At 70.5% G+C, this 57,533-nt stretch carries 49 protein-coding genes (1 of these 49 cut by a window edge); 24 read left to right on the forward strand and 25 right to left on the reverse strand.

The window, feature by feature from the left end:
• Positions 1–232 carry the 5' portion of a hypothetical protein gene (locus IH68_RS0122115; protein WP_030937877.1) on the reverse strand. It extends 317 nt beyond the left edge of the window, so the window shows 232 of its 549 coding nt (coding positions 1–232); it begins with the start codon at positions 230–232; its stop codon lies off the left edge, out of view.
• Positions 233–281: 49 nt separating this feature from the next.
• Between IH68_RS0122115 and IH68_RS0122120 the strand changes: the two genes are divergently transcribed.
• Positions 282–1,079 carry an SDR family NAD(P)-dependent oxidoreductase gene (locus IH68_RS0122120; protein WP_030937879.1) on the forward strand — a complete coding sequence of 266 codons (798 nt, stop codon included), beginning with the start codon at positions 282–284 and terminating at the stop codon, positions 1,077–1,079.
• Between the two features lie 200 nt (positions 1,080–1,279).
• Positions 1,280–1,978 (forward strand): L,D-transpeptidase, encoded by a 699-nt coding sequence (locus IH68_RS0122125; RefSeq protein WP_030937881.1) that lies wholly within the window; start codon positions 1,280–1,282, stop codon positions 1,976–1,978.
• A 302-nt stretch (positions 1,979–2,280) separates the two neighbouring features.
• Here the strand turns inward: IH68_RS0122125 and IH68_RS0122130 are convergent, their stop codons facing one another.
• Genes IH68_RS0122130 through IH68_RS0122145 form a run of 4 tightly spaced genes read right to left on the reverse strand, consistent with a single transcriptional unit; the run spans position 2,281 to position 6,801 of the window.
• Positions 2,281–3,480 (reverse strand): Gfo/Idh/MocA family protein, encoded by a 1,200-nt coding sequence (locus IH68_RS0122130; RefSeq protein WP_030937883.1) that lies wholly within the window; start codon positions 3,478–3,480, stop codon positions 2,281–2,283.
• A gap of 58 nt (positions 3,481–3,538) precedes the next feature.
• On the reverse strand, positions 3,539–4,888 hold the full coding sequence (locus IH68_RS0122135) for an ABC transporter substrate-binding protein (RefSeq protein WP_030937885.1): 1,350 nt from the start codon (positions 4,886–4,888) through the stop codon (positions 3,539–3,541).
• Positions 4,889–4,898: 10 nt separating this feature from the next.
• On the reverse strand, positions 4,899–5,816 hold the full coding sequence (locus IH68_RS0122140) for a carbohydrate ABC transporter permease (RefSeq protein ID WP_030937887.1): 918 nt from the start codon (positions 5,814–5,816) through the stop codon (positions 4,899–4,901).
• Positions 5,817–5,835: 19 nt separating this feature from the next.
• Complete coding sequence (locus tag IH68_RS0122145; protein WP_030937890.1) at positions 5,836–6,801, reverse strand: carbohydrate ABC transporter permease; 966 nt, start codon at positions 6,799–6,801, stop codon at positions 5,836–5,838.
• A gap of 168 nt (positions 6,802–6,969) precedes the next feature.
• Between IH68_RS0122145 and IH68_RS0122150 the strand changes: the two genes are divergently transcribed.
• Positions 6,970–8,130, forward strand: a complete 1,161-nt coding sequence (locus IH68_RS0122150; RefSeq protein ID WP_030937892.1) for an ROK family transcriptional regulator — start codon at positions 6,970–6,972, stop codon at positions 8,128–8,130.
• A 99-nt stretch (positions 8,131–8,229) separates the two neighbouring features.
• Positions 8,230–8,415: a hypothetical protein gene (locus IH68_RS0122155; protein ID WP_030937893.1), complete on the forward strand. Its 186-nt coding sequence runs from the start codon at positions 8,230–8,232 to the stop codon at positions 8,413–8,415.
• A gap of 371 nt (positions 8,416–8,786) precedes the next feature.
• Here IH68_RS0122155 and IH68_RS0122160 read toward each other — a convergent pair whose 3' ends face one another.
• Both IH68_RS0122160 and IH68_RS0122165 read right to left on the reverse strand, forming a co-directional pair.
• The gene (locus tag IH68_RS0122160; RefSeq protein WP_030937896.1) at positions 8,787–10,169 is read right to left on the reverse strand and encodes a S1 family peptidase; all 1,383 of its coding nucleotides are present in this window, start codon (positions 10,167–10,169) and stop codon (positions 8,787–8,789) included.
• Positions 10,170–10,284: 115 nt separating this feature from the next.
• Entirely contained in the window at positions 10,285–11,115 is an 831-nt protein-coding gene (locus tag IH68_RS0122165; protein ID WP_030937898.1) for an SAM-dependent methyltransferase, read from the reverse strand.
• Between the two features lie 159 nt (positions 11,116–11,274).
• Between IH68_RS0122165 and IH68_RS0122170 the strand changes: the two genes are divergently transcribed.
• From IH68_RS0122170 to IH68_RS0122180, 3 genes are all read left to right on the forward strand, one after another.
• Positions 11,275–12,453 (forward strand): MalY/PatB family protein, encoded by a 1,179-nt coding sequence (locus IH68_RS0122170; protein ID WP_030937900.1) that lies wholly within the window; start codon positions 11,275–11,277, stop codon positions 12,451–12,453.
• Between the two features lie 62 nt (positions 12,454–12,515).
• A complete protein-coding gene (locus IH68_RS0122175; protein ID WP_030937901.1) occupies positions 12,516–13,274 on the forward strand; it encodes a type 1 glutamine amidotransferase domain-containing protein in 759 nt (252 codons plus the stop codon).
• Positions 13,275–13,338: 64 nt separating this feature from the next.
• The gene (locus IH68_RS0122180; protein ID WP_030937902.1) at positions 13,339–13,725 is read left to right on the forward strand and encodes a PPOX class F420-dependent oxidoreductase; all 387 of its coding nucleotides are present in this window, start codon (positions 13,339–13,341) and stop codon (positions 13,723–13,725) included.
• 57 nt (positions 13,726–13,782) lie between these two features.
• Here the strand turns inward: IH68_RS0122180 and IH68_RS0122185 are convergent, their stop codons facing one another.
• Positions 13,783–16,560 (reverse strand): hypothetical protein, encoded by a 2,778-nt coding sequence (locus IH68_RS0122185; protein ID WP_030937903.1) that lies wholly within the window; start codon positions 16,558–16,560, stop codon positions 13,783–13,785.
• 187 nt (positions 16,561–16,747) lie between these two features.
• Here IH68_RS0122185 and IH68_RS0122190 point away from each other — a divergent pair, with 187 nt between their 5' ends.
• Complete coding sequence (locus IH68_RS0122190; protein WP_030937905.1) at positions 16,748–18,091, forward strand: Gfo/Idh/MocA family protein; 1,344 nt, start codon at positions 16,748–16,750, stop codon at positions 18,089–18,091.
• Between the two features lie 7 nt (positions 18,092–18,098).
• Here IH68_RS0122190 and IH68_RS0122195 read toward each other — a convergent pair whose 3' ends face one another.
• The 3 genes from IH68_RS0122195 to IH68_RS0122205 form a co-directional block, all read right to left on the reverse strand.
• Positions 18,099–18,512, reverse strand: coding sequence for a Zn-ribbon domain-containing OB-fold protein (locus tag IH68_RS0122195; protein WP_030937906.1), 414 nt, complete (start codon positions 18,510–18,512; stop codon positions 18,099–18,101).
• 166 nt (positions 18,513–18,678) lie between these two features.
• Complete coding sequence (locus tag IH68_RS0122200) at positions 18,679–19,350, reverse strand: TetR family transcriptional regulator (RefSeq protein WP_185124497.1); 672 nt, start codon at positions 19,348–19,350, stop codon at positions 18,679–18,681.
• A gap of 121 nt (positions 19,351–19,471) precedes the next feature.
• The gene (locus IH68_RS0122205) at positions 19,472–21,886 is read right to left on the reverse strand and encodes a polysaccharide lyase 8 family protein (protein WP_030937909.1); all 2,415 of its coding nucleotides are present in this window, start codon (positions 21,884–21,886) and stop codon (positions 19,472–19,474) included.
• Between the two features lie 169 nt (positions 21,887–22,055).
• On the opposite strand from IH68_RS0122205, the gene IH68_RS0122210 reads away from it, so the two are divergent.
• Complete coding sequence (locus IH68_RS0122210; RefSeq protein WP_030937911.1) at positions 22,056–22,736, forward strand: peptidoglycan-binding protein; 681 nt, start codon at positions 22,056–22,058, stop codon at positions 22,734–22,736.
• 19 nt (positions 22,737–22,755) lie between these two features.
• Here the strand turns inward: IH68_RS0122210 and IH68_RS0122215 are convergent, their stop codons facing one another.
• From IH68_RS0122215 to IH68_RS0122245, 7 genes are all read right to left on the reverse strand, one after another.
• The gene (locus IH68_RS0122215) at positions 22,756–25,050 is read right to left on the reverse strand and encodes a SpoIIE family protein phosphatase (protein ID WP_078912572.1); all 2,295 of its coding nucleotides are present in this window, start codon (positions 25,048–25,050) and stop codon (positions 22,756–22,758) included.
• Between the two features lie 202 nt (positions 25,051–25,252).
• The gene (locus IH68_RS0122220; protein WP_030937916.1) at positions 25,253–25,819 is read right to left on the reverse strand and encodes an antibiotic biosynthesis monooxygenase; all 567 of its coding nucleotides are present in this window, start codon (positions 25,817–25,819) and stop codon (positions 25,253–25,255) included.
• A gap of 58 nt (positions 25,820–25,877) precedes the next feature.
• Positions 25,878–26,252 (reverse strand): hypothetical protein, encoded by a 375-nt coding sequence (locus tag IH68_RS0122225; RefSeq protein WP_030937918.1) that lies wholly within the window; start codon positions 26,250–26,252, stop codon positions 25,878–25,880.
• A gap of 435 nt (positions 26,253–26,687) precedes the next feature.
• Positions 26,688–27,611, reverse strand: coding sequence for a MurR/RpiR family transcriptional regulator (locus tag IH68_RS0122230; protein WP_030937920.1), 924 nt, complete (start codon positions 27,609–27,611; stop codon positions 26,688–26,690).
• Between the two features lie 130 nt (positions 27,612–27,741).
• Positions 27,742–29,436: an ArnT family glycosyltransferase gene (locus tag IH68_RS0122235; RefSeq protein ID WP_051833632.1), complete on the reverse strand. Its 1,695-nt coding sequence runs from the start codon at positions 29,434–29,436 to the stop codon at positions 27,742–27,744.
• 93 nt (positions 29,437–29,529) lie between these two features.
• A complete protein-coding gene (locus IH68_RS0122240) occupies positions 29,530–31,458 on the reverse strand; it encodes a phosphatase PAP2 family protein (RefSeq protein WP_030937925.1) in 1,929 nt (642 codons plus the stop codon).
• A 200-nt stretch (positions 31,459–31,658) separates the two neighbouring features.
• Positions 31,659–32,558, reverse strand: a complete 900-nt coding sequence (locus tag IH68_RS0122245) for an N-acetylglucosamine kinase (RefSeq protein ID WP_030937927.1) — start codon at positions 32,556–32,558, stop codon at positions 31,659–31,661.
• A gap of 349 nt (positions 32,559–32,907) precedes the next feature.
• Here IH68_RS0122245 and IH68_RS0122250 point away from each other — a divergent pair, with 349 nt between their 5' ends.
• The 6 genes from IH68_RS0122250 to IH68_RS0122275 all read left to right on the forward strand — a co-directional run bounded on the left by IH68_RS0122250 (position 32,908) and on the right by IH68_RS0122275 (position 41,131).
• Complete coding sequence (locus tag IH68_RS0122250; RefSeq protein WP_234341484.1) at positions 32,908–34,041, forward strand: ROK family transcriptional regulator; 1,134 nt, start codon at positions 32,908–32,910, stop codon at positions 34,039–34,041.
• Between the two features lie 276 nt (positions 34,042–34,317).
• A complete protein-coding gene (locus IH68_RS0122255; RefSeq protein ID WP_030937931.1) occupies positions 34,318–35,649 on the forward strand; it encodes an ABC transporter substrate-binding protein in 1,332 nt (443 codons plus the stop codon).
• Positions 35,650–35,765: 116 nt separating this feature from the next.
• Positions 35,766–36,677 (forward strand): carbohydrate ABC transporter permease, encoded by a 912-nt coding sequence (locus IH68_RS0122260; RefSeq protein WP_030937933.1) that lies wholly within the window; start codon positions 35,766–35,768, stop codon positions 36,675–36,677.
• Positions 36,674–37,576 (forward strand): carbohydrate ABC transporter permease, encoded by a 903-nt coding sequence (locus IH68_RS0122265; RefSeq protein ID WP_030937935.1) that lies wholly within the window; start codon positions 36,674–36,676, stop codon positions 37,574–37,576. The genes IH68_RS0122260 and IH68_RS0122265 overlap by 4 nt, the downstream gene beginning before the upstream one ends.
• Before the next feature lie 2 nt (positions 37,577–37,578).
• Positions 37,579–39,285 (forward strand): hypothetical protein, encoded by a 1,707-nt coding sequence (locus IH68_RS0122270; protein WP_030937938.1) that lies wholly within the window; start codon positions 37,579–37,581, stop codon positions 39,283–39,285.
• A 13-nt stretch (positions 39,286–39,298) separates the two neighbouring features.
• On the forward strand, positions 39,299–41,131 hold the full coding sequence (locus IH68_RS0122275) for a hypothetical protein (protein ID WP_030937940.1): 1,833 nt from the start codon (positions 39,299–39,301) through the stop codon (positions 41,129–41,131).
• On the opposite strand, the gene IH68_RS0122280 is transcribed toward IH68_RS0122275, so the two are convergent.
• On the reverse strand, positions 41,121–41,777 hold the full coding sequence (locus IH68_RS0122280; protein WP_030937942.1) for a nucleoside/nucleotide kinase family protein: 657 nt from the start codon (positions 41,775–41,777) through the stop codon (positions 41,121–41,123). The two genes, IH68_RS0122275 and IH68_RS0122280, sit on opposite strands and share 11 nt — an antisense overlap.
• 85 nt (positions 41,778–41,862) lie before the next feature.
• Between IH68_RS0122280 and IH68_RS0122285 the strand changes: the two genes are divergently transcribed.
• From IH68_RS0122285 to IH68_RS0122295, 3 genes are all read left to right on the forward strand, one after another.
• Complete coding sequence (locus tag IH68_RS0122285; RefSeq protein WP_199931905.1) at positions 41,863–42,279, forward strand: YybH family protein; 417 nt, start codon at positions 41,863–41,865, stop codon at positions 42,277–42,279.
• 94 nt (positions 42,280–42,373) lie between these two features.
• Positions 42,374–43,228, forward strand: a complete 855-nt coding sequence (prcB, locus tag IH68_RS0122290; RefSeq protein ID WP_030937946.1) for a proteasome subunit beta — start codon at positions 42,374–42,376, stop codon at positions 43,226–43,228.
• Between the two features lie 141 nt (positions 43,229–43,369).
• A complete protein-coding gene (locus IH68_RS0122295; protein WP_030937948.1) occupies positions 43,370–44,518 on the forward strand; it encodes a HoxN/HupN/NixA family nickel/cobalt transporter in 1,149 nt (382 codons plus the stop codon).
• Positions 44,519–44,539: 21 nt separating this feature from the next.
• Here IH68_RS0122295 and IH68_RS0122300 read toward each other — a convergent pair whose 3' ends face one another.
• Together IH68_RS0122300 and IH68_RS0122305 are read right to left on the reverse strand one after the other, a co-directional pair.
• On the reverse strand, positions 44,540–45,499 hold the full coding sequence (locus IH68_RS0122300) for a hypothetical protein (RefSeq protein WP_030937950.1): 960 nt from the start codon (positions 45,497–45,499) through the stop codon (positions 44,540–44,542).
• 11 nt (positions 45,500–45,510) lie between these two features.
• Entirely contained in the window at positions 45,511–46,983 is a 1,473-nt protein-coding gene (locus tag IH68_RS0122305; protein WP_030937952.1) for an APC family permease, read from the reverse strand.
• Positions 46,984–47,331: 348 nt separating this feature from the next.
• Between IH68_RS0122305 and IH68_RS0122310 the strand changes: the two genes are divergently transcribed.
• Entirely contained in the window at positions 47,332–47,835 is a 504-nt protein-coding gene (locus IH68_RS0122310) for a DUF5709 domain-containing protein (protein ID WP_030937954.1), read from the forward strand.
• Positions 47,836–47,845: 10 nt separating this feature from the next.
• Here the strand turns inward: IH68_RS0122310 and sthA are convergent, their stop codons facing one another.
• Complete coding sequence (gene sthA, locus IH68_RS0122315; RefSeq protein WP_030937958.1) at positions 47,846–49,249, reverse strand: Si-specific NAD(P)(+) transhydrogenase; 1,404 nt, start codon at positions 49,247–49,249, stop codon at positions 47,846–47,848.
• Between the two features lie 194 nt (positions 49,250–49,443).
• Here sthA and IH68_RS0122320 point away from each other — a divergent pair, with 194 nt between their 5' ends.
• Positions 49,444–50,574 carry a sulfite oxidase gene (locus IH68_RS0122320; RefSeq protein WP_030937960.1) on the forward strand — a complete coding sequence of 377 codons (1,131 nt, stop codon included), beginning with the start codon at positions 49,444–49,446 and terminating at the stop codon, positions 50,572–50,574.
• Positions 50,575–50,625: 51 nt separating this feature from the next.
• On the opposite strand, the gene IH68_RS0122325 is transcribed toward IH68_RS0122320, so the two are convergent.
• Positions 50,626–50,832 (reverse strand): hypothetical protein, encoded by a 207-nt coding sequence (locus IH68_RS0122325; protein ID WP_030937963.1) that lies wholly within the window; start codon positions 50,830–50,832, stop codon positions 50,626–50,628.
• A 177-nt stretch (positions 50,833–51,009) separates the two neighbouring features.
• Here IH68_RS0122325 and IH68_RS0122330 point away from each other — a divergent pair, with 177 nt between their 5' ends.
• On the forward strand, positions 51,010–53,271 hold the full coding sequence (locus IH68_RS0122330) for an MMPL family transporter (RefSeq protein ID WP_037885023.1): 2,262 nt from the start codon (positions 51,010–51,012) through the stop codon (positions 53,269–53,271).
• Here IH68_RS0122330 and IH68_RS0122335 read toward each other — a convergent pair.
• Positions 53,243–54,355 carry a PP2C family protein-serine/threonine phosphatase gene (locus IH68_RS0122335; protein WP_030937969.1) on the reverse strand — a complete coding sequence of 371 codons (1,113 nt, stop codon included), beginning with the start codon at positions 54,353–54,355 and terminating at the stop codon, positions 53,243–53,245. The genes IH68_RS0122330 and IH68_RS0122335 overlap by 29 nt on opposite strands.
• 109 nt (positions 54,356–54,464) lie before the next feature.
• On the opposite strand from IH68_RS0122335, the gene IH68_RS0122340 reads away from it, so the two are divergent.
• Both IH68_RS0122340 and IH68_RS0122345 read left to right on the forward strand, forming a co-directional pair.
• Positions 54,465–54,794, forward strand: coding sequence for a hypothetical protein (locus IH68_RS0122340; RefSeq protein ID WP_030937971.1), 330 nt, complete (start codon positions 54,465–54,467; stop codon positions 54,792–54,794).
• A complete protein-coding gene (locus tag IH68_RS0122345) occupies positions 54,787–55,431 on the forward strand; it encodes an AAA family ATPase (RefSeq protein ID WP_051833634.1) in 645 nt (214 codons plus the stop codon). Before IH68_RS0122340 ends, IH68_RS0122345 begins: the two co-directional genes overlap by 8 nt.
• Positions 55,432–55,438: 7 nt before the next feature.
• Here the strand turns inward: IH68_RS0122345 and IH68_RS0122350 are convergent, their stop codons facing one another.
• Entirely contained in the window at positions 55,439–56,332 is an 894-nt protein-coding gene (locus IH68_RS0122350; protein ID WP_030937984.1) for a Gfo/Idh/MocA family protein, read from the reverse strand.
• Positions 56,333–56,590: 258 nt separating this feature from the next.
• On the opposite strand from IH68_RS0122350, the gene IH68_RS0122355 reads away from it, so the two are divergent.
• Positions 56,591–57,448 carry an aldo/keto reductase gene (locus IH68_RS0122355; RefSeq protein ID WP_030937986.1) on the forward strand — a complete coding sequence of 286 codons (858 nt, stop codon included), beginning with the start codon at positions 56,591–56,593 and terminating at the stop codon, positions 57,446–57,448.
• The last annotated feature ends 85 nt before the right edge of the window (positions 57,449–57,533 follow it).

A 57,533-nucleotide genomic window follows, 5' to 3' on the forward strand; every position in this document is an offset into this window, starting at 1 on the left:
GATCCGGGTGCGTCCCGTTGCCGAGTTCGGAAGCGACCCGGTACGTCACCGTGACCGTCTGCTTCACCGACCGCGCGTAGTCGGAGTACACCGCCAGCCGTCTCTCCTCCCAACGCGCCGTCTGCTCGCGCCGGAACCTCACCTGGTCGCCCCGCACGACCGCCAGATAGGAACCGAACGCGCCGATCACCACACCGATGAGCGCGGGAAGTTGCTGTATGAACGCGGACATGGCCGCACGCTATCTGCCGCGTAGATCATTCCGGGAGTAGCTTCAGCCCATGGCTGACACGAAGCGCTTCGCGGGGTACGGAGTACTCGTCACCGGCGCCGCTCGCGGCATCGGCGCCGCCACCGCCCGGCGGCTCGCCGAGGAAGGGGCGCGGGTGCTGCTGACCGACGTGGACGCACCAGAGGCGGCCAGGACCGCGGCCATGCTGCGGGAACAGGGCCTGGCCACCGAGGCGTTGGGGTGCGACGTCGCCGACCGGGCCTCCGTGGAGGCGGCCGTGGCGCATGCCGTGGACGCCTTCGGCTCGCTGGACGTCCTGGTCAACAGCGCGGCGAGCTGCACCCCCGACACCCCGCTCTTCGAGGACGGGCCGGACGAGGCGTGGGACCGCGACCTCGACATCACCCTGACCGGAACCTACCGCTGCTGCCGTGCAGGCCTCCCGCACCTGGCCGCCTCCGGCCGCGGCGCCGTCGTCAACATCGGTTCCGTGAACGCCCTGCAGGACTTCGGCAACCACGCCTACAGCGCAGCCAAGGCCGCTCTGGTCTCCCTCACCCGCACCATGGCCGCGCACGTCGCCGCACGCGGCGTCCGCGTCAACCTTGTGATGCCCGGCACGGTGCGCACCTCGGCCTGGGACGGCCGCGACGACGAGCTCGAGGCCATGCGTCCGCTGTACCCCCTCGGCAGGGTCGGAGAGCCGGACGACATCGCCGCCGCCGTCGCCTTCCTCGCCTCCCGCGACGCGGCCTGGATCACCGGCACCTCACTCACGGTCGACGGCGGTGTCACCGCGGTGAACACAGGATTCCTCAGGACGACACGACAGAACCGGGACGTCTGAGACTCCCGGGACAGGTGAGAACCGAGGGACGCATCCGGCCCGCCCCTGGGGCATGCATCACGCTGTGACCTGCGGCACTGCGAATGTCACCGTTTCGTCGCATCGTGGGGAGGCCTTGCAACCGATCGCGCCGGACGCCGGTCTAGCTGGCAGAGATCGCAGATCTGACCGACCCAACCGCACGAAAGGCAAGGCAGGCCATGGGGGACATACGCAGACGGGGAGCCGTCGCACTCGGGATCACCGGACTGGTGGCACCGCTCGCACTCGCGCTGGGGACGGCGCCCGCGCAGGCTGCCACGAGCTGCACCACACAGACCGGGCCCTACCAGAAGCAGGTGGAGAAGTTCCTCGGCCTGACCGTCGACGGCAAACAGTCCGCCACCGACTGCAAGGCCATCAAGGTCTTCCAGACCAAGCACGGCATCACCCCGAACATCGGGTACGCGGGCTCCGTCACCTGGGGCGTGATGGACCTCATGAACAAGCAGAAGGCCGTCGGCAACAACCCCAACCGGGACGGCGCCTGCCCGACCAACAAGGGCCGCATCGCCTGCGTGAACCTGACCCTCCAGCTCAGCTGGATCCAGGACGGCGACAGGCTCGTCTACGGCCCCGTCCCGGTCCGCACCGGCCGCGACGGCTACGAGACCCGCACCGGCCTGAAGAAGATCTACTGGCGGGACAAGAACCACGTCTCGAACATCTACAACGTGCCCATGCCCTACAGCCAGTTCTTCGACGGCGGCCAGGCCTTCCACTCGGTCAACCTCAGCATGTGGAACCCGCCGGGCTCGCACGGCTGCACCAACATGACCCCCAAGGACGCCAAGAAGTACTGGTCGCTGCTGAAAACGGGCGACGACGTCTTCGTGTACGGCCGCAAGCCGGGCACCTGAGCGGCAGGTGCCCGGCGCTGAGCACCGGGCTACCGAACACTTGCCCAGTGCTCCACCCTTCAGGGTGGAGGTGTAGGGCATCCTGCCTGTAGCGGCCCGAAGGGTCGCAGAGGCATGGCTAGTATCGCCTTGTCCGACAACGGAGTTGTCGGACCTACCGCCGGACGGGCGGGAAGTCAGGCCTGCGGAGGCCGTGTAAGACCGACCCGCACCGGTCGGCAGTGGCCCGTGAAACAGGAACCCAAGGTGGTACCGCGTAGCGGTACGGACCGGAATCTCCTGCTCTCGGGCAGGGGAGGACTTCAATGAGGAGCGTCCCCGAAGTCCGGGATCTCCAGCCGCGCTCCACCCTGTCGCGCCGAGTCGTGCGCGACGATGCCCGGCAGGGTGTAGCGGGCCGCCACCCAGGCGTTGACCGAGGGCAGCGACCGCGTGTTCACGGCGGTCACGAAGTCGTCGACGAGGAAGTGGTGGCTGCCCTCGTGCCCGTTGTGCAGGTTGTCGAACTCCCGCGGCAGCCGTGCACGGTCGTGCACCGGCGCCGAACCCGAGGTGAAGGCGGCCCGCAGATCCGGCGCGATATGCTGGAGTGACGGATCGTCAGGAGACAGTGTGGGCTTGGGCTCCAGCAGCTCGCTGATGTCCTTCACCCCCTTCTTGTCCTGCCACAGCGCGACCGTCGCCAGCTGCTCCATGCTCGCGTCGGTGCCGAAGAACCGGAAACGCGACTCCCGGATATGCGAGGGATAGCCCACCCGCCGGAACTCGTTCGTACGGAACGACCCGCCGCCCGCCACCTCGAACAGCGCGGTCGCGTTGGAGAAGTCGTTGCCGAACTGGCTGACGTCCTTGTCGAAGACGCCGTCGCCCCGCTCGTCGACCACTCCGATCGCCGACACGCTCACCGCGTGCGTCTGCCAGGCGCCGAGCACCCCGCCCACCGAGTGCGTGGGATAGAGCAGCGGGGGATAGCTGGCGGTCTGCTTCCAGTTCTCGCCGCCGCTGTACTGGTAGGCCTCGTAGAACCCCAGATCCATGTCGTGGACGTAGTCGCCCTCGGCGTAGAAGATCCGTCCGAAGGCGCCCTCGGCGATCTGGTTGCGGGCGTGCACGGTCGCCGGGTTGTACTGGCTGGTCTCGCCCATCATGTACGTCAGCCCGGTCGCCTTGACCGCGTCGATGATGGCGGCGATCTCCTCGGTGGCTATCGCCATCGGGACCGCGGAGTACACATGCTTGCCGGCGTTGAGGCCCTGCAGGACCAGCGGTCCGTGGGTCCAGCGCTGGGTGAAGATGGCGACCGCGTCGACGGCCTCCGACTCCAGCATCGCCTGGTACGAGGGGAAGGTGCCCGCCAACTGCTGTGCGGTGGCGAGCTGTTCGGCCCGTTCGGGCAGGAGGTCGGTGACATAGACGTCGCCGACGCCGGGGTGGGCCTGGAAGAGGGTGGCGAACTGGCCGGAGAACTGGCCGGCACCGACGATGCCGAGCGAGAACGTCATGTGAGGCGTGTCCTTCACTGGTCGAGAGATCGTGGTCGAGAAATCACTGCGCGAGAGATCACTGCGAGAGGATGAGATTGATCTGGTCGTTGGTCTGGTCGAGGCTGGTGACGGCCTTGTCGCCGCCGAAGATCCCCTGCATGGCCGGGTGCATCAGCGCGAACACGTCCGCCGCGTTGTTGGTGATCGGGAAGGTGAAGGTCCTGAAGTCCTTCTTGTCGGCGACCGGTTCGGTGAACGCCGTGACGTCGATGCCCTTCTTCCCGTAGGCGGCCACCGCAGCCTTCGTCCCGGCGAGGGTGGCCGGGAAGACGATGCCGTAACGGCCGACGATCTTCTGGCAGGCGTCCGAGGACAGGTACTGCACCCACTTCTTGGCGCCCTTCTTGTTGTGGGCGTTCTTGGTGATGGAGTCGGCGAGTCCGTTCATCATGGTGGCCCGCTTGCCGGTCGGGCCGACAGGTGTGGAGGCGGTGGCGACCTTGATGCCCTTCATCGCGTAGTACGTGGAGATCATCCACGCGCCGTCGAATGCGGTCGCCGCCTTGCCCGCGGCCACCTGGGCGTTGGCCGGGTTGGCGCCCGCGCTGTAGTCCGTCAGGGGGGCCAGATAGCCCTTCTTCGCCAGCCCGAAGTACCACTTGATCACGGACTGGAAGGTCTTGCTGTCGTAGTCGTACTTGGTGCCCCACCGCTTCTTGTCGGTGTAGCTCCACCCCGCGGACGCGGCGAAGTTGCTCCACTGCGTCTGTCCGTCACCGTCGCCGCCACCGCCGGTCGCGAGGCCGTACACCTTGACGTGCTTCTTGTCGAAGCCGGGTTCGTCGCCGCGCTTGCCGTGCACGTCGACCGTGAGGTGGGCGATGGCCTTCTCGAAGCTGCCGCCGTCCTTCGGGTTCCAGGACAGGGAGTCGAGCTGCTGCGGGGTGAGGCCCGCCGCCTTCGCCATCTTCGTGTTGTAGAAGAGGGCGACGGTGTCCCAGTCCTTCGGCGTGCCGTAGCGGTGGCCGTCCTGTCCGACCCAGTTGTCGGCCAGCCCCGACTGGTAGTCGGCGGGGTTGACGCCGAGGTCGTCCAGCGGCTCTAGGACCTTCAGATCGGCGAACTGGCCGAACTTCTGGATGTGGTCGGTGAAGACGTCCGGCTGAGTGCCCGCGATGAAGCTCGCGGTCAGCTTGGTCCAGTAGTCGTCCCAGCCCATCTGGCTGATCTTCACGTTCAGGCCCGGGTTCTCCTTCTCGAACCCCTTCGCGCAGGCCTGGTAGGCGGGCAGCTGGTTGGAGTCCCACAGCCAGTACGTCACCGTGTTCGCGCCCGCTCCTGCACCGCCACCCTTCGCGCACCCGGCGACCAGGGACAGCGCCAGCGCGCCGGTCAGCGCCACGGCGCTTCGCATCCGAACTCGCATGCCAGTCCCCTTACTTGATGCCGGTGAAGCTGATGGTGCTGACGATGCGGCGCGCGAAGCACCCGAAGAGCACGAGCATCGGAAGCGCGGCGATGAGGGTCGCGGCCATCAGACCGGACCAGTCGTAGCCGGTCTGCGGGGTCTGCGCGCGGAAGATGGCCAGCGCCACGGTCAGCACCCGCGAGCTGTCGCTGTAGGACACCATCAGCGGCCAGAAGTAGTCGTTCCAGGAGGTGATGTACGTCAGCACGCCCAGGGTGAGGATGGGTGTGGACGCCATCGGCAGCAGCACCCGGAAGAAGATCCGCACCTTCCCCGCCCCGTCCAGCAGCGCGGCCTCCTCCACCTCGCGCGGGACGTTCATGAAGAACTGGCGCAGGAAGAACACCGCGAAGGGCGTCATGAACATCGTCGGCAGAGCGATGCCCAACAGCGTGTCCACCAGGTGGAGTTGCTTGATCAGCACGAAGTTCGGCAGCAGCGTGAAGATCGCGGGCACCATCAGCCCGGCGAGGAACAGCCCGAACACCTTGTCCCGGCCGCGCCACCTCAGCCGCGCGAAGGCGTACGCGGCCATGGCGGAGAAGAAGATCTGGCAGACGGTGATCAGCGTCGAGACGATCACCGAGTTGAGCAGATAGCGCCAGAACTTCAGCCCGCCGCCCGCACCGCCCTGGGCGATCGCCTCCTTGGCCGACTGCAGGCCCAGCGCCCGCTCGAAGCCGCCGGCCGTCAGGTCGACCGGCAGGGGGTCGCCGGGATGGGCGGCGAGGGCGGTGTTGGTGGAGAGTGCGGTGCGCAGGATCCAGTAGAACGGCAGCAGCGTGATGAGCAGGATCGCCGCCATTGCCGTCCAGGCGGCGATCCGGCCGAGGGAAGCCCGGCGCCGGGTGGGCCGTACGGTCGTGGTGGTTGCCACGGCAGCCATGTCGTTTCTCTCCCTTCCGTCAGCCGAGGTCGCTGTGTCCGGCCCGGGTGAGCCGGTACTGCAGGAACGTGATCGCGCTCAACACGACGAGCAGGGCCACGGACATGGCCGAGGCATAGCCGAACTGGAAGCGGCCGAAGGCGGCGCCGTAGATGTAGTACTGGAGCACGTTGGTGGCGTTGGCCGGGCCGCCCATGGTGGTTACGGCGACGGTGTCGAACACCTGGAACGAGCCGATCACCGTCATGATCAGCACGACCGCCAGCACCGGCCGCAGCAGCGGAAGTGTGATCCGCCAGAACATCCGCCACTCGCTCGCGCCGTCCACCCGGGCCGCCTCGTACATGTCGTTCGGGATGGCCATGAGTCCGGCGAACAGCAGCAGCGCGGTGTAGCCGACGTGCCGCCACACGTTGATCAGCGCGATCGTGGGGATCGCCCAGTTCTCGTCGGCAAGGAACGGGATGTGGTCGAAGCCGAGCGCCCCGATGATCTGGTTGCCGATGCCGAGCTGGGTGTCCAGGATCCACAGCCAGACGACGCCCGCCACCACGTTCGACATCAGGTACGGGGTCAGCACGATCCCGCGCAGCACGGCCGACTGCGTCAGCCGCTGCAGCAGTACCGCGACGGCGAGCGCCGCCACCGTCTGGACACCGATGTTGATGACCACGTACTCGACGGTGACCTTGAGCGAGTCCCAGAAGATCGGATCGTGGACCATCCGTACGTAGTTGTCCAGGCCCACCCACTCGGCCGGAGTGAGCAGGTTGAAGCGGGTGAAGCTCAGGTAGATGCCCCGCAGCGTGGGCCAGAGCAGAAAGACCGTGAAGCCCAGCAGCGCCGGCGCGATGAACACCGCGGCCAGCCGTCCGTCGCCCCCGTTCTCACGGGCCTTGGCCCGTCCCGTCCTCTGTTCGGTCCCTGCCCCCTCCGCGCCGCGCAGTGGCAGGCGCGACGGAGGGCTGCTGGAGGCGATGGTCATCGGGAGACTCCCTCGTCCGCGGCGGCTCGTCCTCAGGTCACTTACTTTTGTTGCGAAAGAATCCATGCGTCAAGAGGCCCGTGCTTGTCCTTTTGAAGCCAGACCGAGCGCGCTATCCTGAGCTGGTTGCTTTCATAACGAAAAAAATCATGTGGGAGTCTGACCTTCATGACCACAGTTGCCGACAGCTGGCTTCCGCTGAGCCCCGGTGAGCGCTCGGTGGCGATCGAGGTGCTCGTCAACGGCCCGCTGTCGCGCACCGAACTCGCCCGGCGGCTCGACCTCTCCGCGGGCAGCCTCACCCGGCTGACCAAACCGCTGATCGAGTCGGGCCTGCTGATCGAGGTCGCCGAGGCCGGAGCCCCGGCGGAGGCGCGCCAGGGGCGACCCTCACAGCCGCTGGCCGTCGTCGCCGAGTCCCGCTCCTTCATCGGCTTCAAGATCACAGAGGACATGGTCTACGGCGTCGTGACCACCCTCCGCAGCGACATCGTCGCCCGCTACGACCGCCCGCTCACCACCCACGAGCCGGCCGAAGTCGCCGACGTGCTCGCCGGGATGACGGACGAGCTCGCCCGTGCCCATCCGCGACTCGCCGGCATCGGAATCGGCGTGGGCGGTCTGGTCGAGGACCGGGCCGTGGTGGGGGAGTCGCCGTTCCTGCGGTGGCGGGACGTCCCGCTGGCCGGGCTGGTCGAGGAGCGCACCGGGCTGCCCGTCGTCGTCGAGAACGACGTCGCCGCCCTCGTCGAGGCCGAGACCTGGTTCGGAGCCGGGCGCGGACTGGACCGCTTCGTCGTCCTCACCATCGGCGCCGGCATCGGCTACGGGCTGGTCCTGGGCGGCAAGCGGGTGCCCTGTGCGGAGGAGGACCGCGGCTTCGGCCGCCACTGGATCATCCACCCCAACGGGCCGCTCACCCCCGACGGCGAACGCGGCAGCGCCGTCTCCCTGCTGGCCATCTCCAGCATCCGCTACCAGGTCCGGGCCGCCACCGGCCGCGACCGGACGTACGAGGAGATCCTCGCGCTCGCCGCCGCCGGTGAACCCATGCCCGCCCGCGTCATCGACGAGGCGGCGCGCGGCCTGGGCACCCTCGTCGCGCAGATCGCCAACTTCGTCATGCCGCAGAAGATGCTCCTTGCCGGCGAGGGCGTCGGTCTGATGGATGTGGCCGGAGACACAGTGCGGCAGACGATCGCTGCCCACAGGCATCCGATGGCCGGCCCGGTCCCTCTGGAGACCAAGGTGTCCGACTTCCACGACTGGGCCCGTGGCGCGGCCGTCCTGGCGATCCAGGTGCTGGTGCTGGGGGCGAGTGAAGCTTGAACTCGGCGCCGCTGGTTGTCAGATGGACGTGATCAGCAACACGTCCGGTATGCCCGCTTGATGTCGCCTTACTCACAGCGCCTTCACCTTCGGAGCCGTATGCTTCACACCATGTCCACCACTGTTGAACCCGTCTCCGAGCGCTCGGCAGCCGAGGTCAACGAGGAGATCCGGGCCCTGTGGCGCCGGTCGGGCGGGACACTGAGCGGCGAGCAGCGCGAGGAGTACCAGCGTCTCGTCCTGGAGTGGGCCGCCGCGGCCCCGCAGCCGGCGCGGGCGGCCTGAGCTCCACCTGACGCCCGCCGCGCATCACATCCCCGGACCGGGGCGCCCCACATCGGATGGGCCCCCCTCCTCGCACTGGCCTCGGCGGTCTTCTGTCCCGCCGTGCCCCCCTTCACCGCGATCACTTTCCTCGGCCGACTGGGCGGCCTGCTCCTCACAGGTGCGGCCGCCCTTCTGTTGCCACAGCCACGTACTTCCTCAACCAAGGGCTGAGCGGGACGATGAGCTTCGTCGTGCCGGTCAGCGCTGTGACCGGCGTAGCCTTGCCCGTGCTGTGCGGGTTGCTCGTGCTCGGTGACCGGCCCGCGGGCAGACGGCCGGCCTGCTGGGCGCCGCGGCCGCCACGGTCCTGCTGAGCCTCGGCTGAAACGTCAGCCCCACGTCGCCGAGTAGTAGCGCCGGTACGCCTTCCGGTCCTGTTCGGCGCGGATGTAGCGGGTGGCCACCAGGGCGAGCAGGCTGCCTCCGATCACCAGCATTCCGGGGCCGATGGTCTTGGGATCCGTGAGCCGGGCCAGCAGCGTCGAACCGTCCGTGATGCCCGTCACGGGAGACGAGGAGCCCGGCGAGGCCGCGCTGGGTGCGATCGCGCTGTGCGTGGCCGAGGCGGACGGAGCGGCGGAGGGCGAGGCGCCCTGCCCGGCGGCGGCCTGCTTCGACACGATCATCTGGACGCCGAGCGCCTGCATCGCCTTCGTGACCGGCTGGAAGAACGTCGTACCGCCCGATGTGCAGTCGCCACTGCCGCCCGAGGTCACGCCCAGCGCGATGCCCTCGGAGAACAACGGGCCGCCGCTGTCCCCGGGTTCGGCGCACACGTTCGTCTCGATGAGGCCGGTGACGGTGCCCTCCGGGTAGTTGACCGTGGCGTCGAGCCCCTTGACCTCGCCGTCGTGCAGTCCGCTGGTGCTGCCGCTGCGGAAGACCCGTTCCCCGACGGCCGGATCGCCCACTCCCGTGATGCGCACCCCGTTGCCGTTGCCGATGGCCACGATGTCGGCCCCGGATCCCGCCGCGCCGTTCGCGTACTGGACCAGGGAGAAGTCGCTGCCGGGGAAGTTCTGCTGCACCGTCTTGCCCAGCTGCTGGTTGCCCTGGTTGTCCGCGAACCAGACGGACCCGGTCGGCCCGCAGTGCCCGGCGGTGAGAATGAAGTCGGTCTGCCCGTTCGTCACGTTGAAGCCCGCCGAGCAGCGCCCGCCGGTGGACAGGATCGGCGACGCCCCGTTCAGGCGGGGGGTGAAGGTGCCCTGGGTGCGCTCCATGCGGACGTAACTGCCGATGCCGCCCGCGACCTTGGTCATGTTCGACCAGTCCGTCGACGAGACGGTGCTGTCGGCCTGTACCACCACCTGGTTCGTCCGGTAGTCCATGACCCATGCCGTGCCCGCGACCCGGGGCGCCGCACGCAGCGTAGAGGTTGCCGCCTTGAGCTCGTTCATGCTGTGCGACACCATCTTCGCCTCGGCGCCCGCACGCTTGACCTCGGCCGCCGCCTCGTCGTCGGTCACCGCGACGACCGGACGTCCGTCCGCGCCGATCCAGGTGCCCGCCGTACGGGAGGTGCCGAGCCTGGACACGAGCGCGGCCCCGGGGTTGTCCGAGGTCCCCGAGGCCTTGAGCGGGAGTGCGGAGGTACCGGGAGTCTCGCTTGCCATGGCGGCCTGCGTCACCATCGCTCCTCCCAGGAGGAGTCCGCCGACGGCCGCCAGCCGCGTCACTCGCCGGACGATCCGTCGTCGTGCGTGCCTCATGCATGGCTCCCGAACCCGAACGCGCGGCGCGAACACCGCGGGGCCCTCCGGTCGTTGAGCGCCCTCCCTCCATACGTGGCCGGGGACGGTCGCGTTCAGCGCGCGGGCGATCTTCTCACCGCTTGCGGCCCACCCCGCCGTACAGGGCCACTTCCTGCGGCTCGACCGGCTCCGCCGGCTCGGGCCGCCAGCGCGAGCACGAGACCACGCCAGGCTCCAGAAGCTCCAGACCGTCGAAGAATCGGGCCACGGCCTCGGGGGTGCGCTGGGTCAGCGCCGGGACGCCGTGCTCGTTCCAGAACCGGACCGCCTCGTCCACCTCCGACAGCGCGGGGCTCGTGATCGTGTGGGAGAGGACCAGGTGACTGCCGGAGGGCAGCGCGTCCATGAGACGCCGCACCATGCCGTACGGGTCCTCGTCGTCGCCGATGAAGATGACCACCCCGAGCAGCATCAGGGCGACCGGCCGGGTGAAGTCCAGGGTGTCGGCGGCCCGCTCCAGGATCGAGTCGACATTGCGCAGGTCCTCGTCCAGGTGGTCCGTGCGGCCCTCGGGCGAACTGGTGAGCAGGGCGCGGGCGTGCGCCAGGACGAGCGGGTCGTTGTCGACGTACACGATCCGCGCATCCGCGGCGAGACGCTGCGCGACCTCGTGCGTGTTGTCGGCGGTGGGCAGGCCGGTGCCTATGTCGAGGAACTGCCGGATCCCCGCGTCCGCCACCAGATGACGCACGGCACGGCCCAGGAAAAGGCGGTCCGCGCGGGCGTACTCGCCGATGGCCGGATGGAGTTCGCGGATCCGGTCGCCGGCGATGCGGTCGACCTCGTAGTAGTCGCCGCCGCCCAGCCAGTAGTTCCAGATCCGGGCCGTGTGCGGGCGCAGTGTGTCGATGCGGCTGCGCAGCGCCGCGGCGGGATCTTCGGTGGCTGCCGGGTTCTCCGTCACGGGCTCTGCTCCTGGAGTGCCTGATGGTGCGCTGTGTACGGTGTCAACCGGCAATCTAGACGGCGTTGTTGACGTCTGCCGAGAGTGCGGTGCAGATCTTTTCCCCGCAGGCGCTTCCAGGTCGTGCCAGGTCACACCGCAGCCCCTATCTTGTGCCCCATGACCAGCACCCCGCACGACACGTCCGGTGGACCGAACCCTCTGCGCGCACTCTCCCTCGAGAGCCTGCGATGTCGTACGAGCATGAAATGGCGCACCTATCCGGCCGACGTGCTGCCGCTTTGGGTGGCCGAGATGGACGTGCCCCTCGCCGAGCCCGTCGTCCGCGCGGTCACCGAGGCGCTTGCGCTCGGGGACACCGGCTACCCGGCGGGCACCGCCTACGCCGAGGCGCTCGCCGCCTTCGCCCAGAAGCGGTGGGGATGGGACGGGCTCGCCGTGGAGCGCACCGCGATCGTGCCCGACGTCATGCTCGGTGTCGTCGAGATGCTCAAGCTGGTCACCGGGCACGGCGATCCGGTGGTCGTCAACCCGCCCGTGTATCCGCCCTTCTACCAGTTCGTAGGGCACATGGACCGGCAGGTCCTGGAGGCTCCGCTCGGGGCGGACCTGCGCATCGACTTCGACGCCCTGGAAGAGGCCTTCCGGCAGGCGGTCGCCGGCGGACGCCGGGCCGCCTACCTGCTGTGCAGCCCGCACAACCCGACCGGCACCGTGCACACCGCCGGGGAACTGGCCGCCGTGGCGGCCCTCGCCGACCGGTACGGCGTCCGCGTGGTCGCCGACGAGATCCATGCCCCGCTGACCCTCTCGGGCGCCGACTTCGTGCCGTATCTGAGCGTCCCCGGCGGGGAGAGCGGTCTGTCCCTCATGTCCGCGTCGAAGGCGTGGAACCTGGCGGGGCTGAAGGCCGCGCTCGCGATCGCCGGACCCGCGGCCGCCGCCGACCTCGCCCGTCTGCCCGAGGAGGTCAGCCACGGCCCCAGCCACGTCGGCGTCATCGCCCACACGGCCGCCCTGACCGAGGGCACCGCCTGGCTGGACGCGCTGCTCACCGGCCTCGACGACAACCGGCGCCTGCTCACCGGCCTGCTCGCCGAACACCTCCCCGCCATCGCCTACCGCCCGGGCGAGGCCACCTACCTGGCCTGGCTCGACTGCCGCGGACTCGGCCTCGGCGCGGATCCGGCGCAGGTGTTCCTGGAGCGGGGGAGGGTGGCCCTGAACTCGGGGATCCCCTTCGGTTCCGGCGGGACAGGGCACGTACGCCTGAACCTGGCGACGTCACCCGAGCTGATCACGGAAGGCGTCCGGCGGATGGCACTGGCACTCGCCTGAACCGCCCCCGGATGGCCGGGTGGGGGTGTCATGGACACGTGACAGCTCTGCATGATGGCCTCATGCGCGTGCTGATCCCTCTCCCCGACCACGACTTCGACGTCACCGAGGTCGCCGTGCCCTGGCGGCTGCTCACCGACGCCGGGCACGAGGTCGTCTTCGCCACCGAGCGCGCCCGGACCCGGCCCGCGGCCGATCCACGGCTGCTGACGGGTGTCCTCCTCGGGCAGCTCGGCGCAGAGGACGAACCCAAGCGGTTCTACGAACAGCTCACCACGGCACCGGAGTTCACCGCCACGGCAGCCTGGGCCGACGTGGACGTGAGCGAGTACGACGGACTGCTCCTGCCGGGCGGACACGCGCCCGGCATGCGGCAATACCTCGGTTCGACGGAGCTGCAGCAGCAGGTCGCCCGGTTCTGGGCGCTGGACCGGCCGGTCGGTGCCGTCTGCCACGGAGTGCTCGTCCTGGCCCGCACCCGGGACCCCGGCACGGGCCGCAGCATCCTCGCCGACCGCCGCACGACGTGCCTGCCCAAGTACATGGAGCGCACCGCCTACCTGACCACTGCGTGGCGCCTCGGGCGGTACTACCGCACCTACCCGGCGTATGTGGAGGACGAAGTGCGGTCTGCTCTTGCCGAGCCGGCTGCGCAGTTCGAGCGTGGGCCCCGGGTTCTGACTCAGCGCGGTACGGCGGATGACGACACGCATGCTTTCGTCGTCCAGGACGGCAGCTATGTTTCGGCGCGGTGGCCGGGGGACGCGTATCTCTTCGCCCGCCGTTACCTTGAACTGCTCGGGGCACCGTCCAGCGCGTGAGGGCCGTCTTCGGGGCGCTGCTGAACCGCAGCTGATCATGCGCACCCTGCTTAGACTCTTCGGTATGGACGACACGGCGCTGGAGCGGCTCGGTGCGGGGAAGTATGTGCTGGTCACCAGCTACCGCAAGAACGGTACGCCGGTTGCCACCCCGGTATGGGTGGTGCGGGACGGCGCCACGCTCGGGGTGTGGACGGCGGCCGACTCCTGGAAGGTGAAGCGGATCCGCGCTCGCGGCGACATCCTCGTCGGCCCCTGCGACCTGCGCGGCAACCCCACCGGCGCGCAGCTCCCGGCCACCGCGGAGATCGGCGACGAGGCGACCGTCGCCCGCTACCGCGAGCTCATCGCCCGCAAGTACGGCATCGTCGGCCGCCTCACCCTGCTCGGCAGCCGGCTGCGCCGGGGTCTGAAGGGCACCGTCGGCATCCGCGTGACGCTGGAGCCCTGAGACGCGTACGGCCGCGGTCCTCGGGGGACCGCGGCCGTCACGACGGCGAACCCCGGCCTACGAGGCGTCCAGCACCGTGCCGGTCAGCGCCGGCCCGCCGGGCTGCGGATCACCGTTGTCGTTCGTCAGCTGGAAGCGCACGGACTCGGCCGGCTCCGTCACCCGGTCCTTGACCGTCGGCAGGGCCACCTCCGCATTCAGCTTCCCCTTGGGTACGTCCGCCCCCAGGTAGAGGTACTTGATCTGCGACAGGGGACGTTCCGGATTCGGCGACTCGCCCGAGGCGCCCGCCAGCCACGCCGGGTCGACGTCCTTGGTGGACAGCTCCGGGCCACCGGTGACCGGGGCGACGACGAACATCGGGCTCAGGTCCACGTCTGCGGCCTGGGACAGGGACACCTTCCACTTCAGCGGCTTCCCCTCGGTCACCCGGTCCGCCACCGGCGTCACGGTGATCGCGGGCATGGGGTCGTCGTTCTGCACTGAGAGGCCACCGCGGTACGAGCCGATGACGGCGCCCCGCACGGCCTTCACGATCACCGTGTTGTCCACGTCGTACGCGTAGCGCGTGTTGCCCTTCACCTCCACCGGCACGTCGATGTCGTGGCCGCCCGGATGCACCGTGACCAGGTGGTCCTTGGCCCTGCCGGTGACCGGGTCGACGACGTACACCCGCACCTGGCCGCTGCCCCGCCCTGACACCTCCACCGGCACCCGGTAGGTACGGACGCCCGAGTCGCCCTCCTTGACGGTCGTACGGCCGATGTCGACGCGTGCCGACGGGGCCTCATGAACCGCAGGGGTGCCCGGGCGCCAACCCCAGGCGTCCATCAGCCAGGCCTTCCCGGAGCGTGAACGCGGGGTCAGGTCAAGGGACTTGATGTGCTTGAGGTCGAGACCGGCCCGGGAAGCCGCCGACAGCGGGACGCGCACCTCGCGCGCCCAGTAGGAGGCGGTCCGTTCCGTGCCCGGCAGGCCATCGACGGTGGTGCGGCCCAGGGTGGCCCGCCTGCCGTGGGTGTCGGTGAGGGAGACGTCGAGCTTGGTGCCGGCCGAGTTGGGCGGCACGATCACGCGCAGGGCGAGGTCCTTGGCACTGGCCAGCGACACCGGCACATCGGGGCGCACCCGGACCGCAGACCCGGCCGCCGACCAGTGCAGTGCGATCGCCCGCCGGCCGACCTCACGGTCCGTCTCCCACCGCGCGAAGTGCGGCGAGGCACCCTTCACCCGGGATCCCAGGCAGGCCACGTGGTCGTCCGGGTCGACGGCCGAGCACAGCTGCCCGCCGGTCACCGTGACCCTGCCGTCCGGCAGGAACCCGCCCTCGCGGTTCGCCCCGACCGCATGCGTGAGCACCCGCGCGGGATCGGCCGAGGGCGCCCGCCGGGCCGACCCGTCGAGCAGCGGCCGTACCCGGTCGTCCCCGGCCACGAACAGCCGGGCCGCCGCCGCGATGTAGGTGCTGCCCGCCTTGTGCTGCTGGTTCGCGGTCAGCCGGGTCGCGGTGCCCGGCGAGCACACCGGGTCGCGGTGGCCCGGGTCGTCGGAGAAGTCGTCGTCGGCGGGCGCCTGCGCCTGTCCCGGGGTCCACTCGGTGTTGAAGAAGTTGTGGTCGGCGCCCACCACGTACACCGCGCTGTGCAGCGCGGCACCCCGGCTGACCGAGCGGGTGCCGTCGACGTACACCTCGCCCTGCAGATCGGAGACGTCGCCGTCACAGCCCGGCAGGATCGTGGCCGAGGGCACGTCCGCGACCGGATTCTGGCCGAAGATCGTCGGTCCGATGAGGACGGTGCCGCGGATGTGCCAGCGCACCGGCCCGTGGTAGCCGTCCTGGGCGGCGGGCGGCGGAGCGAGGCTGTCCATCGCCGCACGGTTGACGCCCTCGCCGCCGCGCGAGTGACCGACGAGCAGCACGCGCGAGAGGTCGGCAGGCGGCGCGTTGCGTACGACCGCGGGGGCCGAGCCCGGGTCGGCGGCCCAGTCGGCCCAGTGGGCCAGGTGCTGCCGGACCAGTGAGGAGCGGGCCTGTGCGCCGCCGTCCTCGGCCGCGTCGTCCTGGGCGTTGATGCCGTTGGCCGAGATCGACACCGTCACATAGCCCTGCGACGCCAGCAGCCGCTGGTCGCGCAGGTAGCCCCGGTGGCTCGGGATCGGCTTCGTGCCCTGGGGGCAGGGCCAGTCGCCGGTCACCTTCGTACGGGTGTAGCAGGTGGAGTGCCGGCCGTGCAGGAACAGGGCCAGCGGCCGGTGCCCGGTGGCGCCCTTCGGGGCGACCACCACGGCACGCATCTCGACCGGCTGGGGGAAGCCGGGCAGCTTCACGGGGTCGAGGTCGTACTCGCCGGTCGTCGTGGCGTACTGGCCCGGTTTCCCGGGGTCCACGGAGTTCGCCGGAAGCCGGGCGGGCGGCGCAGCCGCCGCGGAGCGCCGTCCGCCCGGGGTCTCGGTTCGGCCTGCAGCGTCCAACTCCCGTCCACCGGCCTGCACATGAAGGCCCGTCAGCCCGCCTGTCGCCGCGCTTCGCCCGAGGCCGAGACGGAACGTGCGGCCGTCCTTGTCCGGCTTCGGGACGCCCAGAATCCGGCCTCCGGAGTAGAACTCGACGCGCGCGTCTCCCATCGGCACGGGGGCGGTCGAGCGCCAGACGAGCTGCCGGGCGTCACCCTTGCCGGCGAACCGCCAGCCGGGTGGCAGGCCGCCCTCCCGGTCGGAAACTGTGCTTGACGGTCTGGCGCCGGACGGCGGTGCCGCCTGCGCAAGCCCTGGCGATCCCCCCGCCACCGCGAGCACCGCCGCAGCGGTCACCCATATTCGCCGGGCACGGAACAAGGTCCCCTCCTCAAGTACCAAGCAAAAGCTCCCGGTTGGTCAGCCGGGGGCCTCACGCGTTTCAGAGGACGACAGGACGGAGCCGTGGGTTGTCTGTGACTGCAGATTCGTCCGGGGCCCGTCGATGCGATCGGGCCGGCCGCGGCGACGAGGCATGGGCACCGGGCCCGCGGGACAGGACCCCCCAATGAGCCGAACACCGTTGCGCGCCGCCGTCGTCGGCACCGGCCACCGCGCCCAGACCTTCGTCCGGGGACTCGCCGCCCGCCCCGCCCACCGCGTGTCAGCCCTGTGCGACCCGAGCCCGACGCGGATGGCCTTCCACAACCGGGCGCTGGCCGCCGCCGGGGAGCCCGCAGCCACCGAGTGGGAACCGGACCGCTTCACCGACATGCTCGCCAAGGAGGCCATCGACGAGGTCGTCGTCACCACCGTCGACGCCGCACACGACCGCTACATCGTGCCGGCACTGCAGGCGGGCTGCCGCGTCGTCACCGAGAAACCGATGACCGTCGACGCGGAGCGCTGCGCGCGCATCCTCGACGCGGTGCAGGCGACCGGCAACCCCCTCACCGTCGCCTTCAACTACCGCTTCAACCCGGTGCACGAGAAGGTGCGCGCCCTGCTCGCCGACGGTGCGATCGGCGAGATCCTCTCCGTCCACTTCGAGTGGGTTCTCGACGTACGGCACGGCGCCGACTACTTCCGCCGCTGGCACCGCGAGAAACGGAGCAGCGGCGGCCTGATGGTGCACAAGTCGAGTCACCACTTCGACCTGGTCAACTGGTGGCTCGCCGACGAGCCGCACGAGGTCTTCGGCTACGGCCGCCTCGGTTTCTACGGCCCCGAGGCGGGCGAACGCCACGGACTGCGCCGGGACTACGACCGCGCCCACGGCGCCGCCCCGGCCGCCGGCGACCCCTTCGCGCTGGACCTGTCCGGCAACGACACCCTGCGCGCCCTGTATCTGGACGCAGAAGGGGACGACGGGTACATCCGCGACCGCAACGTCTTCGGCGCCCCGGTCACCATCGAGGACGACATGGCGGTCCTCGTCCGCTACGCGCGCGGGGCGACGATGACGTACCACCTCACCGCCTACTCGCCGTGGGAGGGCTACCGCGTCATGTTCAACGGCAGCGCCGGCCGTCTCGAGCTGGAGGTCGAGGAGAGCCGCTGGGCGCAGCCCCGGACCCCGGTGGCCTCGGACAGCGGCGCGCTGCACGGAGACACCGCCGCCGAGCACGCGGGCGGTGCACGGCTCACCTGGCGCCCGCTGTGGCGGCCGCCGGTCGAGGTGCCGCTCGCCACCGCCCACGAGGCTCACGGCGGGGGCGATCCCCGTATGCTCGACGCGCTCTTCGGCCCCGTGGACCCCGGTGCGCCGGATCAGGGCGCGGCAGCGCATCCCACGGCCACCCAGCGCGACGGCGCCCTCGCTCTGGCCGTGGGACTTGCCGCCAACCGATGCTTCGAGACGGGACGGCCCGTGGCGGTGCGGGACCTGGTCCCCGGGGTGTGGGAGAGCTGAGGGGGCGTCAGGACCAGGCGCGGTAGGGCTCGTCGACCAGCTGGAAGACCGGCTCGCCGCGGACCGGGTCCTTGGCCGTCGACAGCCGGACCCGGTCACCGCTGTGGATGCCGATCAGCGGTCCCATGACCCTGCCGCGCACGACGAATCCCTCGGCCATCTCCACGAGCGACACATTCCGCGCGGCGGGGGTGTTGCGGTGCACGATCGTCGCATGGCGGACCGTGCCCACGCCCTCGCTGCGCTCCGTCCGCAGGTCGCCGCCCTGGCAGACCGGACACAGCAGCCGGTGGTACATGGCGGTGCCGCACCAGGTGCAGCGCTGGAAGAGGATGGTGTCCGCATCGGGCGTCCCGGGATCGAGCACGCCTGCCGCGGAGCCGGCTGCCTGACGAGCAACGTTTCCTGAGTGGTGGTACACGCTGGTCAACTCCCTGCGCTCGGCCCGGAATCCCGCGTGCGCGGGTCAACCGTGCACGCACGTGCCCGGCTCACCGTGCCACCGTGCACGCGACCAATGTATGGCACTCAGTGCCATGCGTAAAGGCACTCGGTACCCTCAATTTTCCTGACCACGGACCGCCGGGTCAGGCCCGTCCGAACGCGGACTCGATCTCCTGGACGACCCGCCACAAAGGGGCGTCGCGGCGGGAGACGACGACCACCACGTCCTCGGGCTCAGTGCCGCCGCGGTGCACGGGGGGAGCCGTACCGAAGGCGGACCGGACGTACCCCAGTGCGTGGTCCACCGCGGCGTCGGAGTCGCCCTTCCCGTCCGAGCGCAGCCAGGACCGCAGCGCGTTGTTGTGCGCCGCCACCACGGCGGCCGCGATCACGTCCGCCTGCAGGGTCCCGTCGCGCCGGCCGGCGAAACGGGCGCGCAGGTACTCCGCGAGGGCGCGTTCGTAGCGCCACACCACGGACAGTTCGTACGCCCGCAGCCCCGGCACCTTCTTGGTGAGGCGGTAGCGCTGCACGGAGAAGGTCGGGTTCTCGGCGTACATCCGCAGCACGAGCCGGGCCGCCTCACACACCCGCTGCACGGGTTCGTCCTCGTCGCCGCTGTCGGCGAGGAAGGCCGTCATGTCGGCCAGACACCGCTCGTGGTCGGGGAAGACCACGTCCTCCTTGGAGGGGAAGTAACGGAAGAACGACCGCCGTCCGACACCGGCGAGCGCCACGATGTCGTCGACCGTCGTCTGCTCGTAACCCCGCTCCAGGAACAGCTGGAACGCGGCCGCCACCAAGGCGTCCCGCATCGGTGGCTTCACGGCCGCCGCCTCCGTCGTCATGTACGGGAACGTAGCATCGCAGCGGCCATCATGGCACTCAGTGCACTCCAGGCAGGGAACTCAGTGCTTCCGCGTCGGCCGGAGCTCCTCACCCCAGCGTGACGGTGATCTTCTGTGTGACGCCCGCCGTCGTGCTCAGGTCGCCGAAGGCGAGCTGCAACGAGGAACCCGTCGTCGCCGAGGTCACGGTGGGCGGCTGCGAGGTCACCGCGGAGACCGGCCGGTTCCAGGTGAGCGTCAGGCTCGTCTGCAGTCGCGTCGGATCGCTGACGCAGATCACCGCCGTGCCGTCGTTGCGCTCGGTGATCGTCACGCAGCACGGACCGTTCGCGACGAGCGCTCCGGTCGTGCCGCCGGACCAGAAGTTGACGCCGGTGAAGCCGAGCGTGGGCACGCTGATGCCCTGTTGGCCGTCGGTATTGGCGAGGACGGTCAGCCAGGTCGTGTCGGCCGCCCGTGCCGCGGTCTGCGCGGCACTCGCACCGGGCAGGAGGACGTAGGCGTACACCGCGTTCACCGGGTCTGTGCCGTGGTCGATGTACATCGTCAGGTACTTGCGGTTCACGACGGCCGTCGAACCGCCCTTGTTGATCGAGCTCCAGGTACCGTCCCGCGCGTCGCGCAGCGCCTGCACCGACGCCCCGCCGGGAAACACATAGCCCCCGTGACCGCCGATGTGCGCCCATCCGGCGCCGGTGAGCGTCTCCGACCAGGGATAGATCGCAGGCTTGGCGGTGCCGTCCACGGTGAAGGGCGCGTCCCCGGTCGGGCCGAGGTTGCGGTTCTCCACCGTCGACTCCACGGCCGTCCCGTCGCTGCACGAGATGCCGGCACCGAGGCAGACGACCGCGTCGTCCAGGCAGAACCACGCCTTCTTCGCCGTCAGCGTGGACTGCAGGCCCTTGAGCTGCTGGCCGATCGCCGCCCGCTGCCCGTCCGTCGCCCCGCCCACCCAGTCGACGTCCGGCACCGAGGCGCCCCAGTCACCGCCCGCCGCGTCCGCGAGGACCTTGCGCGAGGCCGTGATGCCGGGCAGTCGGTAGGGGTCGACGGTGGGCCAGAAGGCGTCGCTGTACTGGCCGTTGGCGAAGGTGTCGCCCCACCAGTAGAGCATTCCGGCACCGGTGTGCCAGCCGTGCAGGTTCTCGCCGGCGCCGGTCTCGTAGTAGGTGATCCGCCGGTCGGCCATGCTGAGCGAGGCGGCCCAGCCGGGGCGGCGGTGCGTGGCCCGCGCCATGCTGGTGAACAGCCGGTGCCCGGTCGGCTCGGCGATCGCGGTGACCGAGGTGTCGTCCAGCACCGCCTTGAGAAGGGCCAGGCCGGGGAGGCTGATCAGGCGGTCGTCCATCGGCGGACTGTAGTAGTCCCGTTGCAGCCAGCCCTTCACCAGGGCGCGCCAGCGGGCGTTCTCCGTCGCACTCGCCCCCTGTCCGAGGAGCACGATCGCGGCGAGGACCGGATGGCCGCGGAGGTGATCGTCCTGCTGGATCGTGCCGGTCGCGGACAGACCCCGGCTGATCGCCCGGCCCGACACGCAGTCCATCACCAGGCCGTTGTAGAGGAACGGCGCCCACGCGTGCTCCACCGCGTCGAACACGATCTGCCGGTTGGCGTCGGTGATCTCCCAGCTGGAGGCGGTGAGCAGCGCGAACAGCATCCCGAGCCCGCGCAGCAGCACCGCCCCGTAGGTTCCGGTGTAGGGCACGGTGGTGTGCTGGATGAACGACCCGTCGGTGTAGAGGCCGTCGCCGCTGGTCACGTACGGGAGGACGGGGGAGAGCGCGTCCCGCGCCAGCGCGATCTTGGCTGCGTTCACGCCGACCGCCCCGCGCACCGCGAGCACCCGGCACAGGTCGACCCGGTTGGCGCCGGTGCTGTTGCCGCTGTAGTCGGCCACCGCGGAGTCGGGCACGAAGTGGTCGACCGCGGTCAGATAGCCCGTCAGCTGCGCCGCCGAAAGCTCCTCGTACATCAGCACGCAGATGTCGAGCAGGGACTGAGGGGCGCCGATCTGCCAGTTGTACCAGTTGCCGTAGAAGGTCTGGGCGTCGTTGTAGACGTCGTCGTGGAGATGGTCGAGGCCGGTGAGGATCGTGTCCCGCAGGCCCGTGTCGCCGGTGAGCCCCGTGCCCTGCTGGCAGTACGCCTGCGCGAGTGTGTTGAGGCGGTTGTAGCTGGTGTTCATGTTGGCGGAGTAGCCGGCCGACTCCTGGTCCGTGTCCGGGTCGGGATCCGCGTAGACCAGGTCGGGCCAGAGCGAACCGGAGGCCGGGGCCATGGTGGACTGGAACCGACGTGCCGTGGTGCCCAGTTGGGCGAGTCGGCTCCTGAAGGGTTCGGCGGTGGGACTGAATCCTTCGCCGAGGATCAGCGTCCGCCACTTCGCCCGCAGGGGCGCGAACTCGTCCACGGCCGTGGCTCTGGAAGAGGCCGGGAGGCTGAGGGCGACAGCAGTGCCGGTGCCGACGGTCAGAAAGCCGCGACGTGACCAACAAGTCGTCATGACCGGGCTTTCTAGCATGCACCGTCTCAAATGTTAGGCAAATAGGCCAAATTGGGCATGTCGATCGTTCGCCAGATGCGGGGACCGCTGAACTCGCACGCAGGGCGGCGCGTATCACTCTCGGGGGAAGGCGGAAAGTCCCGTCACGCCGGGACGAAAGGAGAGCGCAGTGCCCACACCGCCCGCATCCGGGTCACCGCAGGACCGTTCGCCGCTGGAACCCATCCGGGTCCTGCGTCCGCGCCGCACCGACGCCCTGGCGGAGCTGTTCAAGGAAATGGAGCAGGGCACCGGCGCTCTCGAGCCCGTCGCCGTACCGGACCCGCGGTCCTGGGACGAGGGCGAGACACAGGAACTCCCGCCCGTGCGTACCGGCCACGGCAGCGCACCGCACGGCGGCCGTTTCGGGTTCGGGCCGGGACTGCGCCGCGCCGCCGTCACGATCGCCGTCGCCGCGGCCGCCCTCGTCGGCTTCGGCGGCGCCCTCCTGCTGCACGACAGGAACGACGCCGCCGCCGTCCAGGAGCCCAGCCCCACCGCCTCCGCCGAGCCGACCGCGACCGCGTCCGCCGAGCCGACCGCGACTGCCTCCGCCGCGTCGGACCCCGACGGCCCGGGCACCCTCCGCGAGGGCGACAGCGGCCCTGCCGTGACCGATCTGCAGGAACGCCTGCTGCGCATCCCGGACGTCTACGCGGGCGGCTCCACCGGCGGCACCTACGACGCCACCCTCAAGGCCGCGGTGGCCCGCTTCCAGCTCTGGTACGGCATCCGGGGCGACGAGACCGGCGTCTACGGCAACGACACCCGGGTCGCACTGGAGTCCCGCACGGCCTCCGGCACCGGCTGACACGGCGGGACGCCGGCGCCTACTGCGGATCCTCGGGCACCCGGATGTCGAGCACACAGACGTCGTCCCGGCGGTCACCTTCCAGCATTGCGGCGAGCAGCGGCGCCAGGGAGCCGGGCTCGTCGGTGTGGTGGCTGAGGACGGCCGAGGAGAGCCGCTTCAGGCCCTGGTCGAGGCCCTCCGTGGGCCGCTCGACCAGGCCGTCCGTGTAGAGGAGGACGCGGTCGCCGGGTGCGAGAGCACACTCCGCCTCCGCGAAGTCCGGCGTCGTGCTCGCGCCGATCAGGATGCCCCGGGGACGGTCGAGATAGTGCGCCCGGCCGCCGCGCAGCAGCAGGGGCGGCGGATGGCCGGCCTGCGCCCAGACCAGACGGCGCTCGGCGGGGGAGTAGCGGGCGAGGACCATGGTCGCGGTCCCGTGGGAGTCACGGGAGTGCAGCAGCAGCGTGTTGAGCCGGGCGAGCGCTCCCGTCAGCGAGGACCCGGTGATGACCATGCCCTTGGCGGTGAAGCGGAGCTGGGCCATCGTGGCGACCGCGTCGATGCCGTGTCCGGCGACGTCGCCGACCACGAAGAGGGCGTCCCCGTCGGGCAGTTCGATGGCGCTGAACCAGTCACCGCCGACGTGGGTGCCCGACTGGGCGGGCAGATAGGCGACTTCGACGCGCAGCCCCGCCAGGCGCACCGGGCGGGTGGGCAGGGGGAGCAGGGCGTGCTGCAGCCGGCCCGCCAGTGCCCGCTCGGCGCGCAGCACGTCGTGCTGGCTCAGGACGGCCCGCTCGCTCTCCATGAGGGCGAGCTCCGCGCTGCGCTGCGCGGTGAGGTCCTGTACGACGCCGTGCACCTCGACGGGCCTGCCGGCGGCGTCCGGCACGGCCTCGGCGACGGCCCGAAGATGCCGCAGCCCGTCCGCCGTCCTGACGCGGAACGGGACGTCGAACGGGCGGCTCCCGCCCAGGAGTTCGCCGATGGCACGGGCCAGCGCGGGCACGTCCTCGGGCAAGGCCAGGCCGGGCAGGTCGGTGAGGCGGACCGGGCCCTCGCCGGGGTCGCGGCCGAGGAGCTCGAAGACCTGCGAGGACCAGGTGGCCTCGTGCGTGACCAGATTCCAGCTCGCCCAGCCGAGGCTCCCGAGCCGTTGCACGTCCGCGAGGCGCTGCTCCTGCCGGTCCGAGGAGCCGTGCCGCACCCATGTCACGAACAGTCCCTCGCCCAGCCGGGCCGCCCGCAGCGTGTAGGTGGACAGCTCCGCGACACCGTCCACGACCTCCTGGTGCGCGAACGGCTCGCTCTCGTACGGCTCTCCGGTGGTGAGCGCGCCGTGCAGGCCCTGCCACAGCGGCTCGCCCGCCAGTGCCGGGCAGGCCTCCTGGAAGCGCCGGCCGACCAGCTCGGGCCCGGCGCCGCCGACCACGTCGGAGGCCTGCGCGGTGGCGGCGTCGATGCGGTAGTCGTCGATCACGCCCGAGGCGCCGGGCAGCGGCGTGAGCAGCATGGCCGCGCCGGGCAGCGCCTCGAAGACGGCCTGCAGGGCCTCGGCGGCAGCGGCACCGGCACCGGCCTTCAGATCGGTGCGGAAGGCCCGCAGACGTCCGGCACACAGCCGGACTGCGCCCTGCAGATGAGTCCGGGCGCTCGCACTGAACGGCCCGCTGCGGGTGCGCAGGATCCCGATGCACACGCTCGGTGAGGCACCGGTCGGCACGGGCAGCCAGGCGCGGGACCCCCAGCGGTCGGTCGGGCCCCCGATCAGCAGGTAACGCTTCCGGTCCGCGGCGACGTCCTCCAGCCAGCGCGGCTCGCCCGCCCGCAGGGCTTCGAGGGCGGCGACCCCGCTCAGCGGCGGGATGCGGTGCCACTGGGCGGCGAACGTGTCGTCGATGCCGGCGTGGCCGACCAGTTCCAGCCCTCCGGCGGGCAGTCGCGCATAGATCATGACCGCGTCGGCGTCCACCTGGGGCGCGAGATGCTCCAGCAGGCAGCAGGCGAGCTCCTGCGGTGTGGTGACAGGGACGAGTTCCCTGCCGAGGGCGCCGAGCGCGGCGGAACCCTCGTCCGCGGCCGCATCCCGCGAGGACGGCACGACGGACTCGGCGAGGACGGCGAGCTCCGGCTCGGGGGCGGCACCGCCCGGCGGCGCCAGGCTGCCGAGGGTGATCCAGCACTCCTCCAGCACGGTGCGGCCGCCGGTGCCGGCACGTCGCTGCAGCTCCTTCTCCGCGGCGCCGGGGGAGCAGCCGGTCAGCGCCATGACCACACCCTTGGCCTGCTCCAGGACGGCCGACATGGCCGCCAGGTGGCGTAGCCGGTCCATCTCGGCGCGCTGCCTGGCAACGATCTGGGCCAGCGCGACGGTGTCGGCGGCGGTGCGGGACTCCGTCGGCGCGGCATGCTCACTCGTCACGCGTCGAGCATCGCACAACAGGGCGGCTTCGATCGTGGTCCAGCCTGCTCGGGCTTCACTCGAAAGAAGAACAACGGGTGTGTCGAAGTGAACGTCGGCGCGCGCTCGCCCGTCAGTGTTCCGGCGGTGGGTACAGCCACAGCCGCAACACCCGGCTGAGCATCGGCATGACCAGGTAGGTCAGCACCGGCAGCAGCACGATGGGGAAAACGGCCGCCCGCAGCGGCAGGGGCCAGGCCGTGGTGCGGGGCGTCACCAGCCACTGGATGAGCAGCGTGAACGGATAGGCGCCGAGGAAGGTGGTCAGCAGCATCTTCCAGCGGGGCGGGGACTGTGCCGTGGTGCCCGGCAGACTGAACCAGGTCTCCATCCCGGTGGTCGACTGCCGCTCGTCGCCCACCTCCGTGGCGATCCCCTCGATCCGCGCATGCCACTCGGCCCGCTCCGCGGACTCAAGCCACCGCGCCAGACGCTGCGGATCGGACCAGCGCAGCACCGCGTGATATCGGGGGCCGTCCTCGGGCCGCAACCAGGAGACGCCCTCATTGCCGGGGAACCGACTGGCGCAGCGGGTGATCCCACGGGTCCACTTCTCGAACTCCGCTTCCCGGCCGGGACGCACCTGCCAGGTCAGCACCGTGGTGACCGGATCGCGCCTTCGCAACTGGGTGGTGCTCATGCTCACCACGTGTGCCACGCGTGGCGCGAAACATGCCGTCGAAACCCGGCCGCCGCGCTCAGCGCCCCGAGTCGACCAGGGCCTGGGAGACCGCCCGGACGCTGCGCGCGATGTGCTGGAGCTGCAGTACCTCCGCCGCGTACAGCTTGATCGTGTGCTCGATGACCGACTCGGGCAGGCCGAGCGCGGGCAGATCGGCGCGTGCGGTCTGCAGCGCGGTGCGCGCGACCCGGATCTCGTGCTGCACCTGGATCTGCGCATGGCGGGCCAGGAGCACGGGGTGGCGGAGCAGGGCCGGATAGCTGCCGTAGCGGGCCGGTACCAGCTCGCGGAGCCACTTGGCCGCCGAGCGCTCCCAGTCGTAGGAGCCGGGCGTCTTGACCTGGCACGGCCAGTCCGGGCTGATGCGCGTGGTCGTCAGTTGCATGATCATCGCTTCCGGGTGTGCGGCGTCGTGTGGGGGTGGTCCGACGTGGGCGGGCGGCCCCGGTCTAGGGGATGACCGGGGCCGCCAAGGGCGCTCGCAGAGGCGAGGCCCGAGCGAACACCCTGGGCGCCGACGCGGGTAGGAGACGGCGGCTTCGGGTGTCCGTGCAGGAGCCCGGGAGAGCAGACGGTGCCGGCGCGGCGGATGGTGCAGGCGCATGGGCGGACCGTCGGCTTTCTCCGGGCGATGCGGGTGGGGACAGGGGTGCGGAACGTGTCCCGGAGTGGGCCGGTGCGCGATCCGTGAGAAGTATTTATATATGCCGTCCGGTTTGCAAGAAGCATGAAAACATTCATGCGCGGTATGTTGTGAAAGGTCCCTTTGTAATTCCGCTGTAACACCGGATCGGTCGCGGATGCCGGATCGGTCGCGGAGGCAGGATCAGTCGCGCAGGAAGAACTGGTGCTGCTCGGAGATCTGCTCGTACTCCTCGAGCCTCGCCTGGGTGCGCTCGGGATCGGCGTCCGTCATGGCCTGCAGCAGCGCGGCGGCGATCACGCCGGGTGCCGCGTAGGAGTCGAAGACCAGGCGGGAGCCGGTGCCGGTGGCGAGGACGACGTCCGCCTCGTCGGCCACGAGCCCCAGCGCCAGGTCCGTGACCAGGGCGACCTTCAGCCCGGCGCTGCGCGCGACCCGTACGGCCGTGAGGGTCTCCTGGGCGTGCCGGGGCATCGAGAACGCCAGCACCCACGTCCCACCCGCCTCGCGCGACTGCAACAGTGCGTCATAGGCGACGCTGCCGCCCCGGGTCACCAGCCGCACGTCCGGGTGGATACGGCGCGCGGCGTAGGCGAAGTACTCGGCGAGCGAGACCGAGATGCGCAGCCCGAGGACGGTCAGGGGAGCGGAGGACGCCAGCTTGCGGCCGAGCTCGATCAGCTGGTCGGGGTCGGCGAAGTCGCGCCGCAGGTTCTCCAGGTTCTCGATCTCGGCGTCGACCGCCGCCTGCAGTTCGTTGCTGACGTTCTCCTCGGTCGCGGCCGGGCCGCCGGCCAGGGTGCCGAGGGCGATCGACTGGAGCTTCTCACGCAGCGCGGGGTAGCCGCTGAAGCCGACCGCCGCGGCGAACCGCGTCACCGAGGGCTGGCTCACGCCGACGCGTTCGGCGAGGTCGGTGATCGAGAGGAACGCCGCTTCGGTGATGTGCTCGATGAGGTACTGGGCGATGCGCCGCTGGCCGGGGGAGAGGCGGGGCCGGTCGAAGAGTGTCCTGAGCTGGGAGGCCGGGGCGGCCTCGGCTTCCGGAGCCGTCTTGCCCGAGGTGATCGCGGATGCCTGTGCGCGTGCCTGCTGCGGCGATGACACCGGTGCGCCTCCTTTGTCTCCCACAGTGCTTCAACATAGCCCACACACCGTTGTGACCAGGGCTTGTAGGGGGCATCCGGCGCCGCCGGACGGACCCTCAGATTGCCCGCCGAGACCTCGTGGCCAGCCGTCACCGGCGATAGATCGTGATCGAATGCCCGACGTCGTCGACCGGACGACTGCTGCGGATCAACGCGGCCAGCCGGCCCCGCGCCTTGGCCACCGCCGAGTCCGACACGACCAGCAGCCCGCGCACCTGACGCGCGGGCACCTTGCGCGGATCGGACGCGTCGATGCCGTAGTACGACGGCACTCCGCTGCCCTTGTACACCAGCCAGATCCGCTGGCCCCGGTACCGCTCGTGCAGCCGGTCGGCGAGCCGGCCCAGGTCCTGCCCCCAGTCCACGTTGGAGTCGTGCAGCCGCAGATGCGTCTTGGCGGGACCACCGAACGCCTCGTTGGAGTACGGCAGATAGCAGGGATACGTCAGCAGCGAGCTGACCGCGACGAACAGCACCAGCGCTCCCGTCACGAGCGGCGCCCACCGCCACCGCACGGCGAGCACACAGCCCGCGGCCACCGCCAGGAACATCGGCACGAAGATCGCGTACCGGGTCCCGAAGTCCCGCGACCCGGTCATGGCCGCGGCCAGCAGCACACCGGCGGGCACCAGCACATACGGCGCCGCGGGCCGCAGCCGCCGCACCGCCACCAGCACCACGGCCCCGGTGGCCCACAGGGCGAGCATGCCGAGCGGCGTCTTCACCAGCAGCGCGGCCGGCAGGTAGTACCAGCGGGACCCGGTGTACAGATGCCCGAACAGGAAGCCCTGCCAGGGGTAGTTCTCAAGACCGAACTGGATGCGCATCCCGTCGCGGTAGGACGCCGGCAACGGCAGCAGCCGCACCAGCAGCCCCTTCAGCCCGTGCACCGCGGGCACGGGCTGCTCCGGCGACCACCGCAGCCTCGGATCGACCACCAGATACGACGCCCATACGACGGCGACGGCGGCCACCGCCACCACGCCGGCACCGAGGGCTGCGCGCGCCGACGCCCTGCGCCGGTCTCCGGATCCCGTCCGCCACACCGACCAGGCGGCCAGCGCCAGCAGCACCGGAACCGCCGGGAGCACGCTCATCTTGGTCGCGAGCCCCGCCCCGAGCGCCACTCCGGCCAGCGGGACGTACCGCCGGGGCCGTCGGCGCGCCCGCCACAGCAGCCACACCGAGGTCAGCACGAACCCGGCCGCGGGCACGTCGAGCGTGGCCAGCGAGCCGTGCGCGATCACGTCGGGGGAGAAGGCGTACAGGGCGAGCGCCGCCAACCCGGCGGCTGCGCCCGCGAGTTCACGGGCGAAGGCGAACACGACCAGCCCGAACAGGAGCGTCAGCACGATCATCGGGAGGCGGGCCCAGAACATCAGCCGCCATGGATCGTTCCCGGACTCGTACAGCAGATGCCGGCCGAACTGCCCCTGATCGCCCTTGTACGAGGTGTCGACGTGGGGGCCTGCGATCGCCACCCCGACGGCGATGACCAGCTTGCCGAGCGGCGGGTGCTCGGGGTTGAGACGCACCCGGTGCTCGTGCAGATAGTCGGCGGCCGTGGCGACGTAGATGGGTTCGTCGATCGTCGGGGTCTGCTGCACGGCGGTGGTGACCATCGCCGCGGCCATCTGTGCCAGCAGTACGACGACGAGGAGCGGCAGCAGCCACCGCCTGCGCGGGCGGGGCGACCGCTCGGGGGCCGTCGCCCGCGGTGGCGGGCGTTCCTCGTCCTCGTGTGTGCCCGGCTCGAGGACCGAGTGCTGTTCGTGCGCCATCATCCGCCCCGCGGTGACACGGACCGCGAGGAGGCGGGAGCGATCCGGACCCGTCCCATGGGCCCTACTGTCGCATCAGCTCCCGCCTCCCGGGCGTTACCGCTTCAGGAGTCGTACCGACAGACCTTCCGTCGTATAGACGGGTACGGCCCGCAGCCGGTCCGAGTTCAGCTCGACGCGGTCGAACTGGCCGCGCAGTCCCGCAGCGGACAGGACGCGCACCGTGCGGCCCGCGGCCGGCGGCCTGTCGGTGTCGAGGTGCAGCGTCAGGACGCTCCCCATGCCCAGCACCGCCCGGCGCGTGACCTCCAGGGCGGGCTCGTGGCCCGAGCGGAGTGTCACTTCCAGCGCGCCGGACTCCTGTGCGTACGCGCCGTGCACCCGCACGGGCCGCTGCAGCCGCAGCGTGCCGCCGGACACCCGGACCTCGCCGTGGCCCAGCGCGTGGGACGAGGCGGCGACCAGTACGCCGTCCTTCACGAGCGTGCCGCCCGTGTACTTGTTGTGGCCGGTCAGGGTGAGCGTGCCGCTGCCCCGCTTGGTCAGACTGCCGTCGCCGCAGATGTCGTTGCGCCAGCTGTCGGCCGCACCGAAGCCGCCCGCCGCCGCGTCGAGCGTGACGGTCACGTCGGAGTCGAAGGCGCCGTAACCGTCCGCCGCGGCGAACAGGTTCAGCCGCCCCCACTGCTCGAAGCCGTCCAGCAGTACATACCCGGAGGGCAGCGCGGTCGTGCGCAGCACCTCGCGCCGCTGGCCCGCGTCCAGGTACGGCAGGCGCGTCTCCAGCAGCACCTCCGCGCCCTTCGGCACGGTCAGCGGCTCGCTGCGGCCGTGGCGGGTCAGCACGTACGTCAGCCGGGGCTTGACCGCGCAGGCGTTGGCGTCCCGGTCCGCGTACGGGTCGGTGCTGTCCGAGTGCGCGTAGGCGTAGAGGGTGTCGGCCGTGGTGCCGGTCTGCGCCTCGAAGTAGGCGAGGGCCTGTGCGCGGGCCGCGGCCTTGAGGGCGGCGTTCGCCGGGTCGGCCAGGGTGGCGGCGGCCAGGGCGGTGGCCATGATGCGGCCGCCCATGACGTCGACCGGCGAGTGCATGCCCGCCATGATCCGGGTGTGGCTGAGCTCAAGAGCCCGTGTCACCAGCTCCTGGAAACGCTCCGGCACGGCGTATGCGTAGGCCAGGCTCGCCAGGTGGAAGGCGTTGGTGTGGCCGCTGGGGAAGCCGCCGTCGTCGGCCGGGGACGTGCTGCGCTGGCGCAGCAGCTGGGGCGCGACGACCACCTTCGAGTCGTAGACGGGGAAGCCGAGGGCGTCCGTCTTCCCCGTGTCGACGACCTCGCTGTCCTCGTTCATGCGCCACGGCCGCGGGTACAGGTAGGTGTACTTGGACGGGTTGCCCGAGGCCCAGTTGCCGCGCAGCGTGTCGACCAGTTCGGCCACCTTGCCGAGCGCGGAGTCGTGCGAGCCGGCGCCGAGCGCGGAGCCGGCCGGGGCGTCCGCGGGCACCGCGTCGTCGATCTTGGTGGGCGGTGTGCCGTCCGGCGCGCTGGTGATCGATGTGACGGCCTTGGCGCCCGCCTTGTACAGGTCGGCCAGCGGACCGAGGCCCGCGATCATCGCGTAGCTCTGGTGCTGGCGGTCGTAGAGGAACGCCTCCTTCGCCTGCGCGTCCGTGCGCGCGCCGGTGATCCGGGCGCAGTAGCTCATGTTGGCGCGCAGTATCTCCGGACGCAGGGGCGTGCCGGTGTTCCAGGCGCCGCCGGTCTTCCATATCTGCGCGAACCCGCCCAGCACGCGGACGACCGCGTTGGTCTCCGGCGTGAGGTTCGTCGGGAGGTTGGTCTTGTAGTCGTCGACGAACGCCGCGGGCGTCGTGGCGGCCTTGGCGTCTGCGGCGCCCAGCCACGTCACGAAGGTGGGCGCGGCCAGCACACCGGCCGTGGTTCCCAGGGAGGTCTTGAGGAACCCCCGCCTGTTGACGGCGAGTCGACCGGCCTTCGAGGAGGAGCGGTGCCCGGCAGGTGACGGCATGCGTGTGCCTCTCTTCAGTTCTTCGGCCGTGCGGCCGGGGAGGAGATCGTGCGATCAGAGGTGTCCCGCGGGACGCATGAGATGTGCGATTTCGGTGCGTCCCGTGAAGCTTTGAGCGAAGATCTACGGCCGGGTCCTGTCCCGTCGGCGAGAACCCGGCGGCCGTGACGTGTCGGGTGCGTGAACGCGGGCCGACCGGTTCACAGGATCGAACGGGCCAGTGCCACCGCACCCTCCACCGGCGGTGCGCGCAGCGGCTGCGGACGTGCTCCGGGCACGGACCTCGCGAGCGCTGTCGCGAACGCGCCGAACAGGGAAGCCTGGGCGAGGACGGTGCTGCCCGCGACCACCACGTCGTCCACCACGACCCCGCGCGCGGCGAGCCGTTCCACGAGCGCGGCCAGCGCACGGCCGGCCTCGGTGATCACCGCACGGGCGAGCGGCGAACCCGCCTCGGCGGCCGCGAACACGACCGGCGCATGCCGGCCCCACTCGGCGGAGACGTCCGTGGCGCTCTCCAACGCGGCGCCGAGCGCCGGTACTTCGGAGACGTCGAAGGACGCGAGAAGACCCCGGGCGAGTGCGTCGGGCTCCTCCCCGCGGTCGTGCGCCGCCCACGCGGCCCGTGCGGCCTCGCGGACGAGACCGGCCGCGCCGCCCTCGTCGCCGAGCACCGCACCCCAGCCGCCGACCTGGACCGAGGTCCCCTCGGCGAGCCGGCCCACCGCGACGGAACCGGTGCCGGCGACCAGGCCGACGCCCTTGTCCAGTCCCGCGGCCGGCACGAGCAGCTCGGCGTCGCCCACGACCAGCGCGGGCGCGCCGAAGTGCTCGTGCAGGGCGGTACGTATTTCGGCGCACTGGCGCGGAGTCTCACAGGCGTGCCCGCCCACGGCGACGGCCGCCGGGCGGGCGCCCTGCGGCAGCGCCTCGGCGACCAGCGCGGCCAGCCAGCCGGCGGCGGCCACGGGGTCGTGCGGCCGCCAGCCGCTGCTCGTCCGGACATGATCGGCGACAAGCTCCGTACCGGCGTAGGCACGCAGATGTGTCTTGGTGCCACCCACGTCGATACCGACCACGAGGGGCGTGAAGTCCTGCACGGAACCTCTTTCGTCGTTGCGCTGGGCTGCGCCCCCGAAGGGGCGCGAGGCTGAGCCGACATGCGGCTCCGCCGCGCGGGCGCGATCAACCACGACGATGCCGCAGACGACCGACGGCCCGTGCGCCACTCCAAGCGGAGCGCTCAGGCTGCGACGGTGGGCGAACCGTGCTGGTAGGAACGGGAGTTGGTGAACTAGGGAAGCCCCGGGACAGGCTTCTGGCGGACACGGCAGGCGAGTACCGTGAAGTTCGTTAGGAAGTTAACTAACGAAGTACAGTGCGTCAAGAGGCATCGCGCACTCGACCACTGAGCGGCCCGTGACCCGTGGGAGAACTGTGATACACGACGTGGCGGAAGCCCCCCGTCTGACCGAGAGCGCAAGCGCGGTATTCGCCGTGCTCGCCGAGGCGGGCAGCGCGACCCGGCCGCAGCTCGCAAGCCTGGCGGGCCTTTCCAAGCCCACCGTGTCCTCCGCCGTCGCGGAGCTGGAGAGCGCCCGGCTGGCGGCCCACTCCGGTACCGCCTCCGGCGGCACGGGCCGTTCCGCCGCCGTCTACGGTCTCGGCCCTGCCGCCGGGGCCGTGCTCGCCGTCGACCTCGGCCCCGCCCTGACCAGGGTGCGCGGCTGTGCCCTGGACGGCACCCTGCTCGCCCAGGCCACCGGGACCCGGGAGGAGGCCGCCGACGTGGTGCGCGAGGCACTCGTCGCGCTGCCCGCCGGTGCCCCGCTGCGCACCGTCGTCGTCGCCGTCGGCGACGTCACCGCACGGGAGAAGGAGGGCGCCCGCATGCGCCCCGCCACGGCCAAGGCCGGACCCGTCTTCGACGCCATGGCCGTCGCCCTGCCGCCGGGCGTTCCCGTCCACCTCGAGAACAACGTCAACTGCGCCGCGCTCGCCGAACTGCACGAGGGCGCCGCGCGCGGCCGGCACACCTTCGGCTATCTGCGGATCGGTGTCGGTATCGGCCTCGGCATCGTGGTCGGCGGGCAGGTGCTGCGCGGAGCCAACGGCGCCGCCGGTGAGCTGGCCCGGCTGCCCTACCCCTGGGACGACGGCCGCGAGCCGCGCCACGAGGCCCTGGAGGAGTACATCGGCGCCCGCTCGCTGCTGCGGCGGGCCGCAGAGGCCTGGCCGGACGAGGACGGGCCGTGTCCGCGCACCGCCGAGCAGCTCTTCGCCCTGGCGGGGGAGGGCCGGGCGGCGGCCCGCGCCGTGATAGGCCGCCATGCCACCGACGTCGGCCGTCTCGCCGCCGCCGTGACCGCCGTACTGGACCCGGGGCTGATCGTCCTGGGGGGCAGTACCGGAGCGGACCCGCAGGTGCTGCCCGGTGTGCGGGCCGAACTCGCCCGGCTGAGCTGGCCCACCGAAGTCGTCAGCAGCACGGTCGGCGATCTCGGCACGGTCGTGGGCGCCGCCCGGCTCGCGGTCTCCCGAGGAGTCCAAACCGTGACCGAGGCCGCGGGGGCGAAGGATTGACGGCCTCCGACTCGATCTGCCAATGTCCGGACAAGCGCTTTCTAAGTCGGCCGGGATGCCGACTCCGGGTGAGCCTCCCGCCCGTACGCGAAGTACGGCAGCCGCACGAGGGCGTGCTTGTGCGACTACGGCCCTCATGGCCGGGGATCCCACCCGCTCAAGGAGCGACGCGGCCGGGCGAGGCCGTGCCCCCGGAAAGTGACATTTCCTGCAAAATGCACCTGTGCCGCCTCGGCTGGCGCCGTGCTCCGTCCAGTACGACGAAAAGGGAAGAAAATGACCAGTGTGGGTGTGCGGCGCTCCCGCCGACTCGGCCGCGGCGGCATACGCCGTGTGGTTCCCCTCGCTGCCGTGGCCACGGCAGGTGCCCTTCTGCTCACCGCCTGTGGCGGGTCGGGGTCCGGCTCGGGTGGTAACTCCAAGTCGCTGACCTTCTGGATCTCCACGGTCCCGGGGCAGGACGCGGGCTGGAAGAAGCTGGTGGCGCAGTACAAGAAGGAAGCCGGCGTCGACGTCAAGCTCGTCAACATCCCCTACGACGGCTACACGACGAAGCTGCACAACTCCGCGCAGGCGAATGCTCTGCCCGACGTCGCGGCCGTGCCGGCGCTGGACCCGATCTGGTCGAACAAGCTGATCGACCTGAGCTCCATCGCCGGCAACAAGAGCTACAACATCAACGCCAACTTCCTGGCGAAGGACTCGTCCGGGAAGGTGCTGGCCATCCCCTCGGACGTCACCGCGTCCGGCCTGTTCATCAACAAGACGCTGTTCAAGAAGGCGGGGGTCTCCTTCCCGACCTCGCCCTCGAAGACCTGGACCTGGACCGACTTCATCGCGGCCGCGAACAAGGTCCGCGAGAAGACCGGCGCCAAGTACTCCCTGACCTTCGACCAGTCGCCCTCCCGGCTGCGCGCCATGGTCTACGAGATGGGCGGCAAGTACGTCCATGCCGACTCCTCCGGCAAGTTCTCGGTGGACGACGCGACCAAGAAGGCCGTGAAGACCTTCGTCGGATGGAACGACGACAAGACCATGCCGAAGTCGGTGTGGACCAGCGGCGCCGACCCGTCGGCCATGTTCCAGAGCGGTGACGTCGTCGCCTACTGGTCCGGCGTGTGGCAGGTCGCCGCCTTCTCGGAGAGCATCAAGAAGTTCGACTGGGCGAGCGTCCCGACCCCCGCCCAGCCCGTGCAGGCCAGCGACGTCAACGCCGGCGGCCTGATGGTGGGCTTCAACAACAACGGCGCCGCGGCCACCGCCGCGAAGAAGTTCATGACGTGGGTGTACGACCCGAAGCAGTACACCGAACTGGTCGAGAGCTCCGGGTTCCTCCCGGTCGAGAGCGGTCTGACTCCGAACTACCCCTTCAAGTCCGAGGCGGCGCAGTCGGCGTTCAAGCTGTACAACGAGGAGATCCCGCTCTACGCCCCGATCTCCGGCTACTTCAACGGCGCGCAGACGGAATGGGTGCTGAAGGGTAAGAGCATCACCACCGACCCGACCAAGACGGAGCTCGGCAAGGCGGTCAACGGCCAGCAGTCGTCCGACAAGGCCCTGGAGAACATCGTGGCCGGCTACAACCAGCAGGTCGGCGGCGGATCGTAGGCCACAGGGCCGGGGGGCGGTGTCTCGACAGCGCCCCCCGGCCCTTTACGCCCACACGATGCCGGGCTCATGCGTGAACCCACCGCAACCCATTCCACCAGCACGGAGTCAGGAAGATGACAAAACGCGCCTCTGCCGTGTCCGCGAGCCCGCCCAGGAGACGCAGTAAGTACACCCTTGCGCCGCTCGTCCTCATTGCGGCCAATGTCGTGCTCTTCGCGCTGTTCTTTGTCTGGCCGGCGGTGATCGGGCTCGTCTACTCCTTCACGAACTACACCGGTGTGGGTGCGTTCCAGTTCATCGGACTGGACAACTACCACAACCTGTTCGGGGACTCCACGTTCTACGACGCGCTGACCCGGACGCTCCTGTACACCGTGCTCTTCGTGCCGCTGAACTTCGCGCTCTCGCTGCTCGCGGCCAACCTGGTGGTGAACAAGCACGCCAAGGGTTCGTCGGTCGCCCGCGTCATCTTCTTCATCCCGTGGCTGCTGTCGCCCATCGTCGTGGGTGTCCTGTGGCGCTGGCTGTTCGGCGAGAACTTCGGCCTGGTCAACTACGTCATCGAGAAGCTGGGCGGAAGTGCCGTTCCGTGGCAGTCGAACGCGGACCTGTCGCTGCTCGTGGTGGTGATGGCGGCGTCCTGGATGTGGACGGGTTTCACGATGCTGCTGTTCATCGCGGCGATCAAGAACGTGCCGGTGTCGTACTACGAGGCGGCATCGCTCGACGGCGCCGGACCATGGCGCCAGTTCTTCAACATCACGCTGCCGAGCATCGCACCGACCTCCTTCATCGTCATCCTGCTCAACACGATCAACGCGATGAAGGAATACCCGGTGTTCGTCTCCCTCAACAACGGCGGACCCGGAACGTCGAACAACCTCCTTGTCCAGTACATCTACCAGACCGGCTTCCAACGGGGCCAGATCGGCTACGCGAGCGCCGCGTCGTTCGTGCTCATGCTCATCCTGATGGCCGTCGCGATCATCCAGCTGATCGTCAACCGGCGGGTGGAGAACCGATGACAACCACAGACATGCCCCGCAAGGTCGACGCCGGTCCCGGACGGACTGTTTCCAAGAAGCGGACCCGTGGCGCGGCGAGCGGCGGGATCCGGCAGGCGGTGTCCGCGACGACCCTGCTGTGGATCCTCGCGTGCCTCTACGGGCTGCCGGTGCTGTGGTTCATCCTCAGCTCCCTCAAGCCGGCCAGCGACCTGTTCTCCTATCCGCTGACGCTGGTTCCGCACCACCCCACCCTGTCGGGCTACCTGACGGCTTGGCGCAGTGCCAACTTCTCCCAGTTCTTCATCAACACGACCATCGTGTGTGTGATCACGACGATCCTCACGGTGGGCGTGAGCTGCTGCACCGGGTATGCGCTGGCCAAGTACGACAACCGATGGCTGAAGGCGTTCTTCCTCTGCATCCTGGCCACGACGATGCTGCCGGGCGAGGTCATGCTCGCCCCGGAGTTCCTGGTGGTCCGCAACCTCGGCCTCTACAACTCCTTCGCCGGCATCATCTTCCCGGCGGTGCTCACCGCGACCGGATGCTTCATGTTCCGCCAGTTCTTCCTGACGGTCCCCGACGAACTCGTGGAAGCCGCCCGTATCGACGGCGCCCGCGAACTGTCGATCTTCCTGCGGATCATGGTGCCGCTGTCCCGGCCCATCATGCTGACCCTCGCCATCCTGTCCTTCCAGTGGCGGTGGAACGACTACATCTGGCCGCTGCTGATGCTCAACGACCCCAACAAATTCACGGTGCAGATCGGTATCCAGAGCATCGTCGGGGCGCAGAACATCAACTGGTCGGTCCTGCTCGGCGCCTCGGTCATCTCCATGATCCCGCTGATCGTGATCTTCCTGGTCTTCCAGCGCTACGTCATGGGCGCCGACATCAATGCCGGACTGAAGGACTGACCTTGCCCACCCCGCTCGACCACGAGTTCGTCCGCGCAGCGGCGGTCGCCGCCGACGGGTCGGCCGCCCTGCTCGCGGCCGACCCGTCGGAGGAATTCATCGGGCCGCACCGCGCCCTGGCCCGGCAGGTGAAGACCCTGGTCGCGGCGTATCGCTCGCCGGAGTCGGCCCTGCACGGCAGCGAGCAGGCCGTCGGCGCCGCGCTGACCCACCTCCGTGCACTGCGGTCCCTGCAGACGGCGTCCGGTCTCTTCGCGGGCGGCGACAACGTGCAGTCTCCGCCGGACTCCGCGTTCACCGTCAACGACGTGTGCGACGCGCACGTCCTCGCCGCGGGTGCGGGGCCGGAACTGGCTGACGTCGCGGCGGCGCTCGCCGAGATCGCAGGCGCCGCCACCGCCAGCCTCCTGACCGGCGGGGTGCACACCCCGAACCACCGCTGGGAGCTGTCCGCGGCGCTGGCCCGGCTGCACCGGTCGTTCCCGGACGACCGGCTGCTCGCCCGTGTCGAGGAGTGGCTCGCCGAGGGCGTCGACATCGACGCGGAGGGCCTGTACTCGGAACGCAGCGCCGTCTATGCGTCCATTGTCACCAACCCGTCGCTGTTGTTGCTGGCCGAGGTGCTCGGGCGCAGCGACCTGCTGGACGCCGTCGAACGCAACCTCACCGCGACCCTGGACCTGATCAGGCCGGACGGCACGGTGGAGACCGTCCACTCGCGCCGCCAGGACCAGAGGATGTCGTTCGCGCTGTGGCCCTACCTGCCGCACTACCGGCTGCTCGCGATCCGCACCGGCCGGGGCGACTTCGCCCGCGCGGCCCGCCTGGCGGCCGCCGACGGCATCAACGACCCGGACCTGCTCGCCCAGACCCTCCTCACCCCGGATCTGTGCCGCGCCCTGCCGGCACCGGACGCGGAGAAGCTCCCGCGCGACCGATACCTCCCCACCGCACGCCTCGCCGTACATGCCTCGGCCACCGCGCACACCGTGGTGTACGGCGGCTCCGATGTGCCCGAGCACCGGCGCATCCGCTCGGGCCTCGCCTGCAACCCCACCTTCCTGCGCATGTTCGCCGGCGATGCCGTCCTCGACGCGGTCCGCCTCTCGCGGGTGTTCTTCGACCTGGGTCCGTTCCGCGCCGCCGACATGGAACGGCTCACCGACAACCGGTACCGGCTCACCCAGACCCTCACCACCGCCTACTACCAGCCGCTCCCGAAGGACCGAAGGCACGACGACGGCGCCTACGGCCTGGTGGACGAGGGCCGCTTCTCCGCGGCGATGGCCTTCCCCGACCGCCCTCAGGACGAGGTATCCCACACGACCCGGGTCGAGGTCGATCTGCGGGAGGACGGGGCCGACCTGCGGATCGACATCAGTGGCCCATCGGTGCCCTGGGCCCTCGAACTGACCTTCCGGCCGGGCGGCCAGCCGCAGGGCGCCGTACCGCTCGGCGACGGACGCTGGTGCCTGACCACCGAACCGTTGACCTACCGCGTCGGCGACGACGAGATCCGGGTCGAGGCCGCCGTCGAGACGGGTGAACCGCTCGCCGGACCGGACCGGAGCGACGTACTGCGCTACGACCCGGGGCAGGACTACACCGTGGTCGGCGGCACCGACGCGACGACCGGTAACCGCGTCTACCTCGGCGGACACGGGCCGCAGACACTGACCCTCACACTGCGCGCCACATCTCAGGCATGAAGGGCTGATCTCCTTGCACCTCCCACGCCAGCTCGGGCCGCTGCACGACCTGCCGGACACCCGGGAGGCATACGACGCCGTCCTCGCCGACGTCACCGCGCAGGCCCTCGCGCGCCTCACCCCCGAGGGCAACCTCGAACACCCCGACTGCGTCGATGACATCGGCGACACCTCCCTCGGTATCACCTCCCTGCTCGCCTTCGCCTGGCAGCGCACCAAGGACGACCGGCTGCCCGAGGCGGTCCGCCGCAGCCTCGCCTTCCATCTGCGCGAACGCGTCTACGTCGACGACAATCCCGGCTACCCGAACCTCAGGGTCCGCAACTCCGGCCTGCCGTACGCCCGTTACACCCTCACCGCCGGCGCACACCCCATCGGCGACTGGCCGAGCACGGTGTGGGCGCTGCTCCAGGCGGTGAACCTCCTCGACACGGCCGACGGTCTCGTCGAGGACGCTCAGCGCGCCGAACTCCTCGACGTGGCCCGCGGATACTGGCGCTGGCTGACCGAGGCGACGTTCTTCAACCCGCAGGAGGCCGGCAACCAGGCCATCGGCTGTGTCGTCGGCGGCCTGATGCTCGCCCGCCATCTGCCCCCGGAGGACGGGCAGTCGGTCCGCTCCCGTGCGGTCGAGCTGTACATCGAGAAGATCCGCACCCATCGGGTGGCGGACCGCGGCGCGCTGCTGCCGCCGGAGCACGGCGGGGCGTACGACAACAACTACGGCCCGATCTCCCTGTCCTTCCTCGCCCAGGCCCATCGTGTCAGCGGGGAGGAGATCTTCGCCGAGGACGGCGACGCCCTCGCCTGGTACATCGACGCCCGGCTGACGAACGGAGGCTTCGACAACGGCGGCCCCCGCTACAGCGAGCAGCACTCCGCCTTCGAATCAGTCCTCGGCCTGCGCTACTTCGGCGCCCGCATCGGCGCCGACCTGGGCCGTTACCGGGGCGACAGCCGTTGGGCCCGGCACGCGGTCCAGGAGGACGGCGGCGTCGACGGGCACTTCGCGTGGATGCTGGTCTGGCAGAGCCAGGACTCCACGCGCTGGCACCGTACGCCCTCGACCGAGCCCGTGCGCCACCAGCTGCGGGCGGGCACCGTCTCGGTGGCCTTCGACGACCGTATGACCCCGTCGGTCGTCGAGGCGGGCGGCACCTACTACCTGCCGGCCGCCGTGAACCGGCAGCACGGCTTCGGCCCGGTGCTGGACGGATTCGTGTTCTGCCGTCCCATGGGTGAGGTCCGGGTGAGGGACGTGCGTACCGACGGTCTGGCGGCGAAGCTGGTCACCAAGCCGGTGGTCGGCCGCGACCACGTCCTGCGGCACGTGCGGTCCCTGTACGTCACCGACGGCACGAGCCTGTGGACGACGGTCGCCATGGAACGCCTGCCCGGAGAGCCGTATCTGCTCGCCGGCCTGCCCTATGCGGCCGACGACGGCGACCGGGTGCGCCGGACGGCCGAGGGCGCGGTCGCGTCGGCCGGTACGCTCCGTCTGACCCACCCGCAGGAGCAGGGCGCGGAGCACTTCGACGCCCGATCGGAACTCACCCAGGAACAGGCGGCGTTCGCGCTCGCCGCCGACCCGCGCGGCTACGGCAACCCGGACGACGGCTGGCGCCACCTGGTGAGCTCCACCGCCCTGGAGGCGAGCCCGCTCCCGGGCGCACCGGACGACCTGCACGTGTTCGCCGTACGGTACGGCTCCGCGGCGCCGCTCACGATGTCGGTCGAACGGGACGGGGGAGGGCTGCGCGTCGGTACGTCCGTCTTCACCGCGGTGATCGGCGCCGACGACGAACGGGGGGAGCCGGAGCTGACGCTGCGCGCGGTCAGCGCTTGAGGGCGAGTTCACCCACCGGCACCACCAGGTCCGCCCGGTCGCGGGTCGCGGCGACCAGCTCCGCATTGCGCTGGTCGCTGCGCAGCACCCACTCCACCGCCTCCTCGTGCCCCTTGCCGAACTCCTCGTGCCGGGCGATCAGCCGGCGGAGGCGTTCTTCTTCGTCCAGTTCGCAGAACCACACGTCGTCGAGCCGGCTGCGGACCCGGGGCCAGGCTCCTGTGTCCAGCAGCAGGTAGTTGCCCTCAGTCACCACCAGCCGGGCCGTCGGCGGCACCGGGACGGCGCCCGCGATCGGCTGCTCCAGCACCCGCTCGAACCCCGGCGCATACACCACGTCGCCTTCTTCGCTCTCGTGCAGGCGGGCCAGCAGCGCTGCATACCCGGCCGCGTCGAAGGTGTCCGGTGCTCCCTTGCGGTCCCGGCGGCCGAGCCGGTCCAGCTCGACGTCGGCGAGATGGAAGCCGTCCATGGGGACGTGCGCGACCCACGGCTGCCCAGCCGTCCCGTTCAGCTCCCGCACCAGGTTCTCCGCCAGGGTCGACTTCCCCGCACCCGGACCGCCGGTGATGCCCAGAACGGCGCGACGCCCGCCGCGGGGAAGAGCGCGGGCACGGGTCAGCAGATCGTCGAAAGTCACCGGCACACGGCAGAGTCTGTCACCCGGGCGGCGGTGCGATGAACTGCGGCCGCGCGGGGAGTCGTCTCTCAGTAGAGGGGACACGTCCGTGATGAGGAAGGGAGCCGGTGCCGTGGCCGACGACGCAGCGCAGATCCGCACACTGATCGAGAAATGGGCCGAGGCCGTCCACCGCGGCGATCTCGGCGGCGTCCTGGCCGACCACGCCGAGGACATCGTGATGTACGACGTCCCACCGCCGCATCAGGGCCTTCGCGGCCTCGCCGCCTACCGCGCGACCTGGCCGCCGTTCTTCGCCTGGCAGGCCCAGGGCGCCTGCTTCGACATCGAGTCCCTGGACATCACCGCCGGCACCGACGTGGCCTACGCGTACGCACTCCTGCGCTGTGCGACGCCTCAGGAGCTGGCCGAACACCCCACGCTCCGCCTGCGGTTGACGCTGGGCCTGCGCAAGGAGCGGGACCGCTGGCTGGTGGCGCACGAACACCACTCGTTCCCGCACGACTGACGGGCCGGCGGGCTCCCGTGCGCGGTACGGGCGTTTCCCGCGGCCCCGGTTCAGGTAGGAGTCGGATGTCGGGCCGACGAAGAGGGGGAGTGGCATGACCGCGAGTGACATGGACGGCCGGTTGGGGGAGGAGTTCTTCACTCCGGGGACCGCTTCCTTCACCGACTTCCTGGCCGCCCACCGGCCCGAACTACTGCCCACGCGCCGCCCTTTCCCCGACGGGGTCCGGGCCGAGCCCGGCCGGTTCCCGCACGGCACCACCGTGCTGGCCCTCGCCTACCGGGACGGTGTGCTGATCGCCGGCGACCGCCGCGCCACGATGGGCAACCTCATCGCACAGCGCGACCTGGAGAAGGTGCACCCCGCGGACGACCACACCGCCGTGGCCTTCGCCGGCTCCGTCGGGCTCGCCCTGGACATGGTGAAGCTGTATCAGGTCGAACTGACGCATTTCGAGAAGATCGAGGGCATCCCGATGACCCTCAATGCGAAGGCGAGGCGTCTGGCCGGCATGATTCGGCAGAACCTCGGCCAGGCCATGCAGGGCCTCGCCGTCGTACCGCTCCTGACCGGCTACGACGGGGCGGCCCCGGACGGCGAGAAGGGCCGCATCTTCAGCTTCGACGTCGCCGGCGGCCTGTACGAGAAGACGGACTTCCACGCCGAGGGCTCCGGCTCGCCGTACGCCCGGGGCGCGCTCAAGAAGCTGTTCCACAAGGGCATGGACCGGCGGGAGGCGGCCCTCGCCGCACTCCAGGCCCTCTACGACGCGGCCGACGACGACTCCGCGACCGGCGGCCCGGACATCAACCGCCGTATCTACCCCATCGTGTCGGTGATCACCGAGGAGGGCTTCGAGCGGCTGTCGGAGCCCGAGACGGAGGCGCTGAGCCGCGAGATGGTCGAGCAGCGCCGCAGCCGGCCGGACGGGCCGACCGCCGCTCCCTGAGCGCGGGCCGGGCTTTCTCGTCTTTCCCCTTCCATGGGGAAGAGCTGCCGCGATCTTTGCTGCACATCGTTTGCAAGTGCTGGAAGATGGCACAAGGTTGCAGACCGCAGCCGCTGTGCACCCGAAGGAAGACCGCCCCGTATGACGGCCGCCCCCGACACCGCTCCGCCCCTCCCTGCCAAGGCCTCGGCGTGGCACCGTGTCCGCACCTCGATGACACGGGAGGAGTGGACCAGGATCGGCGGGATGGCCGCCTTCGTGCTCGCCCTGCACGTGGTCGGCTGGTTCACGCTGGTCGGGATCGTCGCACCCCAGCACTACAGCGTCGGCCAGGAGTCCTTCGGTGTCGGCATCGGTGTCACCGCGTACACGCTCGGCATGCGGCACGCCTTCGACGCGGACCACATCGCCGCGATCGACAACACCACCCGCAAGCTGATGGGCGAGGGACAGCGGCCCCTGTCGGTCGGCTTCTGGTTCTCGCTCGGGCACTCCAGCGTCGTCTTCGCCCTGGCGCTGCTGCTCTCCTTCGGCGTCAAGGCCGTGGCCGGACCCGTCCGTGACGACAACTCCCAGCTCCACGACATCACCGGACTGATCGGCACGACCGTCTCCGGGGCCTTCCTCTACCTCATCGCGATCATCAACCTCGTGATCATGGCGGGGATCTGGAAGGTCTTCCGGCGGATGCGGTCCGGCGACTTCGACGAGGCGGCCCTGGAGGATCAGCTCAACAACCGCGGCTTCATGAACCGCCTGCTGGGCCGCGTGATGAAGTCGGTCACCAAGCCCTGGCAGATGTACCCGCTCGGCCTGCTCTTTGGCCTCGGCTTCGACACCGCCACCGAGATCGCGCTGCTTGTGCTGGCCGGCTCCGGCGCCGCCTCGGGACTTCCCTGGTACGCGATCCTGTGCCTGCCCGTCCTGTTCGCCGCCGGTATGTCGCTGCTCGACACCATCGACGGCTCGTTCATGAACTTCGCCTACGACTGGGCCTTCTCGAAGCCGGTCCGCAAGGTCTACTACAACCTCACCATCACCGGCCTCTCGGTCGCCGTCGCCCTGCTCATCGGCACCGTCGAACTCCTCGGCCTGCTCGCCGAGAAGCTCGGTCTGCACGGCGCGTTCTGGGACTGGATCGCCGGCCTCGACCTCAACATCGTCGGCTTCGTCGTCGTCGGTCTGTTCTTCGCCACCTGGGCCGTGGCCCTGCTGGTGTGGAAGCTGGGACGCATCGAGGAGAAGTGGACGGCAGGCCTGTCACGGCCCGCGCAGCAGTCCGCCGACTAGACCCGCCGTCCGTTCAGGCGCTCAGCCCCGCAGCTTCAGCTCCTTGCGCCACCTGACGAACTGCTGGTCCGGGTCCCCCGTGTAGGACCAGGGAGTTCGTGTGGCCCGGCGGCCCAGCATCCGCAGCATGGCGGCGGCGACGTCCGGGACGTTCGCATTGCAGGCGGCGTGGGCCAGGTAGTTGAGGTCGCGCAGTTCGCCGGGGGCGACACCGCTGTCCGTGCGGCCCATGATCCAGCGCTGCCAGGTGCGGCGCACGTCGCTGACCGCACCGTCGTGGTTCCAGTGCTGCCCGAGGCCCACCGCGGACTGGCTGCCCTGCGCCGCGTCGAGGGCGTAGCGGTACTCCTCGACCCGGGCGTACTGCACCAGGACCGGCAGTGCGCAGCCCGTGGGTGCCACTCCGGCCGCGTCGCGGGCGAAGTCGTACATGAGGCCGTGGGTGCCGTGCCAGCGTGCCGAGTAGTAGTGCAGGACCTGCAGGTGGCCCTCCACGCTGTACGGGTCGCGCTGGTGCAGCTCGTCCCACCAGCGCGACAGTTCCTGCCGGCGCACTCCCGAGGAGTACAGCCGGGCCACCGAGATCAGGGAGATCCACGGCGTCGGGTCGTCCAGGTATGCCTCCGCGGCCTGCAGGCAGGCCGTCACCGCAGTGTCGATGCGGTGCTGGTCGATCGGCACGCCCCGGCCCGCGGCGATGGCCATGTTGAACGCGCGGGCCGTCTCCGTCGCCGCCCGCAGTACCAGCGCGTCACCGCTGTGGGGCTCGGCAGCCAGCCACGACTCCACCGTGGAACTGCCCGCGCAGGCCTGCGCGAGCGTCCGGACCCGGTGGCCGCGCGCGAGCCAGTCCGGGCCGGTGGCCCGCAGCAGGTCCCTGAGGCCCTGCCAGCGGCCGATGACGATGTCGTGACGTGCGGTGGTCAGGGGCGCGTCCCCGCAGTCGGGGTCGTAGTCGGGAGCGAATCGGTCTCTCGCCATCGGGGTCTGCCTCAGAAGTCGGTGGAGAGACCTTCGTGGACACGGGAGTTCGCGGCCGGCAGGCCGTCGGGGACGTACTCCGCCTCGACGGTGCGGCTGGCGTCCAGGCGGGCGGGCCGGTAGTAGTCGCTGCCCTGCCTCCAGTACCAGAACATCGGCACCAGCCCTACGGCGAGCCCGCCGATGCCGATCGCGATCGCCGCGGTGTCGAGCTCGCTCAGCGATTCGGCGAAGATCCAGAACATGAACAGGGCGCCGAACAGCGGCCACAGCCCGCCGAACAGGAGATTGGCGGGCGACTTCAGCAGCATCCTGCGGTACGCCACGACCACCGCGAGGCCCGCGAGACCGTAGTAGACGGCGATCTGCAGACCGATCGCCGAGATCGCGTCGGAGAGGATCTCACCCACCGAGCCCAGCGCGTTGGAGGCGATGAACATCGCCAGCGCCACCGCACCCACCACCGTGATGGCCACCCACGGGGTGTTCCAGGTGCGGTGCACGCGGCCCAACGCGGAGGGCATCGTACGGTCACGGCCCATCGCGAACAGGGAGCGCGTGACCTGGATGAGAGTGGTCTCCAGGGTGGCGATGGTCGACAGCATCACCGCCACGATCAGCAGCTTGCCGCCCCAGCCGGGCCAGATCTCCTCGCCGAGCGCACCCAGCACGTTCGCGTCGTTCGCCTCGATCTGCTTCGAGGACAGGATGACGTTCACCGCGATGGTGAACACCTCGAAGAGCAGGAAGACGATGCCCACCCCGATCAGGCCGGCGAGTCCCGTCGTACGGCGGCTGTTGCGGGTCTCCTCGCTCAGGTTGCTGGTGACGTCCCAGCCCCAGTAGTAGAAGGCGGCGACGAGCGCGCCCGACGCGAAGCCCGACACCCCGTCGAAGTGGGAGAAGCCGAGCCAGGACCAGTCGAACACGCGGGCGTTGCCAGTGTGGAAGACGGCAAGCACCGCGAACAGCGCCAGTATGGCCAACTCGACGCCGGACATGACGAGCTGGGCACGGACCGTGAGCCGGGCACCCCCGAGCACCACGAGCAGCATGATGATGAACCAGGCCGCGCCGACCACCGTCGACAGCGCGGTGTTGTCGGCGAGACTGTCGTCGAACAATGCCAAGGTCATCGAACCGGCGGGCAGCGAGCCGGCCACCATGAAGATGGTCGCCGAGATGACCAGCGCCCAGCCGCTGATGAAGCCGAGAAAGGGATGGAGGGTGCGCCCCACCCAGGAGTAACTGGCCCCCGCGTTCACGTCGATACGGCCGAGATAGCTGAACGCCAGCGCGATGCCCAGCATGGGTATCGCGCAGTACAGCAGCGCGGCCGGGCTGGCCAGGCCCACCGCGCCGACGAGGACCGCGGTGGTCGCGGCGATCGAGTACGCCGGGGCGCTGCCCGCGACGGCCATCACCACGGTGTCGAACGTACCGAGGGCATTGGCCTGCAGCCCTCTGCCCCTGCTGTTGCTCATGGTTGCGCTGCTTTCCGTCTTGCACGACGCGAGGGCGGCCCGCCCCGACGGCGTAGGGGGAGGTGGGGGGTGATGAACCCGCCCCGGATCACCGAGGGTTGGCCTCGGAGCAGATCAAGGGCAGCGAAAAACATAAAGGGGTGGTGGAGAGGCACGGCTGCCTGCGTTGTCATTCGGTCACACCGTGTGTGCGAGTGATGATAGCCCTACTCCTTGACCTTTCAAGATTGACCAAGGGGTAACCTCCTGCGCCGCCAAGGACGGCCGTGGTTGGACGGCGCGCAACGGGAAACGCGGATCGGGACACCGTACAGAAACGACCCGCCGCAGCGCGCGAGGGAGGCCCGCATGGGCAGCGAACACACGCGCCCCGAACCGATGGCCGACGACACCTACCAGCCCACCGCGACGAACGAGGAGCAGGAGGACGCGGCACCGCTCGACCTGCAGGACGCCATCGACGAGCCCACCTACGACGACACCCTCGACGAGGGCTACTCCCCACCGGAGAAGCCGCTCGGCGTCACCCGGCACGGCACGACGGCCGCCGAGCAGCACGAGGGCGAGAGTCTCGACGAGCGGCTCGACGAGGAGGTGCCGGACGTGACGGCACCTCCCGGCGACGAGGTCGGCGACCTCCCCGGAGGCGAGGGCGAACCCGTCGACCCCGAGGCCGGCACGGAACGCGCGGGCCGCCTGGTCGCTCCGGACGAGGGCACCCACCCCGACACGACCAAGGAGACGGTCGCCGACGATGTGGGCATCGACGGCGATGCCGCCGGCGCCGAGGAGGCCGCCGTCCACGTCGTCGAGGACGAGACGCAGCTGCCCGACGCCGAGCAGGGCCGCTGACACCGGCCCGTCAGTCGCCGATCCGGTCGATCTGCCGGAGTTTGTTCGTGGCGTCGAGGGCGGCGACCTTGTAGGACTCCGCCAGTGTCGGGTAGTTGAAGACCGCGTCGACCAGGTAGTCGACGGTGCCGCCGCAGCCCATCACCGACTGGCCGATGTGGATGAGCTCGGTGGCGCCGGTGCCGAAGCAGTGCACGCCGAGCAGGGTGCGGTCCTCGGGGGAGACCAGCAGCTTGAGCATGCCGTGCGAGTCGCCGATGATCTGGCCGCGGGCCAGTTCGCGGTAGCGGGAGATGCCGACCTCGAACGGTACGCAGTCCTCGGTGAGTTGGTCCTCGGTGCGGCCGACGAAGCTGATCTCCGGGATGGTGTAGATACCGATGGGCTGCAGGTTGTGCATCTGGCCGACCGGTTCGCCGCAGGCGTGGTAGGCGGCCGCCCGCCCCTGCTCCATCGAGGTCGCGGCCAGTGCGGGGAAGCCGATCACGTCGCCGACGGCGTAGATGTGCGGCACCTCGGTGCGGTAGTGCTCGTCCACGGTGATCCGGCCGCGCCTGTCCGCGGACAGCCCGGCCTTGTCCAGGTCGAGTTCGTCGGTAAGACCCTGCCGGCCCGCCGAGTACATCACGGCGTCGGCCGGTATCTTCTTGCCGCTCTCCAGGATCGTCAGCGTGCCCCGAGGATGCCGCTCCACCGCGGCGACCGTCTCGCCGAAACGGAACGTCACGGCGAGGTCCCGCAGGTGGTACTTGAGCGACTCGATGACCTCGACGTCGCACATGTCGAGCATCCCGGCACGCTTCTCGACGACCGTCACCTTGCTGCCGAGCGCGGCGAACATGGAGGCGTACTCCATGCCGATGACCCCGGCGCCGACGATGACCATGGAGCGCGGCACGCGCTCCAGCGCCAGCACGTTGTCGGAGTCCATGATCGTACGGCCGTCGAACTCGACGCTGTCGGGCCGGGCCGGCCGGGTCCCGGTGGCGATGACGATGTGCTCCGCGCTGAGCAGCCGTTCGTGACCGGTGACCTCGCGCAGCGCGATGGTGTGCGGGTCGACGAAGCTGCCGGTGCCGGCGAAGAGGGAGACGTGGTTGCGGGAGAGCTGGCTGCGGATGACGTCGACCTCCCGGCCGACCACGTGCTCGGTGCGCGAGGTCAGGTCGGAGACGGTGATGTCCTCCTTCAGCCGGTAGCTCTGCCCGTACAGATCCCGCTGGGTGAGACCGGTCAGGTACAGGACCGCCTCGCGCAGGGTCTTGGAAGGGATGGTGCCGGTATGGATGGAGACCCCGCCGACCATGTCGGGGCGGTCGACGACGGCGACCCGGCGGCCGAGCTTGGCCGCGGCGATGGCGGCCTTCTGGCCACCCGGGCCGGATCCGATGACAAGCATGTCGAAGTCGGGCACGATCCGGAGTCTGTCAGCCCCGGGCCCCGCTTCGAAAGACTGAACGGACAACGATCGCCCACGAAGTGACGGGGCGGAAGCCCCTGAAGGGGCGCGGGGAACTGCGCGACCAGCCACGACGAAGCCGCAGACAACCAACGGCCGATCGCGGCACATCCCATCGCGGCACAACCCAGCGGAGCGATAATGCCGCCATGGGCCACCGACTCGCCGACGCGAGCACCCCCGCCCGGCTGGCCGCCCCCGACGAGGGCATCGGCCGGGACGAACTGGCGCTCGCCACCCGCAACCACGGCCTCCCGCTCGAGGCACTGCGCTACGACGTCACCCCGCCGGGCCTGCACTACCTGCTGACGCACTACGACATCCCCTACGTCCCCGACGACACGCCCTGGCCACTGAGCGTCGGGGGCCGGGTCCGCCGTTCGCTGGAGCTGTCCCTGGCCGAACTGCGGGCCTTCCCCCAGGTCACCACGCGCGTGACGATGGAGTGCGCGGGCAACGGCCGGGCCCTGCTGACCCCCCGGCCCGTCAGCCAGCCCTGGCTCGTCGAGGCGGTCGGCACCGCCGAGTGGACGGGCGTACCGCTGCGGCTGCTGCTCGCCGCGGCCGGAGTGGAGACCGATACCGTCGACGTGGTCTTCACCGGCGCCGACCACGGCGTGGAACGCGGCGTCGAGCAGGACTACCAGCGGTCCCTGCCGGTGGACGTGGCCACGGGCACCGAGCCGGAGGTCCTGGTGGCGTACGCGATGAGCGGTGCCCCACTGCTGCCCCAGCACGGCCGGCCGCTGCGCCTGATCGTGCCCGGCTGGTACGGGATGGCCCACGTGAAGTGGCTGCGCGAAATCACCGTCACGGATGCACCGTTCACAGGATTCCAGCAGGCCGTTGCCTACCGGCTCCGGCAGGACTCCGCCGACGAGGGCCGGCCGGTCACCCGCATCGAGCCGCGCGCCCTGCTGATCCCGCCAGGCTTCCCGGACTTCATGTCCCGCTCCCGCGTGGTGCGGCCCGGGCCGGTGACCCTGGAGGGCCGCGCCTGGTCGGGGCGGGCGCCACTCGCGCGCGCCGAGGTGAGCACGGACGCCGGGCGCACCTGGCACGAGGCCGAACTGGAGCCCGACGGCGGGCGCCGGTGGGCGTGGCGCCGCTGGCACCTGGACTGGACGGCGACCCCCGGCGAGCATGTGCTGAGCGCGCGGGCCACCGACGCCGAAGGACACACCCAGCCGCTGGACCAGCACTGGAACCGCGGAGGCTTCACCAACAACCTCGTCCAGCGGGTGCCGGTGCTGTGCCTGGAGCCCGGCGACACGGACTGAACCGGCACCGGGTCTCCAGGCGGGCGTACGAGAACGGGTACGGGTACGGCTCTACGGCAGCAGTTTCTCCAGGGCGGCGGGGCCCTCCGCCTCCAGCTTGCGCCTGGCCCATTCGAGGTTGTGCGGGGTGATGTCCCTGCCCGTGGCAAGGACGAGGTCCTCCGGCGACACATCGGTGCCGGTGCGGGTGTGGAGCAGGTCGTCCGGGGTGACGCGGTCCTCGGACGGCCCGGACACGTCGGGCTGTGACGTCGGCATGATCTCTGCTCCTCGAGTCCGGATCGCTACTGCTAACACCATTCAACGCGGGAGCCCGGCGTGCATCCGGAAGCGTACGCAAGCGGCCCGAGATGCCGGAGTGACAGGGCGGGCGTCTAATGAGAGAGGTCTGACGAGAGACGACGACCGTCTCGACCGGCAGGGAAGACCGAGGCCATGTCACCGAGCCGCAAGGACGCGGGGGACGCGGGGGCTGTCACCGGAGGGGTTCTGCGACGGCTGGGGGAGTGGTGCGCCAGGCACTTCGTGATCGTCATCCTGGCCTGGCTGGTGGCGCTCGTGGCGCTGCAGACCCTCAACCGGTCCTTCGGCGGGGAGTACTCCGACAACTTCTCGCTGCCGGGCGTGCAGTCCCAGCAGGGCCTGGACGTCCTGAAGAAGCACGATCCCGCCGCGGGCGGGTACAGCAGCCAGATCGTCCTGCACGACGGGCAGAAGTCCCTCACCGCGCTGAGCTCGCAGATGTCCACCACGATCGGCGACGTGCAGAAACTGCCGGACGTCCTGTCGGCCCAGAACCCGCTGTCCGCCCCGGCCTCGAAGGTCGGTCCCCTCGCCTCCGACGGGAAGACCGCCTACATCACCGTCCGCTTCGACGTCCAGCCCTCGACCCTGGGCGACAACTATCTGAGCGGCGTGGACAAGGCGGTGCAGCCGCTGCGCTCGGCCGGTGCCCAGGTCGAGTACGGCGGACCGCTCGGTGAACTGGGCCGGCCCGCAGCCGACGACCGGGTGAGCGAACTGATCGGCTTCGCTGTCGCGATCGTCGTCCTGCTGATCGGCTTCGGCAGTGTGATCGCCGCCGGTCTGCCCCTGTTCACGGCACTGGTCAGCGCCGTCGGCGGGCTCGCGATCCTCGGACTGATCGCTGCTGCGTTCACGTTCGCGACCGTGTCGCCGACCCTGGCGACCATGATCGGCCTCGGTGTCGGCATCGACTACGCGCTGTTCCAGCTCACGCGGCACCGCCAGAGCCTCATGAACGGGGCGGATCCGGTTCATGCGGCAGGCCATGCCACCTCCACCAGCGGGCGGGCCGTGCTCGTCTCCGGCTGCACAGTGATCATCGCGCTGGCCGGCCTGTACGCGTCCGGGGTGAGCTTCATCGGGAAACTCGGTCTGGCCGCCGCCATGACGGTCATCTCGGCGGTCATCGGTGCACTGACGCTGCTCCCGGCCATGCTCGGGCTGATCGGCAGACGCATCGACCGCTACCGGGTCCGGCGTCCCGTCGCCGAGACCGACGCCGAGCCCGGAGCCGAGCCGACCGGCACGTGGCACCGCTACGCGCAACGCGTGGAGCACAGGCCCTGGCAGTTCCTCGCGGCAGGCGTCACAACCGTCGTCGTCCTCGCCATCCCGTTGCTCTCCATCCAGCTCGGCCACATCGGAGACGGCGCCGACCCCACCTCCTTCACCGACCGCCGCGCCTACGACCTGATGACGAACGCGTTCGGCCCCGGCTCCAACGGCCCGCTCACCGTCGTCATCGACCAGACCTCCGTACCGTCCTCCCAGCGGTCCACCCTCTCCTCCCAGGCCCAGAAGACCCTGAACTCAGTGGCCGGCGCCTCCACCGTCACACCCCTGACACCCACCAAGGACGGCGATGTCCTGGTCGGCACGGTCTACTCGAAGCAGTCCCCGCAGAGCGCCACCACCACCGAGCTGACCAACCGGCTGATCCACCACACGCTCCCCGACGCGGTCTCCGGCACCTCCGCCAAGGGCTACGTCACCGGTACGACGGCCGCCCAGGTCGACTTCCGTGACATCGTCGCGAGCCGGCTGCCCCTGATCATCGGCGTCGTGGTCGGCCTCGCGTTCCTGATCATCCTGGCGGTCTTCCGCGGCCTGCTCGTCGCGGTCAAGGCGGCCGTCCTCAACGTGCTGTCGATCGGTGCCTCGTACGGCGTGGTGGTGGCCGTCTTCCAGTGGGGCTGGGGCGGACCCGCACTGGGCGTCCACGGCAAGGTGCCCATCGAGAGCTATGTGCCGATGATGATGTTCGCGATCATCTTCGGCCTGAGCATGGACTACGAGATCTTCCTGCTCTCCCGCGTCCACGAGGCCTGGCTGCGCACCGGCGACGCCAAGGCCTCCGTCGCCCATGCGCTGGAGATCACCGCACGGGTCATCACCTGCGCCGCCCTGATCATGGTGAGCGTCTTCGCGGCCTTCATCGTCAGCGACAACATCGTGGTCAAGATGCTCGGTCTGGGTCTCGCGGTGAGCGTGCTCATCGACGCGACCGTCGTACGGCTGCTGATGGTTCCGGCCGTGATGACGCTGCTGGGGCCGCACGCCTGGTGGACTCCCCGCTGGCTCGACCGGATCATGCCGCACATCGATGCCGAGGGCGACCAGACGGCAGGTCCCGCGGCGGACGTCAGCCGGCGTCCGGTGACGCGGGCGTGAGGACGAGCATCGTCACGTCGTCGAGAACGGCAGGACAGTACCGTACGAGATCCGCCCACACCCGGTCCGCGAGTACGGCCGGGTCGTCGTCGGCCAGTGCGGACAGGCGGTCGGTCAGCGGGTAGAAGGTGCCGGAGGGGTCGCGGGCCTCGCTCACGCCGTCCGAGGCCAGGAACAGGCTGTGGCCGGGCTCCAGCCGCAGGGTGAGCCCGGCGTGCGGGCGGCCGTCGGACAGGCCGAGACCGAGCGGCGTCCACGCGGCCAGTTCGATCTCGGTGGCCTGCCGGCCGCGCAGCAGCACGGGCGCCGGATGACCGCAGGACACCATCCGCACCGACCGGCCGTCGGGCGAGAACTCCAGCAGTACGGCGGTCGCGAACAGCTCGGCGTACCGGGACGACGCCGAGTCCAGCTCCAGCCTGCGGTCGAGGCGGGCGGCCACCGACTCCAGGTCCGGCTGGTCCAGCACGGCCTCCCGGAAGGCCCCCAGCAGGGAGGCGACCGTGGCGACCGCAGCCAGCCCGTGCCCCTGGACGTCGCCCATCACGGCCCGCACCCCGTGCGGTCCCTCGCGTACGTCGAAGAAGTCGCCGCCCACCAGCGTGCCGCGCTGCGCCGCCCGGTACAGGCCGACGCAGCGGACCGGACCGACCTGCTCGGGCAGCGGGGGGACGACGGCGCGCTGTGCGGCCTCGGCGACTGTGCGCTCCAGATCCAGCTGGGCGTCGCGGCGGCTGCGCACATAGGACACGAACACGCTCAGCACGGAGACGAAGGAGATGGTCAACAGGTCCGTGTTGCCCGGGTGGTTGAGCTGGAAGGCCGGGATGTTGAGCACGGCGACGACGACACCGCCGAGGACCGCGGTCGCCAGCGGCCCGTACGAGAGGACGGCCAGCGGCGGGATGGCGCCCAGCAGAAAGCCGATGTCGAGGGGGTCGCGGCTGGCCAGGGTCGCCGCGCAGACGCCCACGATCAGGCCGAGCGGGAGCACCCGCACCAGCCGGGGCGGCGGCGCGCCCCGCAGCCAGCCCCGCCGGTCGTGGTCCTGCCGGCGCGGTGACAGGAGGTGCACCTTTCCCACAGCACCACGCTCCTACGGCCGGACGCCGCCCGCACGCCGGGCCGACTGTCGGTGCCGGGTGGCATGCTGATCAGCGGTGGTGATCGGCGGCGGCTGAAGGGGATGCGGCGTGGGATTCGAGGGCGAGGTCTGGCGTCTGCGCAGCGGCGAGGCACCGGTCGGGGAGATCCTGATCGACGACGCCGACTTTCCGTGGCTGTCCGGCCGTTTCACCGCCGGTCCGGCCTTCGACGCGGTCCGGGATCTGTTCGCCCGTGAACTCGCCCTGATCGAGCGGGACGACGAGAAACACCGGCAGGAGTGGGAAGCGGCCTACGACGAGATCACCAGACGCGTGTCCCTGTCGTCGCCGGACGGACCCGTTCCCGAGTTCCTGCTGCACATCGAGGGCGACCGGGCCTGGTTCCGCTGGAGCGACGAACCGTTCGAGCATGCATAGGGGCGCGGGGGTGCCCGGCGTGCGGGTGGTGCTGATCGGGGGCACGTCGAACGTGGGCAAGTCGACGGTCGCACGAGCGGTGGCGGAGCGCCTCGGGTTCGCGTATCGGTCGACGGACCTGCTGGCCCGTCACCCCGGGCGGCCGTGGAGAACCCCGGAGCGTGAGGTGCCCGCGCATGTCGCCGAGCACTATGCGTCGCTCACGGTCGACGAGCTGCTCACGTCCGTGCTCGCCCACTACGAACGGCTGTGGCCCCGCATCCGGACGCTCATCGCGACCCATGCGGCCCAGGGCGGGGCGGGCGCGGGCCTCGTCCTGGAGGGCTCGGCGCTGTGGCCCGTCCGCGTCGCCCGACTGGACGTCCCGCACACGGCCGCCGTGTGGCTGACGGCCGACGAAGCCGTGCTGCGCGCCCGGGTGCACGCGGGCGGACGGTACGAGGCGGCGACGGACGAGGAACGGGCGCTGATGGACAGCTTCCTGGCTCGCACGCAGCGCTATCAGAGCCTGATGGCCGAGGCCTTGGACGAGTTGGGCCTCGACCGCATCGATGCCGGTGCTGGGCGGACCGTCGCGGCGGTGGTCGACTCCATCCTCGACGTGGTGGCGAAACAGACTGCGGCGAGCGGACAGTGACGCCGCGTCAGCCGGTGGTCCTCTCCAAAAGGGCCTGGGCCTCGACGAGGATCTCGGTGACCCGCTGGCCGAAGGCCGCGTCGCACGCGTGCGGTCGCCCGGTGCGGGCGGCGTCGAGCAGCGCGTCAGCGGCGTGCCCGAGCGCGGTGACGGCCCCCTCGGCGCTCTGCGGCAGCATCGACACCCCTGCCGCGCCCCGGAGTTCGACAGCGGCGCCCGCCGCCGCGGACGGAGCCGACAGACTGAGCGTCAGGGTGCTCGACGCACCGCCGACATGGTCGAGGACCAGATGGACCGTGTCCCCGGTACCGGGCGCCGCAGCCGCCACACGCCGGGCGTCACCGAGGACCGGCAGCAGCACGGACAGGGCATGCGGGCCCACGTCCCACAGCGCGCCCTTCTCCCGCCGCCACGGCGAGTTCGCGAACGGGCTCTCGCTGTCACCTCCGAACAGCGCCCCCAGCCACTGGGCGTGCGCCGTGAACCAGCCCCCCACCCCCGCCTGTTCGGTGATCCACGCCTCGGTCTCGGTCAGGAAGCGGCTGGTGAAGAAGACGACCGAGGCGACTCCGGCCTCCTGGACCGCGGCGACCACGGCCCGTCCCTGCCCGACCGTCGTGGCGAGGGGCTTGTCCAGCAGCAGATGGCACCCCGCCCGCGCCGCCCGCACCGCGAGCTCCGCCTGTACGGCCGGCGGCAGGGCCACCGCCACCGCGTCCACGTCGGCGAACAGCGCGTCGACGTCGTCGTAGGCACGCGTGCCGAACCGGTCGGCGAGCTGCTTCGCGGCCTCCGTGCGGCGGCCCCACACCCCCACGAACTCCAGCTCCGTGTGCTCGTGCAGGGCGGGGGCGTGCGCCATCTCCGCCCAGGGGCCGGTACCGAGAAGTCCTATCCGCATGCCGCCGCCTCTCCACTCCGCCGCGCGTTGCGACGACTGGTCGCCAGCGAGCGTCGCACACCGACCGGCCGACCGCGCAAGCAGATTCTGCGGAGTCGGCGATTCAGTTGTGCGGCTGCTGAATGCGTTCTCTTTCCTCTATTGGACCTGCGGCCCGTGGGCGGGTCAGGCTGGGTGCGGTTCGGCTTCCCGCACGCCATGTTCGGCGAGTCGAACGTCATTCGGTACCGCGCGACAACCGGAAGAGGCCACGAGCACATGCAGACCCGCCGCATCGGTGACGTCGAAGTCAGCGCGATCGGCCTGGGCGGGATGCCCATGTCGATCGAGGGACGGCCGGACGAGGCGCGCTCCCTCGCCACCATCCACGCCGCCCTCGACGCGGGCGTGACCCTGATCGACACCGCGGACGCCTATCACCGGGACGCCCACGAGGTCGGCCACAACGAGACCCTGATCGCCAAGGCCCTCTCCTCCCACGACCGCGGCCGGGACGTCCTGGTCGCCACCAAGGGCGGCCATCTGCGCCCCGGCGACGGCAGCTGGACCCTCGACGGCAGCCCTCGCCACCTCAAGGAGGCCTGCGAGGAGTCCCTGCGCCGCCTCGGCGTGGAGGCAATCGGGCTCTATCAGTTCCACCGCCCCGACCCGAGGGTGCCGTACGCCGAGTCCGTCGGTGCGATCCGGGATCTGCTGGACGAGGGCAAGATCCGACTTGCGGGCATCTCCAACGCCAACCCCGACCAGATCAGGCAGGCGAACGACATCCTCGGCGGCCGGCTGGTCTCCGTGCAGAACCAGTTCTCCCCGGCCTTCCGCTCCAGCGAGCCGGAACTCGAGCTGTGCGACGAACTCGGCATCGCCTTCCTGCCCTGGAGCCCGCTCGGCGGCATCTCCCGGGCCCGTGAACTGGGCTCCGCCTACGCGCCGTTCGCGCGGATCGCCGAGGCCCACGGAGTCAGCCCGCAGCGCGTGTGCCTGGCCTGGATGCTCGCCAAGTCGCCGGTGGTCGTCCCCATCCCCGGTTCCAGCCGCCCGGAGACCATCCTCGACTCCCTCGCCGCGACCGGACTCGCCCTGGACGCCGAGGAACTCGCGCAGCTCGACGCCGTCTGACACGACACACCAGGTCACCATGGAGGACCCCGCCGATGGCGTCGTCCTCGGAAAGACCCCTCGACCACCGCTGCCGCAACGAACA

This window comes from Streptomyces sp. NRRL S-646 (assembly GCF_000720765.1).
GTDB lineage: Bacteria > Actinomycetota > Actinomycetes > Streptomycetales > Streptomycetaceae > Streptomyces.

Excerpts from the sequence above, each read along its gene's own strand:
- IH68_RS0122120 (WP_030937879.1), top strand. The coding sequence starts at position 282 with ATGGCTGACACGAAGCGCTTCGCGGGGTACGGAGTACTCGTCACCGGC.
- IH68_RS0122125 (WP_030937881.1), top strand. The coding sequence starts at position 1,280 with ATGGGGGACATACGCAGACGGGGAGCCGTCGCACTCGGGATCACCGGA.
- IH68_RS0122130 (WP_030937883.1), bottom strand. The coding sequence starts at position 3,480 with ATGACGTTCTCGCTCGGCATCGTCGGTGCCGGCCAGTTCTCCGGCCAG.
- IH68_RS0122135 (WP_030937885.1), bottom strand. The coding sequence starts at position 4,888 with ATGCGAGTTCGGATGCGAAGCGCCGTGGCGCTGACCGGCGCGCTGGCG.
- IH68_RS0122140 (WP_030937887.1), bottom strand. The coding sequence starts at position 5,816 with ATGGCTGCCGTGGCAACCACCACGACCGTACGGCCCACCCGGCGCCGG.
- IH68_RS0122145 (WP_030937890.1), bottom strand. The coding sequence starts at position 6,801 with ATGACCATCGCCTCCAGCAGCCCTCCGTCGCGCCTGCCACTGCGCGGC.
- IH68_RS0122150 (WP_030937892.1), top strand. The coding sequence starts at position 6,970 with ATGACCACAGTTGCCGACAGCTGGCTTCCGCTGAGCCCCGGTGAGCGC.
- IH68_RS0122155 (WP_030937893.1), top strand. The coding sequence starts at position 8,230 with ATGCTTCACACCATGTCCACCACTGTTGAACCCGTCTCCGAGCGCTCG.
- IH68_RS0122160 (WP_030937896.1), bottom strand. The coding sequence starts at position 10,169 with ATGAGGCACGCACGACGACGGATCGTCCGGCGAGTGACGCGGCTGGCG.
- IH68_RS0122170 (WP_030937900.1), top strand. The coding sequence starts at position 11,275 with ATGACCAGCACCCCGCACGACACGTCCGGTGGACCGAACCCTCTGCGC.
- IH68_RS0122175 (WP_030937901.1), top strand. The coding sequence starts at position 12,516 with ATGCGCGTGCTGATCCCTCTCCCCGACCACGACTTCGACGTCACCGAG.
- IH68_RS0122180 (WP_030937902.1), top strand. The coding sequence starts at position 13,339 with ATGGACGACACGGCGCTGGAGCGGCTCGGTGCGGGGAAGTATGTGCTG.
- IH68_RS0122190 (WP_030937905.1), top strand. The coding sequence starts at position 16,748 with ATGAGCCGAACACCGTTGCGCGCCGCCGTCGTCGGCACCGGCCACCGC.
- IH68_RS0122200 (WP_185124497.1), bottom strand. The coding sequence starts at position 19,350 with ATGCGGGACGCCTTGGTGGCGGCCGCGTTCCAGCTGTTCCTGGAGCGG.
- IH68_RS0122205 (WP_030937909.1), bottom strand. The coding sequence starts at position 21,886 with ATGACGACTTGTTGGTCACGTCGCGGCTTTCTGACCGTCGGCACCGGC.
- IH68_RS0122215 (WP_078912572.1), bottom strand. The coding sequence starts at position 25,050 with ATGGACCGGCTACGCCACCTGGCGGCCATGTCGGCCGTCCTGGAGCAG.
- IH68_RS0122220 (WP_030937916.1), bottom strand. The coding sequence starts at position 25,819 with ATGAGCACCACCCAGTTGCGAAGGCGCGATCCGGTCACCACGGTGCTG.
- IH68_RS0122225 (WP_030937918.1), bottom strand. The coding sequence starts at position 26,252 with ATGATCATGCAACTGACGACCACGCGCATCAGCCCGGACTGGCCGTGC.
- IH68_RS0122235 (WP_051833632.1), bottom strand. The coding sequence starts at position 29,436 with ATGATGGCGCACGAACAGCACTCGGTCCTCGAGCCGGGCACACACGAG.
- IH68_RS0122240 (WP_030937925.1), bottom strand. The coding sequence starts at position 31,458 with ATGCCGTCACCTGCCGGGCACCGCTCCTCCTCGAAGGCCGGTCGACTC.
- IH68_RS0122255 (WP_030937931.1), top strand. The coding sequence starts at position 34,318 with ATGACCAGTGTGGGTGTGCGGCGCTCCCGCCGACTCGGCCGCGGCGGC.
- IH68_RS0122260 (WP_030937933.1), top strand. The coding sequence starts at position 35,766 with ATGACAAAACGCGCCTCTGCCGTGTCCGCGAGCCCGCCCAGGAGACGC.
- IH68_RS0122265 (WP_030937935.1), top strand. The coding sequence starts at position 36,674 with ATGACAACCACAGACATGCCCCGCAAGGTCGACGCCGGTCCCGGACGG.
- IH68_RS0122285 (WP_199931905.1), top strand. The coding sequence starts at position 41,863 with ATGAGGAAGGGAGCCGGTGCCGTGGCCGACGACGCAGCGCAGATCCGC.
- prcB (WP_030937946.1), top strand. The coding sequence starts at position 42,374 with ATGACCGCGAGTGACATGGACGGCCGGTTGGGGGAGGAGTTCTTCACT.
- IH68_RS0122295 (WP_030937948.1), top strand. The coding sequence starts at position 43,370 with ATGACGGCCGCCCCCGACACCGCTCCGCCCCTCCCTGCCAAGGCCTCG.
- IH68_RS0122300 (WP_030937950.1), bottom strand. The coding sequence starts at position 45,499 with ATGGCGAGAGACCGATTCGCTCCCGACTACGACCCCGACTGCGGGGAC.
- IH68_RS0122305 (WP_030937952.1), bottom strand. The coding sequence starts at position 46,983 with ATGAGCAACAGCAGGGGCAGAGGGCTGCAGGCCAATGCCCTCGGTACG.
- IH68_RS0122310 (WP_030937954.1), top strand. The coding sequence starts at position 47,332 with ATGGGCAGCGAACACACGCGCCCCGAACCGATGGCCGACGACACCTAC.
- IH68_RS0122320 (WP_030937960.1), top strand. The coding sequence starts at position 49,444 with ATGGGCCACCGACTCGCCGACGCGAGCACCCCCGCCCGGCTGGCCGCC.
- IH68_RS0122325 (WP_030937963.1), bottom strand. The coding sequence starts at position 50,832 with ATGCCGACGTCACAGCCCGACGTGTCCGGGCCGTCCGAGGACCGCGTC.
- IH68_RS0122330 (WP_037885023.1), top strand. The coding sequence starts at position 51,010 with ATGTCACCGAGCCGCAAGGACGCGGGGGACGCGGGGGCTGTCACCGGA.
- IH68_RS0122345 (WP_051833634.1), top strand. The coding sequence starts at position 54,787 with ATGCATAGGGGCGCGGGGGTGCCCGGCGTGCGGGTGGTGCTGATCGGG.
- IH68_RS0122350 (WP_030937984.1), bottom strand. The coding sequence starts at position 56,332 with ATGCGGATAGGACTTCTCGGTACCGGCCCCTGGGCGGAGATGGCGCAC.
- IH68_RS0122355 (WP_030937986.1), top strand. The coding sequence starts at position 56,591 with ATGCAGACCCGCCGCATCGGTGACGTCGAAGTCAGCGCGATCGGCCTG.